Raw genomic sequence first — 57671 nt, 5'->3', positions numbered from 1 at the left:
CGGTCACGGTGAGCACACCCATGGTGAGCGCGAGCAGGCCCATCAGCGACTGGCAGGCGATCAGCAGCGACCGCTTGGGATAGCGGTCGGCGAGCATGCCGCCCCAGAGTCCGAACAGCAGCAGCGGCAGGAACTGCAGCGCGACGGTCAGGCCCAGCGCGGCGGCGTTGCCCTTCGTCAGGTCGAGCACCAGCCAGTCCTGCGCGGTGCGCTGCATCCAGGTGCCGACGTTGGAGACCACGCCTCCGGCCGCGAACAGCCGGTAGTTGTAGACGCGGAGCGACCGGAACATTCCGTCCCGCGTCTCGGGCACGGTCTGGGCCGATCCGCTCTCGGTGGCCTGGAGCTCGTTCACCACGGCGGCCCTCGCGGCCCGCCGACGCATCCGCGCCCTCGGCCCGAGTCTTCCTCTGGGCCTTCTTCCGGACTTTCCGCCTGGCACGGCGGACGCCCCGGCGTCACACGGGACCGCCGGGGCCCCGGGTTCCTCGGGGTCGGCTAGATCCGGCTGAGCTTCTCCAGTATCAGCGCCGCCTGCCTGAGCGTCGCCTTCTCCTCGGGTGTCAGCTCCTTCAGCTGCCGCGTCAGCCATGCCTCCTTGAGGCGGCGCTCCTCCTTCAGCAGCGCCGACCCCTGGCCGGTCACGCTCACGGTCACCTGGCGTCGGTCGGTCGGGTGTGGCGTACGCGACACCAGCTCCCGCTCGACCAGCACGGCGATCACGCGGGTCATCGAGGGCGGCTGCACCTTCTCTAGATCGGCCAATTCTCCGGGGGTTATCCCGGAATGCCGTTCCACGGCGGCGAGCGTCGCGAGCTGGGTGGGCGTCAGCGAGTGCACCGCGGCCTGCCTGCGCAGGCGCCTGTTCAGTCGTGCCAGTGACACGCGCAGGGACGAAGCCAGACCGGCGTCGCTTCGCAGGATCGCGACGTGGTCCTTCCTGGGATGATTCGTTATCATAAGTCATTACCTTTGCTAACTATATACGACCGCACGTGATTCCCTCCAATGGGTTTCCTGCCGGGGGCGGGCGGACGGTCAGGGGCTCGCCAATCCTGGCGTGAAGCAGCCGCCCCCGACACGCGAAAGCCGCCACGGCGACCGATGAGGATCGAGCACCGTGACGGCTTCCGCGCGACTTCTCAGCCCAGGCCGAACAGGACCTTGATCGGGCCGAGGGCGAAGTAGACGGCGAACAGCGCCGCGACGATCCACATCAGCGCGTGCAGCTCGCGGGCCTTGCCCTTGATCAGCTTGATCAGCACGAAGGTGACGAAGCCCGCGCCGATACCGGTGGCGATCGAGTACGTGAACGGCATCAGGACGATCGTCAGGAACGCCGGGATGGCGATCTCGTAGTCGGTGAAGTCGATCTCGCGGATCGAGGTCATCATCAGGAAGCCGACCACGACCAGGGCGGGGGCGGCGGCCTCGTAGGGGACGACCGCGACGAGCGGCGAGAAGAAGATCGCCAGCAGGAACAGCACACCGGTGACGACGCTGGCGAGGCCGGTGCGCGCCCCCTCGCCGACACCCGCGGCCGACTCGATGTAGGTCGTGTTGGAGGAGACGGAGGCCGCGCCTCCGGCCGCCGCGCCGATCGAGTCGACGAGGAGGATCTCCCGGGTCCTGGGCAGGGTGCCGTCCTCCTTGACCAGCCCGGCCTGTCCGCCGACGCCCACGATCGTGCCCATGGTGTCGAAGAAGTCGGTGATCAGCAGGGTGAAGACGAGCAGCAGGGCCACGATGACCGAGACCGAGCCGAAGGCGCCGATCGGGTCGAACTCCGCGAACAGCACCAGCGGGTTGTGGAACCCGAAGATCTCCTTGGGCATCTCCGGAACGACGAGCTGCCAGCCCGCCGGATTGGGGTCCTGGCCCGGCACCGTCGCGGCGCCGACCTTGGTGACGGCCTGGACGATGATCGCGAGAACCGTCGTGGCGATGATGCCGATCAGGATGGCGCCCTTCGTCTTGCGCGCCACCAGCACCACCATCAGCAGCAGGCCGACCACGAAGACGAAGATCGGCCAGCTGGCCAGCGAACCCGCGATGCCGAGCTCCAGCGGCGGTCCCGCGGCCACGCGGCGGACGAAGCCCGAGTCCACGAAGCCGATCAGGGCGATGAACAGGCCGATACCGACGCTGATCGCGGTCTTGAGCTGGGGTGGGATGGCGTTGAACACGGCGGTGCGGAAACCGGTCAGCACCAGGAGCCCGATGATCACACCCTCCAGGAACACCAGGCCCATCGCCGACTCCCAGGACATCTGCGAGGCGATGCCGAAGGTCACGAAGGCGTTCAGGCCGAGTCCCGCGGCCATCGCGAAGGGGACCTTGCCGACGACCCCCATCAGAATGCTGAGCACTCCCGCCACAAAGGCGGTACCGGCCGCGACGAGCGGGACGTTGGGCACGCTCCCGTCGCCGATGAACTGGCCCTCGACGTCCGGGACGGTAGCGATGATCAGAGGGTTGAGCACGACGATGTAGGCCATCGTGAAGAACGTGGCGAGACCGCCGCGCACCTCCCGGCCCACGGAGGAGCCCCGGTCGGAGATGTGGAAGAAACGGTCAAGTCCACTTATTTGGGAGGTTTTACTATCTTTCACTCACGCAGAGTGACAGCGAGTCCCCCTTCCGGGAAGACCTGGTCGCCGATGGTGATGGTTTCGAGATGGATTCGCGCTTTGACGTAATCCGTTTTGCGAACCCTGCGACCCCGTCGCCTAGTCTGGAGCGCGTGAACCAGCCACGCCTCCCGGATCTGCAGCCGTTGAAGACCAACGACAAGCTCACGATCCTCACGGGTACGGGTCTGTGGGCCGTCGCCCTGGTCGTCCTCCTGGTCGTGCAGCCGGACCCCGAGCACCGCTGGTGGATCTGGATGTGCGTGTCGGGCATCTGCGGCGGCCTCTTCGGCCTCTGGTTCGTACGCCGCCGCGACCGCCGCCCCCCGCCCCCGTCCGAGGGCCCGATCGAGCCCACCACGGCGATCCTCTGAGCCGCTCGACCGCCGCCGTACCGGCCACGCCCGCGCCGATCCCGGCAGCGTGCCCGGAACCGGCGCGAGCGTGACCCGACGAAGGTCGGCGAACGTGTCACCCGGCACGCGCCCGAAACGATCGTCCGGGTCGAGCCCCTAGGTCGAGGCGGTCCAGCTGTCCAGGTCGGCCTCGGCGAGCAGCAGCGGCACCGCCGCGGGATCGCGCAGCAGCGCCGCCACCGCGAGCCGGTCGCCCCACTGGCCGGACGCCCAGGCGAGCCCGCGCGCCAGCCCCTCCACATCCGAGGCGTGCACCATGCCCTCGAAGAACCGCCAGGCCGCGGGGACACCGTCCACCAGCAGCCGCTCGTGCGCCACGTAGCTCGCCGGTGCGGTCGGCAGCAGCGACCGTACCGCGGGCGGGACGTCACGGACCTCGCCCGAGGACGTCACCTCCCCGGCCGCCTCCTCGCCGGCCAGCGGCAGGTCGAGCAGCTCGGAGAGTGCCTCAGCCAGGTCGAACGGGGCCAGGACCAACGGCCGCCCCGCGACGAGCGGCAGCAGGTCGGGCGCCTCGACCACGACCGGCTCGCCCGCGCCCCCGTTCCCCGAACCGGCCCCCGGTTCGGCATCGGCGAGCACCGGCCGGCCGTCGGCGGCGTCGACCACGACGATCTCGTCACCCAGGACCGCGCGGACGGCGCGCGGGGGCGCGACACGGGCGGGGTCGACGGCGGCGAGGGCCACCCACAGGGAGCGGAGCTGCGCCCGGTCGACCTCCACGGAGGGGTCGCCCAGCAGATCGAGCAGCTCGTCCGGACCCCCGTGGGAGGCGAGCAGGTCGGCCAGCGTGCTCCGGACGCCGATCATCGCCAGCGCGGCCTCGTCGACATCCGCCGGGGCGTCCCCGTACAGGCCGAACAGCAGCGGGTCACCCGCCGGGAGTCGCAGCTGCGTGGGGCGCCTGCCGCCGAGCACCGGGTGCGTGGACAGCCACCACGCGGTGTAGGACGGGACCTCCACGACCTCCCCCGACACCAGGACCCGCAGCGGATGCAGTACCGAGCGGAGCGGCGGGCGGGACAGCAGGGCGAGGGCGGCGGGCCAGTCGGCGACGTACTCCAGGTCCCGGACCGCGGAGAACTCCCGGGCGACCGGCGGCACGTTCATCTCGGGCAGCAGGTCGAGGACCGTCTCCAGCCACTCGTCCTCGCGGTCGAGGTCGTGGTCGCACTCGTCCGGGTCGATCATGACGTCGTGGTCGTTGACCACGGCGAAGCCGTCGAGCACCCCGACCGCGGCGAGTACCCTCCGGCCGTACCGCTCGACCAGCTCGGGCGCGGCGGTGCCGAAGTGCGTCTCCGCGTCGAGCAGCCCGGCCAGCGCCCCGTCGGCGAGGAGCAGTTCGCCCGCCGGGTACAGCTCGCCGTCGGCGCCGCGCAACGCCAGCTCGGCCAGCCAGGGCGCGTCGCCCGCGGTCAGCCCCGCGGCGTCGACCAGCGCGAGCACCGCCTGGGCCACCGGTTCCGGGTCGGCGCCCTCCAGGGACTCCGAGACGGCGGAGCGGGTCAGCGGATCCTCCAGGACCGTGCGGGGCGTCGCCTCAGCCGCGCCGAGCCTGAGCAGGAGGGGGTGGGCCGCGTCCGGGTGCACCACGCGCAGCCCGAGCGGGGCGAGAACCGCCGGATCCAGCGCGGAGCCGTCGGTCAGCAGCAGCGTGCCGCGCGGTCCCCTGACCAGGCGGCCGTCGGCGAGCGGCACCGGCAGCGCGCCGAGCGCCTCCGGGTCGTCGGCGGGCAGCACCTCGTACAGCGACCGCCACCAGGCCGGATCCCGGTCCTTGACGGCGTCGCCGGAGAGCATGTCCACGATGTCGGAGAGCCGCACCCGCCTGACGCCGAGCGCGTTGATCGCCGGATGCCGGGACGGCCACCCCGCGGGCAGCAGCCCACCGATCATCGGAGCGATCCTCTCCAGCAGCTCGGCCGTGGCCGTGACCACGGACGCCTGCCGCCCCGAGATGACCAGGTCCGCGCCGACCGCGGGCGGAGCCCAGGCCGCGCCGGCGCTCTCCGCGAGGTCGTCGGGAAGCAGCAGCGCGGCTCCGGCCTCGCCGGGACCGGCCTCGGCCCCCTGGTCGGCCGGCAGGGAGAGCGCGGGGAGCAGCGGGGCGTCGGGGAGCCTGCGCAGAATCGCCCGGCGGATGCTCGCGTCGAGCTCGCCCTTGCCCATCAGGCCCGGGACGAGGTCGAGGAGCCGGGGCGTCCGCGGCAGACCGGCGAGCAGTTCCAGGTAGGTGTCCGCGGCGCGCTCGACCAGGAAGTCGGTCAGCGGGCCCGGTGCGACGTGCCGCCGGTCGGTGGCCATCGGGAACGAGGCGATCAACAGCGCGGGCAGGTCGAGCGGCTCGTCGCTCGGCGTGGGCGCGTGCACCACGGGCGGCACCAGCGCGGGCAGCGGCCGGGGCTCCCCGGTCGCCTCGCTCACGGGTACGGCCCAGCGAACCAGCCAGTGCGGCCGGGAGCGCTCCTCGGTCGGACGGTCGGCGAAGAGCTCGGCCATCTGCTCGGGGGTGAAGCGCCCGGAGACCGAGACGACCTGCCAGCCCTCCGCGGTGACGACCCTCGTCTCCCCGTCCAGGTCGATCTCGATCACCTCCAGAGCGGGCAAACCCAGCAGCAGAGCCGGGCTGGTCTCCCTCAACATCGCTCTGACGGCGTCCTCGGCCGCCCCGTCCCGGAGCGGCAGCCGGACGAGCGTGTCGAACCCGGCGGGGATCTCGATCGGACCGGCCGGGAAGGGCAGGCGCAGCAGCGGGACGTGCCCTCCGCGCTCGGCGAGTTCCTTGGCCAGTTCGGGCTCGGCGGCCACCAGGGCGGCGGTCTGGTCACGGGACCAGCGGACCACCCCTGAGCCGAGCGAGCCGATCACCGGTTCGTCGCAGACCGACACCACGGCCGCGAACCCGACGCCGAACCGGCCGGCCGCGTGGGCGTCGCCGCGCTTGGCGGAGACGCGCAGCGTGGACAGCGCCTCGATCCCATGGGTGTCGATGGGAGCGCCGATGTTGGCCGCCGACAGCACGCCCTCGCGCAGCGAGAGACGCAGCCTTCCCGGCACCCCGGCGCGGAGCGCGGCGTCCGCGGCGTTCTGTGCGAGCTCGACGATCAGCCGGTCACGGTAACCACCGAGCGCGAAGTCCTCCTCCGCGTTGGCGTCCTCGCGGAAACGCGCGGGCGAGGCCTTCCAGGCCGCCAGGACGGTGGAGCGCAGTCGTTCGGTGCCGAAGATGTCAGTCAAGGCGATCTTCCAAAGGTCAGGGCCCCGCGGCCGGGCTCCCCTGCCGGGACACCACGAGAGCGGCGCCCGAACGGCGACGGCCGGGCGGACCGCCGGGAGGGCGGCGAGGGCGGCTGCGGGGGCGGCTGCGGGGCGGAACAGACCCGGCGGCGCCGGGTCAGGAGTGACCGAGCGGCTCGGAGGCCGTATCGTCCACCGACCCGGTCAGGTCGGGTTCCGGGACGTCCTCGGCGGTGTCGTACGAGAGCGAGAGATCGTCGAGGATCGGCGCGGTCGGCTCGACCTGGTGCGGCAGCACCGCGGCCTCGGAATGCGCGCCACAGCCGTGGTCGGCGGCGACCACCCGCCCGTCGTCGGGGGCGTACTCGTTCGCGCAGACGCCGAAGCCGGTACGCAGCGCGCCCGCGAGCGGCCAGTAGAAACCGCAGGTGGAGCACTGGGCGGGGGCGGCGTGCGCGAGCGGGGTGTGCGGTCCCGACTCGCCGGAGTGCCAGCGCCGCACGGCCCGGTCGCGGCCGATCGGGGAGAGCACCCGGGCCCGGCCGAGGCCGTACTCGAAGATCATCTGCTGGTCGGAGTCGTCACCGGTCTCGGTGAAGCCGGGCGCGAGCCGGTCGTCGTCCTCCGAGGTGGGCAGCAGGTCGCCCACGCCGAGGTCGCCCGGACGGAGCCGATCGCTCCAGGGCACCCACTGCGGCGGCATCAGCGCGCCCGCCCCCGGCAGGAGCACGACCTCGCTGACCGTCACGTTGCGCGCCCGCGAGGCACGGGCGACGGTGACGGCCCAGCGCCAGCCGCGGTAGGCGCGGTCGAGACATGCGAAGTAGTGGGTGACGACGCGGTCGCCCTCGCCCTCGACCCCGAGGTGCTCGCCCACATCGCCCGGCCTGACGTTCTCCTCGACCGCGGCACGGGCCAGGTCGACGGCCGCGACACACGCCTGGTCAAGGACCACGGCGCGGGATCGAGTCCGGCTCACGAGTCGTCTCCCGTCAGCCCCGCAGCACGACGGCTGCTGTCCCTACTGGCTCGCTCGCTCACTGCGCTCACAGTTCATTCTCACCCATGACCGGAGCGAACGGCACCGCGGACTCCCGTTAGCCCGGGGAGTGACCAGGCGCATCGGACAACTCCCCCACCCTTCGGGTATGACTGGATACGTGGCAGCTGGGTGGGAGCGGGTTCGCAAGACGGTGAGTGACGCCTCTCGGCAGGTCGGCAGGTCGGTCGCCGCCGCGGGCCGAGCCGGCGCGCGGGCCGGCCGGGGCACGGGCCGGGCGACGACCCGGGCGGCCCTGGGCGCGGTCAACGGCACCCAGCGAGTGGGCCGGGCCGCGCGACGGCTGACCCATGCCCAGGGCGCGGGCCGCACCGGGCTGGGCCAGCTGATCGAGCTGACCGCCGCGCACAGCGCGGGTGACGCCCTGGTCACCGCGGCCCTGGCCGGGACGCTCTTCAAGCTCCCGGTGAACGAGGCCCGCGGCCAGGTCGCCCTCTACCTGCTGATCACGATGATTCCGTTCGTGGTGGTCGCCCCCTTCGTCGGCCCGGTTCTCGACCGGTTTCGCTCGGGGCGGCGCTTCGTGATGGCCGGCACCCTCTTCGGCCGCGGGCTGCTCTGCTTCGCGATGGCGGCGGCGATCGTCCCCGGAGACGTGTTCACGATCTTCCCGGCCGCGCTGGCCGTGCTGGTGCTGTCGAAGGCGTACAACGTCTCCCGCGCGGCGATCATGCCGAGCGTGCTGCCCGCCGACATCGCGCTGGTCACGGCCAATGCGAGGGTCGCCCTGTTCGCGCTGGTCACGGCCGGCGTCGCGGTGCCGGTCGGCGCGGGGGTCAGCGCCTGGCTCGGCGCCGAGTGGGTGCTGCGCGGGGCGACGGTGCTCTTCCTGCTCCAGGGCGTGCTGGCCGTACGACTCCCGCGCCACGTCGACTCCCCCGACCTGGAGGAGCTGAACGAGAGTGGCGAGGAGCGGCCGCACCGCTGGCGCACGATGCTGAACGTGGGCCCGGTGGTGGCCGAGGCGATGTGGGCCAACGTGGCGATCCGCCTCTACTCCGGATTCCTCCTCTTCTACCTGCTCTTCCTCGTGCAGGACAGGAACCTGCCCGGCCTTCCGCCGACGGTCGCCATCGGTGTGCTGGCCGTGGCCGCCGGTGCCGGCGGGCTGGCGGGCACGGCCGTGGCCTCCTGGGTGCGCAACCACTCCCCACAGGTCATCGTGCTGGCCACGCTCGCGGTGACGACCACGATCACGGTGCTGGCCGCGGTCGTCTTCCAGCTGTGGAGCGCGGTGGCGGTCGCGCTGGTGGCCGCCTTCGCCCAGGGCCTGGGCAAGCTCGCACTGGACGCGATCGTGCAGCGGGAGATCGGCGAGGAGGTGCGCTCGTCCACGTTCGGCGTGGTGGAGGCCTTCCTGCAGATCTCCTGGGTGCTGGGCGGCCTGATCGGGCTGTTGCTCTCGCTGTTCGCCGGCGGATCGGCCGGGCTGGCTCTGATGACCGTGGTGCTGGCGGGCTCGCTCGGCTGGCTGCTGGTCCGCCGCCGCAGGCGGGTCCGGGAGGTGGACGCCAGGGTCGAGGCCGCCCGGGATCCGGGCACCTCCCACCCGGGGCCTCGTCCCGCCGAAGGTACAGAGCGGTTCGCGCGGGACGGGGTGTCCGCGGAGTGGGTCAGGCCGCGGGCCGCGAAGACGGCCACGGTGGTCGTGCGGCCGGAGAACGCCCCCACCGAGAAGCGGACCAGACCGCTGACCACCCCCCACGGCTGAGCCGGGGGCGGGCGGTCGGCGGGCGGTCAGTCGTCCAGGTCGTCGGCCACCGCCCGGAGCACGGCGGCGATCTTCTTCGCGTGCGTGGCCTCGGGGTGTTTGCCCTTCTGGTACGACATGGAGACCGTGTCCAGAAGCTTGATCAGGTCTTCCACGATGACGACCATCTCGTCGGGCTTCTTGCGCTTGCCCTTGGGCTTCGCGGTCTTGGCGAGCGTGGGGGGCTGGTCGATCACTCGAACCGAGAGCGCCTGCTGGCCGCGGCGTCCCTCGGCCACGCCGAACTCGACCTTCTGGCCCGGCTTGAGAGAGTCCACGCCGGAGGGCAGCGCGGAAGAATGCACGAAGACCTCACCGCCGTCGTCGCGGGTGAGGAAACCGAAACCCTTGTCGGCGTCGTACCACTTGACCTTGCCACTCGGCACAGGGGTGACCTCGTTCAGACTGTCGTGAAAAGGAATGGATGTAGGTTATGCCCAGCGGACGCCGAGAGCGACCGTGTATTGGGGCCTGAATTACACAAGAGCCGTAGGAGTTCGCCAGCTGTCGAACCATTCGGCGAACTCGGTCAGATCGCCCAGGATCACATCCGCTCCGTGATCACGCAGTTCCACCGCCGGATAGACGCCCGTTGCCACCGCCACGCTGACGGCTCCTCCCGCTCGCGCCGCCTCGATGTCCGCGACATGATCTCCAACATAGGCGGCGGCGCCGAAAGTCGCGAGCGCGGGCCCCTTGGCCGCCCCGAAGACCGATCCGACGAGTTCGTCCACTTCCAGGCCGAGGAACTCGACGGTGTGCGCCGCGTCGCGGGCGTTCTTCCCCGTCACCACGGTGACCCTGCCCCCGGCCCGCCGTACCGCGTCGACCGCCTCGCGCGCACCGGGCATGAGGGTGGTGACCGGGACCGCGATCGACGGGTAGAGCCGCCGGTAGACGTCGGCCGCCGCGGGGACCTCGGCGGCGGGCATCCAGTTGGCCAGTTCCCACTCCAGCGGCGGTCCGAGCCTGGCCAGCACGGCGCCGCTGTCGATGAAGAAGCCGGTGCGCGACGCCACCTCGTCGTAAACGGCGGCGATGCCCGCGCGGGTGTCGGCAAGCGTCAGATCGAGGTCGAATCCCACCGAGTTCATCGGGTCACTCACCGCTCCTTGTCGGCTACCCGAAGAGGTTTCTTCGAGAAGCCCTCAAAGAATGCCAAATCCCCCTAAATATGGCCAATCCCAAGTGTTGTACATGACGTCGCCCACTGTGGAACCCTGCACCGGAAGGGTTTACTTATCCTGCGGGCAAACCTCCCCGGACGGTTCCCCCGAGCGCCCGACGGCCGGGCGAACGTGCCCTCACAACGGGCTTGGACCGGCGCGGTGCGACCCGGCATGGTCGGCACTGGATAGGGTCATGGTGGAGGTATCGGCAGAGAAATGACCAGATCAACGCGCGAGCGGATCATCGACGAAGCCCTGCGACTGTTCGCCGAGCGGGGCTACTCGGCAACCTCGGTGGCCGAGATCGAGGCCGCCTCCGGGCTGTCGCCGGGAGCCGGGGGGCTCTACCGGCACTTCAAGTCCAAGTACGAGGTGCTGGCCGCGGCGGTGAACGAGCACGCGGCCAGAACACGGGCGCAGATCGCCGAGACCCTGACCGACCTCAGCGCCGTCGACACCTCGACCGAGATCGAGGAGCGGCTGACCCACCTGTGCAGGGCCGGGCTGGCCAAGGTCCGCGAGGAGAGAGACCTCACACGCGTCTTCTTCCGCGACCTGAGCCAGTTCCCCGAGCTGGTCACGACCGTACGCGAGGGCCTCCTGCAGCCCATGTTCGACGCGATCACCACCTGGTTCCGCGCCCAGCCCGAGTACGCCGAGGCCGATGCCGACTGGCCCGCCATCGGTGCCGCGCTCGGCGGGGCGGTGGTCCACTACCGGCTGTTCGAGGAGACCGTGGGCGAACCCCCCGGTCGCGCGGAGCGCGACCGTTTCGTCGCCGCCTGGGTGTGCCTCGCGCTCGGCCTGCTGCCCCGGTCGGCGGTCCAGGCCATCGGCTGAGCGGCCCGGCACGGCCCGTGGAGCGTCACCTGCCTCCCCGCCCCGGGACGACCTCGGAGTCGAGCAGGCGGTAGGCCAGCCAGAAGACCCCCCATGCCGCGCCCAGCAGGAACATGAGCCCGCTGATGCCGAAGAACTCATCCACCACGGTGCCGAGGTCGTTCCTGGCCCGGACCAGGGCGACCAGGCCACCACCGAGGGTGTAGCTCACGATCGGAGCGGCCATCCCGAGCACCTTGTCGGAGGTGTGCCAGCTCTGGCAGGCGATCACGACGAGCACCGCGACGGCCCAGACCAGCACCGGGATCCGAAAGATCGCGATCGGCGGGAAAGGGATGGGGATCAGCAGTCCCGCCAGGGCGAGCAGGCCCATGCCGACCGTCTCACGCCGGTGGCTCAGCAGGATCGCCCGGGTGTCACGCGCGGCGGGGGCGACGTCCTCTCGCGACCGGGCCGGGCCTCGCCGGCGCGGCCATCCCCGTTGACCACCTACCCGCCTCCTGGCCAGCAGCTCCTCCGCCGCTCGCATGCCCCTGACCACACCAGGCGGCAGCCGGGGCCACGGCCCCGCGTCCTCCGGTGCCTCCTGCCGGGCCGTCCCCGATGCCGCAGGTGCCGCCGGTGACGCCTCCCGCGCCTCGGGCGGGGTTCCCCGCGCTTCCCGCGCTTCCCGCGCTTCCCGCGGCGAGGGCTCCCGTACGGGCGGTATCTCCTCGGTCGGCGGATCGCCCTCCACGATGTCCTCCCACTCGTCCACGGAGTCCGCTCCGCCCCCCGATCCGCCATCCGGTGACGTCTCCTGATCCTTCCGCCCTGACGCGCGAGCGGCCGAGGGGCCGGAATCGCCCGGTGCGGGCTCGGCGGCGTCCGAGGGGACTCCCGTCGAGGCGTACGGATGCCCCCGCACGGCCCGGCGGGGAGCGGGGACATCGAGATCGCCCGGTGCTACCTCGTCCGGATCCACCGAATCGGAATCGGCACGCTCGATCACGCTGGCCATCCTCTCTCCACATCTTCTCGCTCGTGGGCTTCTTTCCCCATTCACCACCCATCACGTGATCGATTCACCCCCTTCGTGTGATCACGGAATTCGCTCAGGCCGCATGATGTCGGTCAAGCCTCTTACCATTGACGGAATGAGCACGGAGTTCACCGAGTGGCTGCGCAGTCAGAGCGACGACCGGTTGCGGGCACTCGTCTCCGTACGCCCCGAGCTCATCACCCCCGTACCCGCGCATCTGGAGGGGCTGGCCGGGCGAGCCTGCAGCCCGTCGGCGGTGGGCAGGGCACTCGACCGGCTCGACCGGTTCGCACTCGCGGTCATGGAGACGCTGGTCGTGCTCCCCTCCCCCGTCCCCTACCGGTCGCTACGCGCCCAGCTGGCCCGCGCCCTGCCGGGGACGGCGGGCCCGGCGTTCCAGGGCGCCCTCAAGGAGGCGGTCGAGCGGCTGCGCACCATGGCGCTGGTCTACGGGCCCGACCGGGCCCTGGCCCCGGCCCCCGGTGTGCGGGAGGTGCTGGACGGTCCCGCCGGGCTCGGCCCGCCCGCCGAGGAGGCGTTCCGGCACCATTCCGCCGAGCGGCTGGCCGAGCTGGTCCAGGACATCGGAGGCGAGGGCGGCGACACCAGGGAGGCCCTCGCCGCACTGCTCGGCGATCCGGAGATCGTCGGACGGCTGGTCGAGGAGGTCTCGCCGCAGGCCCGGTCGGCGCTCAACGAGCTGGCCTGGGGGCCGGCCAGCGGCCGGGTGCCCAACGCCCGTCGCGAGGTTCGGGCCGCCACCGCGCAGTCGCCGATCGAGCAGCTCCTCTCCCGCGCGCTGCTGGCCGCCACCGGTGAGGAGACCGTGGTGCTGCCCCGCGAGGTCGCGCTGTTCCTGCGCGACGGCCGGATCCACCGGGACCTGTCCCCCCTCCCGCCCACGACCGGGGGCACCGAGCGCGACCAGCGGCTCGCCGACCGTACCGCGGCCGGACAGGCGTTCACCTTCACCCGCGCGGTGGAGGAACTGTGCGAGCGCTGGAGCGTCGACCCGCCCGGCGTGCTCCGCAGCGGCGGCCTGGCCGTGCGCGACCTCAAACGGGTCGCGACCCTGCTCGACCTGCCCGAGTGGGTGGCGGGGCTGATCGTCGAGGTGTGTCACGCGGCGGGGCTGGTCGCGGCGAGCGGCGCGGTCGACGGGGAGTGGATGCCCACCCCCGGCTACGACGGCTGGCGGGTGAAGGCCACCGAGGACCGCTGGGCCGTGCTGGCAGGCGCCTGGCTCACCATGGACCGGGTGCCGGGGGTCATCGGCGAGCGCGACGAGCGTGACCGGCTGCTCAACGCCCTCCATCCCGACCTGCGCCGCACCGCCGCCGCCGAGGTCCGCACCACCACCCTGGCCATGCTCGCCTCGACGCCCGGGGTGGCACCCACTCTGGAGGCGGTACGGACGCGTCTGGCCTGGGAGCAGCCCCGCCGTCGCGGTGGCCAGCGCGACCAGCTGGTGGAGTTCACGCTGCGCGAGGCCGAGCAGATCGGCGTCACCGGCCTCGGGCTGCTCTCCGGCCACGGCCGCGCCCTGCTCCCCGAGGCCCTCGACGGCCCCGGCGTCTCCGGTGACCCCGGCGGTGGCCGCGCCGCCTCCGCCGCCCGCCTGCTGCTCCCGCTGTTGCCCGAGCCGCTCGACCACGTGCTCCTCCAGGCCGACCTGACCGCCGTCGCCCCCGGGCCGCTCACCGGTGACCTGAGACGGTGGCTGGCACTGGCGGCCGAGGTGGAGTCGACCGGCGGTGCGACGGTCTACCGCTTCGACGAGCGGTCGATCCGGCGGGCACTGGACTCCGGGCAGGGCGCCGAGGAGATGCTGGCCATGCTGGAGCGCCACTCGACCACGCCGGTGCCGCAACCGCTCAGCTACCTGGTCACCGACGTGGCCCGGCGCCACGGCCGGATGCGCGTCGGCACGGCGAGCGCGTACGTGCGATGCGACGACTCCTCGCTGCTGGACGAGGTGATGGCCGACAAGCGGGCGATCCCGCTACGGCTGCGGCGGCTCGCCCCCACGGTGATCGCTTCCAAGTCCTCCCGGCCGACGCTGGTCGACTCGCTGCGCGCGATGGGGTACGCCCCGGCCGCGGAGTCCCTCGACGGCGACGTGATCATCACCCAGCTCGACGTCCGCAGGACCGAGAGCCCCCTGGCGGCCCGCCCCCCGATCACGTTCGGCGGCCCCGAGGCCGACGTGGTGGCGGCGGCCGTCCGCGCCGTGCGCGCGGGTGACGCCGCCCACCAGGCCCGCAGGGCCCCGGTGGCCGCCCCCGGCGGCCAGGTGCCGCGCTCCCCCGCCACCTCCACGATCGTCGCCCTGCGCGAGGCCATCCGGCAGGGGTCGCAGGTCTGGATCGGTTACCTCGACTCCCAGGGCAACGCCACCAGCCGGATCCTCGAACCGGCCCGGCTGGAGGGCGGCTATCTCACCGCCTACGACGAGACGCGGGCGGCGGTGCACCGCTTCGCCCTGCACCGCATCACCGGCATCGCCGACATCGCCTGAGACGTCCTCGGCGGGCCCGGCCGGGCTCGGGGGCTGCCCCGGCGTGCCGGGGAAAGACCACGGGGGTAGTCTCGATCCAGGGATGGGGCCGCCGCGAGCTCGGTCACCGGTCCTGCGGGACCGCGCCACTCGCCGGGACGCGAGGGCCCCTTTTCAGTCTCATCCCGGCCCCGGGCCCTGTCCCGCGGACCTTGCCGTCGCGAGGATCGGCCGGTGGTGCCTCGTGAGGCGGAGGGAGGTAGCCGCGGTGGCCGACGACGCGGCGGGGCGTCGCCCGAGCGGCCGCGACGGGCGAAAGTTCCAGGAGGGTAGGGCCTGGCCACCGGGATACGACCGGGTCCATTCGCCGAAGGCACACGGCTCACGCCCCATATCGTGATACCTGTCGACGTTCCGAGCTCCACAGAAGCGAGAGATCCACAGTGAGTAGCGGTCACTCCGAAGGTCCCAGTACCAACCCGGACGACTGGAAGAGCCCCTATACCACGGGGCCCGGCCAGACCCCCGGCTACGGCCAGCCCCAGCAGGGTCACCACTCCGAGCACTCCCAGCCGTCCGGTTACCAGGCCCCCGGCTACGGCCAGCCCGATTATGGCCAGTCCGGCTACGGACAGCCCGGCTACGGCGAACCCGGTTACGGCGAACCCGGTTACGGCGAACCCGGTTACGGACAGTCCGGTTACGGTCAGTCCGGCTACGGCGAACCCGGTTACGGCCAGCCCGGCTACGGACAGGGTTATGGCCGGCCCGGCTATGGCCAGGGCTACGGCGCACCCCCGCACCGCAACACCGAGGGTGTCAGGACCCACGCGATCGTCGCCATGGTCATCAGCATCGTGTGCACGCTGAGCTGCTACGTGACCCTCGGCGGCCTGGTCGGCGTCATCCTGTCGAGTGTCGCCCTGGGGAGGGTGGACACCGATCCCCCGGCCGCCAGGAACCTGCTCAAGTGGACCTGGATCAGCATCGGCATCAACATCGGGCTGATCATCCTGGGTGTGGCCGCCTTCATCATCGCCGGCATCAACGGCGCCTTCGACTGAACATCCCCGGGGATCGCCGTCCGCGGCCTGTGGTCGCGCACGGGTGCCGTGGACCGGGCAGGCGAGGGACGGCCAGGTGGTGAGATCGATCACGCCGGACGGGAGGCGGGACTGCCTGGGCGCTCCCGCCCGTTGCACACAGGAGACATGGAGCGGGGCGCGCCCGCGAGTGCGACCATGAGCTGATCCGCCGTAGCCCGCAGTGACCATAGGGAGAAGTCTGTGACTGACGGACCACTGATCGTCCAATCGGACAAGACCCTGCTCCTTGAGGTCGATCACGAGAAGGCCGGGGAGTGCCGCAAGGCGATCGCCCCGTTCGCCGAGCTGGAGCGTGCGCCCGAGCACGTGCACACCTACCGCGTCACCCCGCTGGCGCTGTGGAACGCGCGGGCCGCCGGGCACGACGCCGAACAGGTGATCGACGCGCTGATCGCGCACAGCCGCTACCCCGTGCCGCACGCGCTGCTGGTCGACGTCGCCGAGACGATGTCGCGGTACGGCAGGCTCCGCCTGGAGAAGCATCCCGTCCACGGGCTCGTCCTGACCAGCACCGACCGGGCCGTGCTGGAGGAGGTGCTGCGCTCCAAGAAGATCCAGCCGCTGCTGGGCGAGCGGCTGGGTGACGACGGCGTGGCCGTGCACCCGAGCGAGCGCGGCAACATCAAGCAGCACCTGCTCAAGCTGGGCTGGCCCGCCGAGGACATGGCCGGGTACGTCGACGGCGAGCACCACCCGATCGCGCTCACCGAGGACGGCTGGGAGCTGCGCACCTACCAGCGGGAGGCCGCCGAGGCGTTCTGGCACGGCGGCTCCGGCGTCGTCGTGCTCCCCTGCGGCGCGGGCAAGACGATCGTGGGCGCGGCGGCGATGGCGCGGGCCAAGGCGACGACGCTGATCCTGGTGACCAACACGGTCTCGGCGCACCAGTGGAAGCAGGAACTGCTCAAGCGGACCTCGCTGACCGAGGACGAGATCGGCGAGTACACCGGTACGAAGAAGGAGATCCGGCCCGTCACCATCGCCACGTACCAGGTGATGACGACCCGCAGGCAGGGCGTCTACCGGCACCTGGAGCTGTTCGACGCCCGCGACTGGGGCCTGGTCGTCTACGACGAGGTGCACCTGCTGCCCGCGCCGATCTTCCGGATGACCGCCGATCTGCAGGCCAGGCGGCGGGTGGGCCTGACCGCGACGCTCGTGCGCGAGGACGGCCGCGAGGGTGACGTGTTCTCCCTGATCGGCCCCAAGCGGTACGACGCGCCGTGGAGGGAGATGGAGAACCAGGGCTGGATCGCCCCGGCCGACTGCGTCGAGGTGCGGGTGACGCTGACCGACACCGAACGGCTGGCCTACGCGATGGCCGAGTCCGAGGAGCGCTACCGGTTCTGCGCGACCACACCGTCCAAGACGCAGGTGACCGAGGCACTGGTCCGGCAGCACCCGGGCGAGCAGGTGCTGGTCATCGGGCAGTACATCGATCAGCTCGACGAGCTGGGCGAACACCTGAACGCGCCGGTGATCAAGGGGGAGACGAAGGTCAAGGAGCGGGAGCGGCTCTTCCAGGCCTTCCGCGACAGGGAGATCCAGGTCCTGGTCGTCTCCAAGGTCGCCAATTTCTCGATCGACCTGCCGGAGGCGGCGGTGGCCATTCAGGTCTCGGGCACCTTCGGGTCGCGGCAGGAGGAGGCGCAGCGGCTCGGCCGGGTGCTCCGGCCGAAGGCGAACGGAGGCGGGGCCCGGTTCTACTCGGTGGTCAGCCGCGACACGGTCGATCAGGATTTCGCCGCCCACCGGCAGCGGTTCCTGGCCGAGCAGGGGTACGCCTATCAGATCATCGACGCGGACGACGTGCTCGCCGGAGAATAGCCCCACATGGCGAACACGTCGTCAATTTGTGTCAGGTCCACGAAATCCCGCGGGCTTTCGACAAACGAACCACCCCCTCGCTAGGCCTTACGGCCACTGGCGACATACCCCCATGATCTGCGGGAGTCACCATGTTCGCCTGGCTTTTTCGCCATTTCACAGGAGAATGACGGAGGGTGCCAGGACGATTACCGAACGATCAGAGCACCGGTAAAGAAAACGCTTTCCGCGATCACCCACATGATCACCGCAGCGATCATCAGAGTGATGAAACGATTTTCGTCATCGCGAATCGGGGGCGCCAGCCAGGCGCCCGCCGTGCAACCGGCCGCGATCACCGCGAACAGGGCCGATACCCAGGCCACCCCGTCCAGCCGAGCCACGCAGCCCGGGTCGGAGCAGAATGCCTCCGGCCCCCAGCCCGCGAACACCGAAAGCCCCCAGAGCGCGGCCAGTAGAAGATTGGCGACCGTCGGTATGACCGGGGAGATCCGCACGACCATCGGGATACCCGCGCCCGCCGCGTCCCAGTCCGGCGTTAATCCTTTTGAGACACACCGGCGTCGCCGCTAAGCTGGTCCATTCGCTACCCGATGACCACCACCTCCGTTTATCGAATGGGAGGCGCTTCAGCGTGCCCGCACATCAATTGGCCCCTGACATAACCGACGATCCCGCCCGGATCCTCGCCGCCGAACGCGAGCACCTGGCCATCTCCAGAACGGCGCTGCGCGCGATGCGCGAGCACGCCCAGTCCCTCTCCTCCGACGCCGCCGGAGACTGGGTCTCCCAGCAGATCCTGCAGGCGCTGCTGGACCAGCGGGTCGCGGCGCTCGCCGACCACTCGGGCACGCCCCTGTTCTTCGGCCGCCTCGACCGCCAGGCGGGCGACGATCTTCCCGGCACGGTCTACGTCGGGCGCAGGCACGTCCACGACGACCGCAGCCGCCCCCTGGTGATCGACTGGCGCGCCCCGGTCTCACGGGCCTTCTACCAGGCCAGCCCGTCCGACCCGATGCGCGTGGTGCTGCGCCGCCGATTCGGTTACCAGGGCGGCGACCTGACCGCCTACGAGGACGAGCGCCTCGACCAGGGCGGCGCCGCCCTCGCCCAGAGCAGGATCCTCACCGAGGAGATCGAGCGCCCCCGCTCGGGACCGATGCGCGACATCGTCGCGACGATCCAGCCCGACCAGGACGAGATCGTCCGCTCCGAACTCGGCCGGACGGTGTGCGTCCAGGGTGCCCCGGGCACCGGGAAGACCGCCGTCGGCCTGCACCGGGCCGCCTACCTGCTCTTCACCCACCGTGAGCGGCTCGCCAGGTCGGGCGTGATGATCGTCGGCCCGAACCGGGCGTTCCTCTCCTACATCTCCTCGGTCCTGCCCGCGCTGGGCGAGGTCAAGGTCGACCAGACCACGGTCGCCGGGATCCTCGGCGACCACTCCGCGCCCGAGGACCCCGCGGTCGGCACGCTCAAGGGTGACGCGAGGATCGTCGGTGTACTACGACGCGCCCTGTGGGCGCACGTGGTCAAGCCCACCGAGGGCGTGCTGTTCACCAAGGGGATCAACCGCTACCGGGTGGCGGACCACGAGGTCCGCGAGATCGTCGCCTCGCTCCGCGGCACCACTCGCTACGGTCCGGGGCGCGCGACGCTCGCCCAGCGGCTCGCCCACCTGGTGCTCGTCCGGATGGAGCAGCGCGGTGAGTCTCCCGACGACCGGGTGCAGGACGCGGTCGCCAGGTCCAAGCCGGTCAGGCAGCTCGTGGACACGGTCTGGCCCAAGCTGACTCCACAGCAGGTGCTCCACCGGCTGTTCAGCGACCCCGCCTTCCTCTCCGCCGCCGCCAAGGACGATCTCACCGCCGCCGAGCAGTCGCTGCTGCTCTGGCCCAAGCCTCCCAAGTCCTTCCGCTCGGCGAAGTGGTCGGCGGCCGACGGCGCGCTGATGGACGAGCTGGGCGACATGATCGAGCGGACCGTCCCGCTGGGTCACCTGGTCGTGGACGAGGCCCAGGACCTGTCGGCGATGCAGCTACGTGCTCTCGGCCGACGCTGCCGCACCGGCTCCGCCACCGTGCTGGGCGACCTCGCCCAGGGCACCACGCCCTGGTCCGCCCGGTCCTGGGGCGAGGTCCTGAGTCATCTGGGCTTCGAGGACGGCGCCGTCACCGAGCTGACCCTCGGCTTCCGCGTGCCCCGCGAGGTCCTCGACTACGCGGCCAGGCTGCTGCCCTCCGTCGCCCCGGACCTGGCCGCCCCCCGGTCGCTGCGCCCCGGCGCGGGCTCCCTGTCGGTGCGGCCGGTACCCGACCTGGCCACGGCGCTGGCCCATGCCGCGCGGGAGGCACTCGCCCGCGAGGGCTCGATCGGCGTCATCGTCCCCGACGCCCTGGTGGGCGCCGCGTCCGAAGCCCTGTCCGATCTGGACCACCGGGTGCTGAGCCCCGACACCGTCGAGGACCATCGTCTCCTGGTCATCCCGGCGACCCTGGCCAAGGGCCTGGAGTACGACCACGTGATCGTGGCCGAACCCGCGGACATCGTCGACGCCGAACCTCGCGGCCTGGCCCGCCTGTATGTGGTCCTGACCCGGGCCGTCACCTCACTGACCGTCCTGCACGCCCGGGAGCTTCCCGCCCAGCTCAGCGGGTGACCGCGCGCCGGCACACCGATGCCGAGCGCTAGGGCCCGCTCCCCGGCCCGCGCGCCCTGATCGGGGCGGCACTCCGGCGAATGTGATGCGCCGCTCTGATCCCGAAAGGATTTGTCCCGACCGAGATGACCCTGACGACCTCGTTGGTCTTGGGGTCGATCACCGTCACGCTGTCCGTGTCCAGGTTGGCCACATAGATCTGGGCACCGTCAGGGGAGATCGTGATTCCGAAGGGAGAGCCCTCGACCGGGATGGTGGCGGTGATCTTGTTGGTCTTGGCGTCGATCACCGTCACCACGTTCGGGATCAGGTTGGTCACGTAGACGTAGGCGCCGTCATCGGAGACCGCGATCCTGAAAGGATGGTTGCCGGCGGGAATCTCGGCGATGACCCTGTTGGTCCTCACGTTGATCACCGACACGGTGTCGGAGTCCTGGTTGGCCACATAGACACGGGGACGAGTGGGAGAGAACCTGATCCCGAACGGACTGCGGCCGACCGGGATGGTGGCGACGACCCTGTTGGTCACCATGTTGATCACCGACACGGTGTCGGAGTCCTGATTGGCCACGTAGACACGGCGATAGGGAGCGGCGGCCAGTCTGAAGGGGCTGTGGCCGACCGGGATGATGGCGATGACCCTGTTGTCTCTCGTGTCGATCACCGACACCACGTTCGCCTGCACATCGGTCACGTAGACGCGGGTGCCGCCGGAGGAGACGTCGACCCCGACGGGGTGGCCGTTGATGGGGATGGTGGCGCTGACCTTGTTGCTCCTCGTGTCGATCACCGACACGTTGTCCGACTGCGCGTTGGTCACGTAGACATGCGCGTTGTCGGGAGCGACCGCCACCCCGATGGGGTTCTCACCGACGGTGATGGTGGCGGTGACCCGGTTGGTCGTCGTGTCGATCACCGACACGGTGTTCGACTGTGAGTTGACCACGTAGACGACGTTCTCCGGCGGTCTGGTCGCCACAGCCGTGGCCGTCGGCACCGCCAGTCCGGCCACGATGACCGGCACCGCCACAGCCGAACGGACGCGCGACCGCCACTCGCCTCTCTGTAACCGACCGGGCGATTTCCAGTGGCTATGCTCCATCGTTCCCCTCGCACACCGCTGCACCACCAAGAACCCGTCGCTACGGCAAGGACTTCGTTCTATGGCCACACGGCGGCGTGTCCCGGAAACGACACACCGGCTTGAACTCTTGTTCCGCCCACCTTGTCCATTTATTGCTTGATAGCACGGAAATCAGCCGGACGGCATGGATGTGGTCGCGGCCCCCGGCCCTGATCGGCCCCGGCCTTTCGCGGCCCCCTCTCGCCTGCGGCTCCGCACGGGCGGCGCCCATCGGGGCGACTCCTCCGAAGACGTACGACGACAGGCGTCCCCTCGGGGAAACAGCAAAAGAGGCGCCCCCGAGATCCCGGGGTCGCCTCTTTTACCAGAAAGCGTTGGACTTAGAAGTCCATGTCGCCGCCGCCGGGCATGGCGGGAGCGGCCGCGGCCTTCTCGGGCTTCTCGGCGATGACGGCCTCGGTGGTGAGGAACAGCGCCGCGATGGACGCCGCGTTCTGCAGAGCGGAACGCGTCACCTTGGCCGGGTCGATGATGCCCGTCTCGAACAGGTTGACGTACTCGCCGGTGGCGGCGTTGAGGCCCTCACCCGCGGGAAGGTTGCGCACCTTCTCCACCACGACGCCACCCTCGAGGCCGGCGTTGACGGCGATCTGCTTCAGCGGCTCCTCAAGGGCCTTCTTGACGATCGCGGCACCGGTGGCCTCGTCGCCGGAGAGCTCCAGCTTGTCGAACGCCTTGGCGCCGGCCTGCAGCAGGGCCACGCCACCGCCGGGGACGATGCCCTCCTCGACGGCCGCCTTCGCGTTGCGAACGGCGTCCTCGATGCGGTGCTTGCGCTCCTTGAGCTCGACCTCGGTCGCCGCGCCGGCCTTGATGACGGCCACGCCGCCGGCCAGCTTGGCGAGACGCTCCTGGAGCTTCTCGCGGTCGTAGTCGGAGTCGGTGTTGTCGATCTCGGCGCGGATCTGGTTGACCCGGCCGGCGATCTGCTCGGCGTCGCCGGCACCGTCGACGATGGTGGTCTCGTCCTTGGTGACGATGACCTGGCGGGCGCGGCCGAGCTGGTCCAGGGTGGTGGACTCCAGCTTGAGGCCGAGGTCCTCGCTGATGACCTGGGCACCGGTCAGGATGCCGATGTCACCCAGCATGGCCTTGCGACGGTCACCGAAACCGGGCGCCTTGACGGCGACCGAGCGGAACAGACCGCGGATCTTGTTGACGACCAGGGTGGCCAGGGCCTCGCCCTCGACGTCCTCGGCGATGATCAGCAGCGGCTTGCCGGCCTGCACGACCTTGTCGAGAACCGGGAGCAGGTCCTTGTTGGCGGACACCTTGGAGTTGACGACCAGGATGTACGGGTCGTCGAGGACGGCCTCCATACGCTCCGGGTCGGTCACGAAGTACATCGAGGTGAGACCCTTGTCGAAGCGCATGCCCTCGGTGAGCTCGAGCTCAAGGCCGAAGGTGTTGCTCTCCTCGACGGTGATGACGCCTTCCTTGCCGACCTTGTCCATCGCCTCGGCGATCATCTCGCCGATCTGCGGGTCGCCCGCGGAGATGGATGCGGTGGAGGCGATCTGCGCCTTCGTCTCCACGTCCTTGGCCAGCTTGGACAGCTCCTCCGACACGCGCTCGACGGCGGCCTCGATGCCCTTCTTCAGGGACATCGGGTTGGCACCGGCGGCGACGTTGCGGAGACCCTCGCGTACGAGAGCCTGAGCGAGCACGGTGGCGGTGGTGGTGCCGTCACCCGCGACGTCGTCGGTCTTCTTGGCGACTTCCTTGACGAGCTCGGCCCCGATCTTCTCCCACGGGTCCTCGAGCTCGATCTCCTTCGCAATGGAGACACCATCGTTGGTGATGGTGGGGGCGCCCCACTTCTTCTCCAGAACGACATTGCGGCCCTTGGGGCCGAGGGTCACCTTGACGGCGTCCGCGAGCTGGTTCATGCCACGCTCGAGACCGCGCCTGGCGTCCTCGTTAAACGCGATCATCTTGGCTGCCATACGGCTAGACCTCCCAGAGACAGGGTGGCTTGCACCGGACCGAGCCGACGCCCGCGACGGCATGCGGGCCCACGACTCCGTTCGGCGGGCCCCATCGCCTCGATCCAGGGTTGGCACTCTCTATGCGTGAGTGCCAACAACGTGTTTAGCACTCTACCTTGCCGAGTGCAAGCCACGACCCCTTGACCTGCGTCGCGCCCGGAGCGGGCTTCCGCTCCGGGCCACGTCAGCGTATGCGCCGCGTCACGCGGGCGTGTGTTCCGCGCAAAGCGAAGGCCCGGCTCGCCGATTGGGGAGGCGAGCCGGGCCTAGGTGGTGTGGATCCGGCGGACTGCGCTGCCGCGGGATCCACCGGCCCCTCCCCGCGGGTTCACGGGACGGCCATGTCAGACCGCCCGGACGGACTCCGCCTGGGGACCCTTCTGCCCCTGGGTGATCTCGAACTCGACTCGCTGGCCCTGCTCGAGTGCACGGTAGCCATCCATCATGATCGCGGAGTAATGGACGAACACATCCTTACCACCGTCTACCGCGATGAAGCCGTAGCCCTTGTCCGCGTTGAACCATTTGACGGTGCCCTGCGCCACTTGCGACTCCTCTTACTGGACTTAAGGACGACGCCCATTCCTCTCGCGAAGTCCTCAATCTCCGGGGCAGACTTCGCCACATCGATCGTCCTCGACCATACCTGTGGGAACCGGTTGGGCAACAGAGTCAAGCACCAAACTAGCTCTTTACAAGAGCATTTAGTACGAGAGCACAGTTTGACTATCACTATTAGTTAGTTAAAGATTACATTATCTTTCCCCACCGCGAATACCGGTTTACGCCACAAAGCATGACACCCGCACGCGGCCGGAGCCGGGCGGGTGTCATGGAGAGGGTGTCGCAAGCGCCCCCCGGGAGGGTGAGGCGGGTGCGACCGGCGCGGTGCGGGGGGTGGGTCTCAGCCCCCGGCGACCGCCGGGATGATGGAGACCTGGACGCCGGAGGGCGTGGCCGTGTCGAGGTTGTCGGCGAAGCGGACGTCCTCATCTCCCACATAGACGTTGACAAAACGGCGGATCTTACCCGTTTCATCAAGAATCCGGGCACCGATCCCCGGGAAGTCCGCGTCAAGCTTCTGGAGGACGTCGCGCAGGGTCTCGCCCTCTCCGCTCACCTCGGCAGCACCACCGGTGTAAGTCCGGAGAATCGTCGGAATCCGCACAGAAACGCTCATAATTCAGTACCTTTCACGATTTCTAGGCGATTGCCGCACGGAATGCGTCAAGGGAGGGACGAATCACGGCGGTGGGGCGCGCCTCGGCGGCCACCGCGTCGAGGGTCTTGAGACCGTCGCCGGTGTTGAGAACCACGGTCTCCGCCTCCGGGTCGAGCCTCCCGGCCGCGACCAGCTTGCGGAGCACGCCGACGGTGACACCTCCGGCGGTCTCGGCGAAGATGCCCTCGGTCCTGGCCAGCAGCCGGATCGCGTCGACGATCTCGGGGTCGGTGACGTCCTCGACCGCGCCGCCGGTGCGGCGGGCGATGTCCAGCACGTACGGACCGTCGGCGGGGTTGCCGATCGCCAGCGACTTGGCGATCGTGTCCGGCTTCACCGGGCGGATCACGTCGTGGCCCGCCTTGTAGGCGGTGGAGACCGGGGAGCATCCCTCGGCCTGGGCCGCGAAGATCTTGTACGGCCTGTCCTCGACGAGACCGAGCTCGATCAGCTCCTTGAAACCCTTGTCGATCTTCGTGAGCTGGGAGCCCGACGCGACCGGCACGACGATCTGGTCGGGAACGCGCCAGCCGAGCTGCTCGGCGATCTCGTACGCCAGCGTCTTGGAGCCCTCGGCGTAGTACGGCCGGAGGTTGACGTTGACGAAGCCCCACTTCTCGCCCAGTTCGTCGCCGATGAGCTCCGAGCAGAAGCGGTTCACATCGTCGTAGGTGCCCTCGATGCCGATGAGCCTGCCCCCGTACACGGAGGCCATGACGACCTTGGCCTGCTCCAGGTCGGCGGGGATGAACACGCAGGCGTCCAGCCCGGCCCGCGCGGCGGCGGCAGCGGCGGCACCGGCCAGGTTGCCGGTGGAGGAGCAGGAGAGGGTGTGGAAGCCGAAGTTACGGGCCGCCTCGACGGCGATGGCCACCACACGGTCCTTGAAGGAGTGCGTGGGGTTACCGGAGTCGTCCTTCACGTGCAGCGAGCGCATGCCCAGCTCGCGGGCGAGGTTGCCGGCGTTGACGAGCCTGGTCCAGCCGGGCTCCATGTTGGGCTTGGCGGCCACGTCGGCGGGGACGGGCAGCAGCGAGCGGTAACGCCAGATGTTGGCCGGCCCCTCGGCGATCTGCTCCCGGGTCACCCGCCCGAAGTCGTAGGCGATCTCAAGGGGCCCGAAACACTCGATACAGGCGAAGCTCGGGCCGAGGTCGTAGCGGGCACCGCACTCGCGACAGGACAGGGCCACGGCGGGGCCGAACTGCTGGTTTCGGGTGTCTTCGACACGACCGAGCGAGGTGGTGGTGTTCTCAGTGGTTGCGAGCGCCATGAAGCGAGGCCTTTCCCTCATCTTCGTCTGCGGACCACCCTGGTCACAGACCGGAATTGGCACCTGTCCCGGCTGACCTCGTGTCGATTACGAGTCTTGAACCGGGATGGTTGCCGGGGCTTCGCAGGGCCGATCCCTCCACCCCTCTGGATGAGCAAATATTCAGTTGGAGACCTGACAGGCAGGTCTTAGGCACTCTACATCGCCGTACCGCCACCCCGGCCACTTGTCTCACTATGCGAGACGTAGCGTGTTACCTGCCGGACAGAGCGCCCTTGTCCGCAGCAGGGGCGCCGCCGCGGCCGGCAGGCACCGGTCGCGGTGGACGTCCCGTGGAACCTCCCGCGCCAGGCCGCGGAAGGCGGGTCAGGGCGCCTTGGCCTTCAGCGTGTAGGGGCTGGAGCCGCTCACCGAGACCACCCGGTAGCGGTAGGCGCCGGGCGGGCCGGTGTAGCTGATCCGCTCGTCGGAACCCGCGCCCTCCGAGGTCGCGACGGTGACCCAGTTCGGCCGCCGCCACCTTTGGAGGTAGAGGTCGAAGTCGACGCCGTCGCCGCCGTCCAGGCAGGCGGAGTGCATGCCGGCGACGGCGGCCCGGTAGTAGCGGCTCGGCTGGGAGACGGACTGACCGTTGTTCAGCGTGCCGGTGTAGACCTTCGGGTAGCCGGTGCAGACCGTCGGAGCGGGCGGGACGGTGCCCGGTGGGTTGGTGGCGTCGCCGGTCAGCAGGGTCAGGTCGTAGGCGGTGAGGATCTCGTTGATCGGCTGGAAGTAGGTGACGCCGCCCGTGACGCAGTTGCCGGAGCCGCCGGAGGTGACCCCCTGGGCCTGATCCACGGAGATGAACGAGCCACCCGAGTCGCCCGGCTCGGCGCAGACACTGGTACGGGTCAGCCCGTGGATGGTGCCCTGGGGGTAGGTGACACTGGCGTTGAACTGCCGGATGAGGCCGCAGTGCCAGTCGGTGGTGGAGCCGGAACGGCAGATCGAGGCGCCCTCCAGAGCCGGTCGGGAGCCCGCGACGGGCACGGTGCCGCCGGCGCCGTTGCTCACCACCGGTTTGGGCGTCCAGCCGGCGTTCACCGCGACCCAGGCGTAGTCGTTGCCGGGAAAGGACGACGCCCGGAAGACCCCCAGGGGCACCCGGTTGAAACCGGTGGTGGCATCACCGGTCTTACCGCAGTGACCGGCACTGACGAACCCCGCCTGGGTCCCGCGCATCACCGAGAAACCAACGGAGCAACGACTCGCGACACCGACGTAGTAGGCGTCGCCGCCCTGCAGGTCGCTGAGGAGCCGGGGCCGCTCGGTGGACGGCACCACCTTCACCACACTTGAGTCGGCCCCCACGGCCTCCACGAGATCCTCGGTTGCCAGTGGGCTCTTCGACAGGATGACGATCCTGTTGTTCCTGGCGTCGACGAAGCGCACATCACCCCCGCCGCCTTTTCCCGGCAGGTCCACGTTGAGGTCACTGATGAGCCCGGCGAGTTCCGTCAGCGACCGTTTGACGAGTTCGGCTCTGGCGCCCGCCGCGACGATCGCGGGGAGGTCGGCGGGGTCGGTGGTGGCCACCACGAGGGTCTGCGAAACGGTTCCCATCAGCCACGAGCCGCCGAAACGGTCGCCGAGTCTCGCACGGAGGTCCGCCTCGACTCCCGACATACGGATCTCGTTGGCCAGACGTGCCCGCACCTGTTCCCTGGTCAGGCCCAGGTCGCGTTGGAGCGCCTCCAGCATGCCCGACGGCGGTTTCCAGGCGGACGCGGCGACCGGAACCCCCTTAGCCCGGGGTCCGGCCGCAGCCGGCACACCCGTCAGGGTGAGCGCGGTGACCGCCAGCACGCAGCCCGTGGCGACGGCATGTCTGCCGAACATGAAACTCTCCTCGACCTCGGCTTTCACAGCAGGAGGGGGAGAGCGCCGCACGGGCAACGCCACCCTAATCCAGCCATTGCCGCCAGGGCCTCGAACGCCACACGCCACGCGGCAGACGATTTGAGGCCGTTCGGCGGCATGCCGGCCGCGGCCTGGGTGAGGGCCGCGGAAGGCGGGTCAGGGCGCCTTGGCCTTCAGCGTGTAGGGGCTGGAGCCGCTCACCGAGACCACCCGGTAGCGGTAGGCGCCGGGCGGGCCGGTGTAGCTGATCTGCTCGTCGGAACCCGCGCCCTCCGAGGTCGCGACGGTGACCCAGTTCGGCCGCCGCCACCTTTGGAGGTAGAGGTCGAAGTCGACGCCGTCGCCGCCGTCCAGGCAGGCGGAGTGCATGCCGGCGACGGCGGCCCGGTAGTAGCGGCTCGGCTGGGAGACGGACTGACCGTTGTTCAGCGTGCCGGTGTAGGTCTTCGGGTAGCCGCTGCAGTCCTGCTTGTCCGATGGGGTGGTGCCGGAGACGCCACCCGGCGAGCCGACGGTGCTGTCGGTCAGCAGGGTCAGGTCGTAGGCGGTGAGGATCTCGTTGATCGGCTGGAAGTAGGTGACGCCGCCCGTGGCACAGTCCCCGGAGCCGCCGGAGGTGACCCCCTGGGCCTGATCCACGGAGATGAACGAGCCACCCGAGTCGCCCGGCTCGGCGCAGACACTGGTACGGGTCAGCCCGTGGATGGTGCCCTGGGGGTAGGTGACACTGGCACTGAGCTGCCGGATGATCCCGCAGTGCCAGTCGGTGGTGGAGCCGGAACGGCAGATCGAGGCGCCCTCCAGAGCCGGTCGGGAGCCCGCGACGGGCACGGTGCCGCCGAGGCCGTTGCTCACCACCGGTTTGGGCGTCCAGCCGGCGTTCACCGCGACCCAGGCGTAGTCGTTCTCGGGAAAGGACGACGCCCGGAAGACCCCCAGGGGCACCCGGTTGAAACCGGTGGTGGCATCACCGGTCTTACCGCAGTGACCGGCACTGACGAACCCCGCCTGGGTCCCGCGCATCACCGAGAAACCAACGGAGCAACGACTCGCGACACCGACGTAGTAGGCGTCGCCGCCCTGCAGGTCGCTGAGGAGCCGGGGCCGCTCGGTGGACGGCACCACCTTCACCGCCTCAGTGTCGACACCGGCGGCCTCGATGAGGTCCTCCGCGACCAACGGCTCCGACGACAGGACGACCACCCTGTTGTTCCTGGCGTCGACGTAGCGGACACTCCCCTCGTTCTTGGCGCCGGGCACCGACTGGTCGAGTCCTTCTATGTGCTTGCCGAGTTCCGCCAGCGACCGTTTGACGACCTCGGCCCGGGCGCCCGCCGCGATGATGTGGGGGATGTCGGCCTCGTCGGTGGTGGCCACCACGAGGGTCTGCGCGATGGTTCCCATCAGCCACGAGCCGCCGAAACGGTCGCCGAGTCTCGCACGGAGGTCCGCCGCCACTCCCGTCAGGCGGGCCTCGTTGAGCAGGCGCGCCTGGGCCTGTTCCTTGGTCAGTTCCAGGTCGCGTTGGAGCGCCTCCAGCATGCCCGACGGCGGTTTCCAGGCGGACGCGGCGACCGGAACCCCCTTAGCCCGGGGTCCGGCCGCAGCCGGCACACCCGTCAGGGTGAGCGCGGTGACCGCCAGCACGCAGCCCGTGGCGACGGCATGTCTGCCGAACATGAAACTCTCCTCGACCTCGGCTTTCACAGCAGGAGGGGGAGAGCGCCGCACGGGCAACGCCACCCTAATCCAGCCATTGCCGCCAGGGCCTCGAACGCCACACGCCACGCGGCAGACGATTTCGATCGGATCTCACCTCGCCGGCGCGCTCTCGTTCCCGCGCGGGGGCTCCCCGGGCCGGCTCGGCCGTTCCCGGGACCCGTCGAGGTCAGAAGCCGTAGGCGTCGCCCAGAGCGCCCTGGACGTACTTGCGCGCCTGGTGAATGCGGGACTTGGCGGTGCCCAGCGGGATGCGGAGCTGCTCGGCCACCTCGTTGTAGTCGAGCTGGCAGATGTCGCGCAGCACCAGTGCCTGGGCGAGATCGGGCTTCTCCGCCTCCAGGGCCTCCATCACGTCGAGCAGGTCCAGCCGGGATCCGGCGATCACGCTCACCCTGGCGACGTCCGGCTTCTGCAGCGGCAACTCGTCCGAACTCTGCTCCGCGGCGCGGCGCTTCAGCGAACGGTAGGTGCTCCTGGCGCAGTTGGCGGTCACGATGTGCAGCCAGGTGCTGAACTTGGCGCGCCCCTCGAAGCGGCCGATGTTGCGTGCCACCGCCAGCAGGGTGTCCTGGCAGGCCTCCTCCGCGTCCTGCCGGAAGGGAAGGATGCGCCCGCAGTGCCGGAGCACCGCGGGCTCGATACGCTTCAGCAGCTCGCCGAGCGCGCGGTGGTCACCTTGGGCGGCCGCCCGGGCCAGCTCCTCGGTCGTCTCGTCCAACGCCATCACGAGCCCCCATCAGCGGTCACAGTCGCTGGACATCCTACGGTCGGGGATCCCCGTTGCCGACCTTCGGCTTCGTTACAAAAAGCGACGAACCCGAAATATGCCGATCTCCGCCCTTATGTGTGCTCCCAGTGGGGGTCCGCCAGGAGCGCGGGACCGGTCGTCAAGGCGTCGTGAACCCCAGGGTGTAGGGGCTGGAGCCGCTCACCGAGACCACCCGGTAGCGGTAGAAGCCGGGCATGCCGGTGTAGCTGATCTGCTCGTCGGGCCCCGAGCTGTCCGAGGCGGCGACGGTGCTCCAACCGCTTCCCTTCCACCTCTCCAGGTAGAGGTCGAGATCGACGCCGTCGTCCCCGTCCAGGCAGCCGTGGTGCTGGCCGGCGACGGTCGTCCGGTAGTAGCTGGTGCTCGGCCGGTAGACGACCTGACCGCTCTCCAGACTGCCGACATAGATCTTCGGGTAGCCGGTGCAGGTGCCCGTGCTCGGCGAGGTGAGCGTGTCGGTCACCAGGGTCAGGTCGTAGGCGGTGAGGATCTCGTTGATCGGCTGGAAGTAGGTGACGCCGCCCGAGGTGCAGTCCCCGGAGCCGCCGGAGGCGACTCCCTGGGCCTGATCCACGGAGATGAACGAGCCACCCGAGTCGCCGGGCTCGGCGCAGACGTTCGTGCGGGTCAGCCCGGAGACCGCCCCCTCGGGGTAGGTGATGCTGGTGTCGCGCTGCAGGATGATCCCGCAGTGCCAGTCGGTGGTGGAACCGGACCGGCAGACCGAGGCCCCCTCGACGGCCACCTTGGAGCCGACGACGGACACGGTGCCGCCGACGCCGTTGCTGACCGCGGGCTTGGGCACCCAGTTGTGGTTCACCGCGACCCAGGCGTAGTCGCTGCCCGGGAAGACCGATGCCTGGAAGACCCCCTGGGGCACCCGGTTGAAACCGGTGGTGGCATCACCCGTCCTGCCGCAGTGTCCGGCACTGACGAAACCGGCCTGGGCTCCGTGGGTCACCGAGAAACCGATCGAGCAGCGACTCGCGACACCGACGTAGTAGGCGTCTCCGCCCTGCACGTCGTGGAGGGGCTGGGGTTGCTCGGTGGACGACACCACGCTCACCGCGTCCGTGTCCACGTTCGCGTCCTTGATGAGGTTCTCGGCGACCGCGGGCTGCGCGGACAGGACGACCACCTGGTTCCTCTTCGCGTCGACGTAGCGCACGCCTCCCACGCGTGGCTTGGCGGGCAGCACGCCGTCGATCCTCTCCTTGATCAAAAGGAGTTCCGCCATCGACCGGGTGACGACCTCGGCCCGGGCGCCCGCCGCGATGATGTGGGGGATGTCGGCCTCGTCGGTGGTGGCCACCACGAGGGTCTGCGAAATGGCTCCGACAAGCCATGAACCGCCAAAACGGTCGGCGAGCCTCCTGCGGAGCTGCGTCGCGACCGGGAGCATGCGGGCCTCGTTGAGCAGGCGCGCCTGGGCCTGCCGCCGGGTCAGTCCCAGGTCGCGTTGGAACGCCTCCAGCATGCCCGACGGCGGTTTCCAGGCGGACGCGGTGACCGAGGCCCGAGGTCCGGCCGCGACCGGCACACCCGTCAGGGTGAGCGCGGTGACCGCCAGCACGCAGCCCGTGGCGACGGCATGTCTGCCGAACATGAAACTCTCCTCGACCTCGGCTTTCACAGCAGGAGGGGGAGAGCGCCGCACGGGCAACGCCACCCTAATCCAGCCGTTGCCCCCAAGCCCCCAAAAACCACACGCCACGCGGGCGCCCCTCGGAACGCCCCCGACCGGCGCCGTCAGGCTCGCCGGGCTTCCGATCCAGCACCGGAAAGTCATCAAACCTGGATGTACTCACTGAGCTACCGACAAGAGCTGACACACTCAAATGAACGCCATTCTTCCTTGGCCTGAAGAGCAGGGCGCCCAGGCCGGGCGCCGGTTAATCTTCTGGACAAGCGTGTCCCTAGCCGGCGAAGGGATCTGATGAACGCGATCCTCGTGGCCTCCAACCGCGGTCCCGTCTCCTTCACCCTCTCCGAGGACGGCTCCCTGTCCATGCGCAGGGGTGGGGGCGGCCTGGTGTCGGGCCTGTCGGAGGTCGCGAAGGACCTCGACGTCCTCTGGGTCTGCGCGGCGCTGTCCGACGGCGACCGCGGAGCGGTGCGGCTGGCGCCCGGCGGCCGTCTCGACCAGGCGGGCTACGAGACCGGGGCGCTGCGCATGCTCGACATCCCCCCGGCGACCTTCCACCGCGCGTACAACGCGGTCGCCAACTCCACGCTCTGGTTCGTCCACCATCTGCTGTACGACACCCCCAACAGACCACATTTCGACGCCAGGTTCCGCAGGGAGTGGGAGTCCTACCAGACGTACAACGAGGCGTTCGCGACGGCGCTGGCCGAGGAGGCCCCGCACGGGGCGCGGGTGATGGTGCAGGACTACCACCTGAGCCTGGTGCCGGCCATGCTCAGGGTGGAACGGCCGGACCTGCGGGTGGCCCACTTCTCGCACACCCCGTGGGCTCCGCCCGAGTACTTCAGCCTGCTCCCCGACGACGTCGCGGCCGAGGTCCTGGAGGGCATCCTGGGCGCCGACCACGCGGGTTTCCTGACCGCCCGCTGGGGCGGGGCGTTCATGGACTGCTGCGAGACCGTGCTCGGCGCCCGAGTCGAGCGCGCGAGCCGTACGGTCACACACGAGGGCAGGACCACCCGGGTCGGCACGCACAGCCTGGGTGTGGACGGTAAGGCGCTCTGGGCACGGGCCTCCGAACCCGACGTGGAGTCGCACATGGCCGCGCTCCGCGCCCAGGTGGGCGACCGCAGGCTGATCGTGCGGATCGACAGGACGGAGCTGTCGAAGAACATCGTCAGGGGCCTGGTCGCCTACCGGGAGTTCCTCTCGACCCACCCGGAGTGGCACGGCCGGGTCACCCATCTCGCCTTCGCCTACCCGTCCCGGCACGACCTGCCCGAATACCGCGAGTACACCGCGGCGGTGCAGCGCTGTGCCAAGGAGATCGAGGACGAGTACGCCACCGAGGACTGGGACCCGCTGATCCTCAACGTCGACGACGACTACCCGCGCTCGCTCGCCGCCTACCGGCTGGCCGACGTGCTGCTGGTCAACCCGATCCGCGACGGCATGAACCTGGTGGCCAAGGAGGGGCCGATCCTGTCGCCGGGCAGCGCGCTGGTGCTGTCGCGAGAGGCGGGCGCCGCCGCCGAGCTGGGCGAGCACGCGGTGACCGTCAATCCCTACGACGTCTCGGCCACGGCCGCCGCGCTGCACGAGGGGCTGACGATGCCCGAGGCCGAGCGCGCCAGGAGGGGCGCCCTGCTGGCCACGGCGGCGACCGCGCTTCCGCCGCACCGGTGGTTCGCCGAGCAACTCGACGCTCTCGGGTAAGGACAGGAAGCTTCGGGCCCTCATGAGATAGTTTTCGCGGCTGTTTAACTTTTTTACATACGGGGAGCCTGAATTGACCGCGATCGCCCCCGTCAGGCTGATCCGGGACCGCGCGACCTGGCTGATCTACCTGCAGCTCGGCGCCTTCGCCACCTATCTGTACGGCCTCAGCGCCGCGCTCCCGCTGCTCCGCATCGACCAGGGCATCTCCCAGGCGGTGGCCGGGCTGCACGGGACCTCGATGGCCCTGGGCGGCATCATCACCGGCCTCGCCCTCCCCTGGTTGACGAGGAGGATCGGCCGCCGGGCCGTCACCTGGACCGGACTGGCCGGGATGAGCGTCGGCACGCTCCTGGTCGCGGCGGCCCCCACCACGCTGCCGATCACCCTCCTCGGCTACGGCGTCGCCAGCGGGATGGCCTCCATCACCCTGTACTCGGGCATGGCCGCGCTCGACGACCACCACGGTCCCGCGGGGCCGGCGGCGATCAGCGAGGCCAACGCGGTCTGCGTGATCGTCGGCATCGGGGTCCCCTTCGTGGTCAGCGCCGCCGCGCAGAGCGTCTTCGGCTGGCGGGCGGCGCTGCTGGTGCCCGCCGCGCTGACCGCGCTGCTCGCGCTGCTCATGGGGCGCGTCTGGATCCCGGAGCGAAAGGACGCGGCGGCCGGAACCGCCCCTGAGGCCGGGTCCCGCTTCGGCTGGCGCTTCTACCTGGCCGGGGCCGTGCTGTTCTGCTGCGTCGCGATGGAGTTCTGCTTCAACCTGTGGGCGGCCAAGCTGTTCTCCGACCAGACCGGACTGCCCGCGGCGGTGGCGGCGACCGCGGTCGCGGCGTTCACCGCCGGGTTGGCGGTGGGGCGCCTGGCCGGAGGGCGGCTGGCCCTGCGGATACCGCCGACCGCGCTGTTCATCGGGGCGCTCCTGGTCACGGCCGCCGGATGGGCGATCTTCTGGCTGAGCGAGGACCCGGTGTTCTCCTACGTGGGCCTGGCCGTATCCGGGCTGGGAGTCGCGCTGCACTTCCCGATGGCGCTGTCGCGGGTGCTGGCCGTCTCCGGCGGGCGGCGGGACCAGGCGTCGGCCCTGGCCTCGATCTTCGCCGGCCTGGCGGTGGGAAGCGGGCCGTTCCTGCTCGGCGCGCTGGCCGACGGGTTCGGCACCCAGCAGGCGTTCCTCATGGTCCCGGTCCTGATCGGGCTGGCCGTCGGAGGACTGCTGATCGGCTCCGGCAGGCGCGCCTGAGCGGGCGGGCGGCGGTGACGCCCGTCCGGCCGCGGCCTCACCCGCTCAGCGGGGCGCCTCTCCCTCGATGGCGTCGGCGATCGAGCTGAGCAGCTCCAGGACCCCCGGGGGCCCGTCCACCACGATGTCAGCCTCCACCTCGATCTCGGGCGACCCGCTGAACACCGTCACCCCCGGCAGCCCGGAGGCCCGTACCGCCGCGAACGCCGCGAGATCTCCCAGGTCGTCCCCGGCGAACAGCACGGACCTGGCGGCCCGCTCGCGTAGGAAGGCGCTCAGCGCCATCCCCTTGTCCATCCCAGGCGGGCGCAGCTCCAGCACGAACTTGCCGGGCTCCACCACCAGCCCGGCCTCGGCGGCCAGCGCGGCGACCGGCTCGCGCAGCGCCTCAAGCGTCGCCCACGGGTCGGCGGCCTGCCGGGTGTGCACGGCCATCGCCCGCTCCTTGTCCTCGACCCTGACCCCGTCCCACCCCTCGACCAGCCGGGGGAGCCCCGCCCTGACCAGGTCGAGGCCCGGATGGACGGGCGGCGCGGCCAGCGCGCCCGCCTCCCAGCGTTCGAGGCCGTAGTGGCCGAGCACCACCAGACCGGGCACCTCGGCCAGGGAGCCGTACTCGACGGCCGTGGCGGCCGGGCGGCCGGTCACCACCACCACGGCGCCGACCAGGCCGCCGAGCCTGATCAGCACCTCGGGCCCATCTGGGTGAATTCTGGCCTCCGCGGGGTCGGAGACGATCGGGGACAGCGTGCCGTCGAAGTCGAGCCCGATCACCGCTCCCCCCGGGTCGGCCACGATCGCCTTCAGCCCGTCGGGCGGGTTCGCCGTCATGTCCGGTTCCTCTCCGTCTCCACCGTCTCGCCCGTCTCATCGGCCCCCGCCTTCAGCGATCGCCTGCCCGACCGGTCGTACCCGGAGATCAGCGACGCAAGCCATCTTCAGGGCCTCTTACTCAATCTGGGCGCATCACCGCGATCGACTGCCCGACCACTCGTACCCCGCCATCAGGGACGCAAGCCCGTCTTCCGGGCCGCTCGGTCGCTCCGGCGCGTCTCCCGGAGCCGGCGCAGGCGCTTGACCAGCATCGGGTCGTGGGCAAGTGCCGCGGGTCGCTCGATGAGCTCGCTGAGCAGCTGGTAGTAGCGCGTCGCGGAGATGTCGAAGGCCTCGCGGATCGCCTGCTCCTTGGCGCCCGCGTGGCGCCACCACCGGCGCTCGAAGGCGAGCAACTCCCGCTCGGAGTCGGTGAGAGCACGCGATGCGGGCTCTCGGGCAGCCCCGCCGTCGGCACTGTCACCGGGGGCCGGCTCGGTGTCCATGGCTTCCTCCTCGGTCGGGGCACATGGCGATCACACCGCGCACCCGCGGTCCGAAGTCAGAATAGTCCGGAATTTCGCGCTGTTCATGACGGATGCGGAGCCGTACAGTCACCAAGTGTGACCTCTGTCATCAGCCTTCTCACCGACTACGGACTGGAAGACGGCTATATCGCCGCCTGTCACGGCGTGATCGTCGGAATCTCTCCGGAGTCGCGAATCATCGACGTGTGCCATCTGGTGCCTCTGGGAGACGTGCGGCGCGGTGCGGCGATCCTGGCCCAGACGATCACCTACCTGCCTCCCGGCGTGCACGTCGCCGCGGTGGATCCCAGCGGCTCGCGCAGGGCAGTGGCGGTCGAGGCCGGCGACCACGTGTTCCTGGGCCCGGACAACGGGCTGCTGTCGTGGGCGATCCACGCCAGCGGAGGCGCGCGGGCCGCCTACGAGCTGTCCAACGAGGAGTTCTTCCTGCCTCCTCTCTCGCCGACCTTCCACGGCCGCGACCTCTTCGCACCCGTCGCGGCGTACCTGGCGATCGGGCGGCATCCGGCCGAAATGGGGGAGGAGATCCCGATAAACCGATTGATCTCGCTGCCCGCGCCCACCTCGACGGTCCAGGACGACTACGCCGAGGGGGAGGTGCTGTCGGTCAACCGGCACGGCAACATCCAGCTGTCGATCGGCGCCGCCGACCTGATGACGCTGCGCGTCTCGCTGGGAGACACCCTGGTGGTCTGGATGGGCGGGCGTCGGCTCGCGGTGCCGTTCAAGGAGTCCTTCACCGCGGTCCCTCCCGGGGAGATCGTGTCCTTCATCGACTCGGTCGGGCTGGTCGCACTGGCGATCAACTCCGGCGACGCCTCCCAACGGCTGGGCCTGCCGCCGGGAGCCCGCGTGCGTCTCTCACCCGCGCCGTGACCCGCGGGCCGGCGACCGGCCCGCGGACCTCCGCCGGGCCCGCTTCCCGAAGGGGGGATTTTACCTAGCAAGCGCTTGTGTCATATTGGCCCTATGACCGCACCCGTGATCAACGGCTGGTTCACCGTGGACGGCGGCACCGCGCACCTGCTCGGCACCCGCTGCACGGACTGCCGGACCGTCTACTTCCCGCCCCGGACGGGCTTCTGCCGCAACCCGTACTGCGACGGCGAGGACCTGGCCGAGACGCGCCTGCCGCGCCGGGGCACCGTGTGGTCCTACACCAACTCCTGTTACCCGCCACCCGCCCCGTTCGTGACCGCCGATCCCTATGTTCCCGTCACCCTCGCGGCGGTGGAGTTGGCCGGGACGGGAATCGTGGTACTCGGCCAGGTCAAGGACCTCACGGTGGACGACCTGCGGGTGGGCATGGAGCTCGAACTGACCACGGGCCCGCTCGCCGACGGCCCGCTGGTCTGGATGTGGGGCGCCCCTGGCGCCACCGGCGCCACCGGCGCCACAGCGGAGCGGCAGAACGGGGAGAGTTCATGAGCGACGTCGTCATCCTCGGCGCGGGAATGCACCCCTGGGGCAAGTGGGGTCGGCCCTTCGTCGAGTACGGGGTGGCGGCGGCCAGGGCCGCGCTGCGCGACGCGGGCCTGGAGTGGACGGACGTGCGGTTCGTGGTGGGCGCCGACACCATCAGGAACGGCTACCCGGGCTTCGTCGCCGGCGCCACCTTCGCCCAGGCCATGGGCTGGAACGGGGCGCGCATCGCCTCGTGCTACGCGGCGTGCGCCTCGGGCGCGCAGGCGCTGGACATCGCCAGGACCCGCATCCTGGCCGGCCTCTGCGACGTGGCGCTGGTCGTCGGCGCCGACTCCACGCCGAAGGGGTTCTTCGCGCCGGTGGGCGGCGACCGCCCCGACGATCCCGACTGGCTCAGGTTCCGGCTGCTCGGCGCCACCAACCCGGCGTACTTCGCGCTCTACGCGCGCAGGCGAATGGCCCTGTACGGCGACACCGCCGAGGACTTCGCCGCCGTCAAGGTGAAGAACGCCCTGGCCGGCTCGGCGAACGAGAACGCCCGCTACCGCGAAACCGTCACCGCCGCGCAGGTGCTCGCCTCCCCCCTGGTGGCCGACCCGCTGCGGTTGATGGACATCTGCGCCACCTCCGACGGCGGCGCCGCGCTGGTCCTGGCCTCCGCGGAGTTCGCCCGCCGCCACGGCGCGAGCCGCCCGGTACGGCTCGCGGCCGTCTCCACGGTGACGCCGTCCTTCCCCGGCACCGTGCTCGAACTGCCGGACTTCGCCACCGACTCCACCGCGGCGGTGCCGCCCCCCGAGCGCCCGTTCCGTGCCTCCATCGCCCACGCCGCCTACGAGGAGGCGGCCCTGGGCCCCGACGACCTGTCGTTCGCCGAGGTGTACGACCTGTCCACCGCGCTGGAGCTCGACTGGGTCGAGGACCTCGGCCTCTGCGCGCGGGGCGAGGCCGCGAAGCTGCTGCACGCCGGGGACACCGCGCTCGGCGGCCGGATCCCGGTGAATCCCTCCGGCGGGCTGGCCTCCTTCGGCGAGGCGGTCCCCGCCCAGGCCATCGCCCAGGTCTGCGAGCTGACCTGGCAGTTGAGGGGCGTGGCGGGAGCGCGACAGGTGGAAGGTGCCCGGATCGGGCTGGCGATCAACCAGGGTCTGTTCGGCCACGGCTCTTCGATCATTGCCACAAGCTGACCATTCTTGACCCTCCCCAAAGCATGTCGCTGGATAGTCTCACTCCCGTTACTTTGAGTAGCCGCGCGCAGACGGTCCGTTCCAGAGGCCCCAAGACACTGCCGCGATTTCCTTCCAGGGGGAACCACACATGATTCGTCGTCTTCTCATCACTTCCGCGTGCGTCGGCATCGCCGTCCTCGCACCGGCCGTGGCCGCTTCCGCGTCCACGTCCTCCACCACCTCCACCACCAAGGCCGCGACCAAGTCCGTGGCCAAGGCCAAGGCCGCCAAGGCCGACTGCTGCGGCGTCGGCGTCGTCAGCGCGCCGCTCGCCGTCGCCTGCCCGACCGCCGCGGTGGTCGCGGCTCCCACCGTGGTCGCGGCTCCCGTGTACAGCGGCGTCTACGGGGCCGGCGTCTACGGGGCCGGCTGCGGCGGCGTCTACGGCGGCGGGATCTACGGCGGCGGCGTCTACGGCGGCGGGATCTACGGCGGCGGCGTCTACGGCGGTGGCGTCTACGGGGGCGGCATCGGCGGCGGCATCCTCGGCGGCGGCATCGGCCGGGGCAACAACATCGTCGGCGGCGGCAACGTGATCAGCAGCGGTAGCGGAGTCGGCCACGGCGTCGGCATCGGCGGCCTCGTCGGCATCGGCGGCGTCGGCGTCGACATCCTCTAGTAGGGCGGCATCCTGCCGTAGCGCAGTAGGGCGCGGCCCCCACATCTCGTTGTGGGGGCCGCGCCTTCCGCTTTTCCCGCCCCTGCTACACGTGTGTCACGTCGTGGGTCTCGGCGAAGTGGCAGGCGCTCGCGTGCGCGGTGCCCGGCCGGATCCGCAGCGGTGGCTCCTCGACGGCGCAGATCTCCGCCGCCTTCCAGCACCGCGTACGGAATCGGCAGCCCGACGGCGGGCTGGCCGGGGACGGCGGGTCACCCTGGAGGATGATCCGCTCACGCCGCTCACGCCCCTCCGGGTTGGGCACCGGCACGGCCGACAACAACGCCTGGGTGTAGGGATGGGCGGGCCGGTCGTAGATCTCGGTCTCCTCGCCGAGCTCGACCATCTTCCCCAGATACATCACCCCGACCCGGTCGGAGATGTGCCGGACCACCGACAGGTCGTGGGCGATGAAGACGTAGGCGAGACCGAACTCGTCCTGCAGCCGTTCCAGCAGGTTGACGACCTGCGCCTGGATCGACACGTCCAGCGCGGAGACCGGCTCGTCGCACACGATGATCTCAGGCCGGAGCGCGAGCCCCCGGGCGATGCCGATGCGCTGGCGCTGGCCACCGGAGAACTGGTGGGGATAGCGGTTGACGTGGTCGGGATCCAGCCCCACGACCTCCAGCAGTTCCTGCACCCTGCGGCGCCGGTCGCCCTTGGGGGCCACGTCCCGGTGGATCTCGAACGGCTCACCGATGATGTCGCCCACGGTCATCCGGGGATTCAGCGAGGTGTAGGGGTCCTGCATGACCATCTGGATGTTGCGGCGGACCCGCTTGAGCTCGCCGCCCCTGGTCTGGGCGACCTCCCTGCCGTTGATCTTCACCGATCCCGAGGTGGGCCGCTCCAGCGCCATCAGGAGCTTGGCCAGCGTGGACTTGCCGCAGCCCGACTCTCCCACGATGCCGAGCGTCTCGCCCCGGCGCAGGTCGAAGGAGACCCCGTCGACCGCCTTGATCGAACCGATCTGCCTGCGCAGGACGATGCCCTGGGTCAGCGGGAAGTGCTTGACCAGATTCCGGACCTCCAGGATCGGCTCACCCGCGGCTGCCATCGAGGACCTCTCTCCAGTAGTGACACGCACTGGAGCGTGTCGGGTCGATCTCGTACAGCGCGGGCGCGTCGGTGACGCAGTTGTCCTGACGGTAGGGGCAACGCGGGTGAAAGGAGCAGCCGGAGGGCATGTCGAGCAGGTTCGGCGGCATGCCCTTGATGGCGTACAGCTCCTGCCCCTTCTGGTCGACCCGGGGAATCGAGTCGAGCAGACCCTTGGTGTACGGGTGGGCGGGCGCCCGGTAGATGTCGTGCACGGGGGCCTCCTCCACGATCCGCCCGCCGTACATGACCGCGATCCGGTCGGCGACGTCGGCCACCACACCGAGGTCGTGGGTGATCAGGATCAGGCCCATGTCGCTCTCCCGCCGCAGTTCGGCCAGCAGCTCCATGATCTGGGCCTGCACCGTCACGTCGAGGGCCGTGGTCGGCTCGTCGGCGATCAGCACCTCCGGGTCGAGCGCGATCGACATCGCGATCATGATGCGCTGGCGCATCCCCCCGGAGAACTGGTGCGGATAGTCGTGCACCCGTTGCCTGGCACCGGGAATGCGGACCCGGTCCATCAGCTCGATCGCCTTCTTCTCCGCGTCGCGTCTGGAGGTCCCCCGGTGCACCCGGAACATCTCACCGATCTGGAAACCGACGGTGAACACCGGGTTCAGCGCGGAGAGCGCGTCCTGGAAGATCATCGCGATCCGCCGGCCCCGGACCTGGGAGCGGGCGTCCTCCGAGAGTCCGAGCAGGTTCGTGCCCCGGAAGCGGATCTTCCCGCTGGGGATACGGGCCGGCGGGGAGTCGAGGATGCCCATGATGGCCTGCGCGGTCACCGACTTGCCCGAGCCGGACTCACCGAGCACGGCGAGCGTCTCCCCGGCGTTCAGCGAGTAGCTGACCCCGTTGACCGCCCTGACCACGCCCTGCCTGGTCACGAACTCCACGTGCAGGTCTTCGACGGCGAGCAGCGGCTCGCCGCCGGGAGCCCGGCCGGTCGGCACCACCTGTGTCGAGGTCTTCTTCACGGGTCCCCCTACCGCAGCTTCGGGTCGAGGGCGTCGCGGACGGCGTCGCCCAGCATGATGAAGGCCAGCACGGTAACGCTCAGGAAGGCCGCCGGGAACAGCAGCGCCCACGGAGCCTCCAGGAAACGCTCCCTGGCATCGGAGATCATGAGCCCCCACGAGATGTCGGGCGAGCGCAGGCCCACCCCGAGGAACGACAACCCCGCCTCGGCGGCGATGAAGTAGCCCAGGTTGATCGTGGCGACCACGATCACCGGGGCGATCGCGTTCGGCAGGATGTGCCGGGACATGATCCGCCACGCGGAGGCGCCGAGCGCCCGCGCCGCGAGCACGTAGTCCTGGCTCCTGGCGGTGATCACCGCGGCCCGCATGATCCGGTACGTCATCGGCCAGGTCAGTACGGCCATCGCGAGCATGACCGTCCACACGTTGCCGGTACGGAAGACGGCCAGGATGAGCAGGGCACCGAGGATCGACGGGATCGCGAAGAAGATCTCCGCGAGCCGGGAGACCAGGGTGTCCAACGCGCCGCCCGTGAACCCGGCGACGAGGCCGAGCATCCCGCCCACCAGCGCGGTGACCGCGGTGGTGCTCACACCGACCACGATCGAGTTACGGGCACCGTGGATCGTGCGGGCGTAGACGTCGCAACCGAGGTTGTCGGTGCCGAACCAGTGGGCGGCACCCATGCCCAGCCGGGTGTCCTCCAGCCGGCAGGTCGCGGCGTCGAACGGGTTCACCGAGCTGAACAGCCGGGGGAACGCGGCCATGGCGATCAGAACGGTGATGAGGGCGGCCGAGCCGATGAAGAGCGGCCGGCGGCGCAGGTCGTACCAGGCGTCGGACCACAGGCTCGCCGACCTGGGCGGCCTTCTCACCGGCCCACCGTCCTGGGGTTTCTCGGGCCGGTCGGCGGCCGGGATCAGGGTTTCACTCATAGCGGATCCTCGGATCGAGCACGGCGTAGAGCAGGTCGACGACCAGGTTGGCCAGGATGTAGATCAGCACCAGCACCGTCACGATGCCGACGACCACGGGTTGCTCGCGCAGGTAGACGGAGCTGAAGAGCTGCCCGCCGATTCCCGGGAGGTTGAAGATCGTCTCGGTGATCACCGCGCCACCCATCAACGTGCCGAGATCGGCACCGAGATAGGTGATCAGCGGGATCAGCGCGTTGCGCAGCGCGTGCCTGCCGATGACCCGGCTCCTGGGCAGGCCCTTGGCCACCGCGGTGCGGATGTAGTCGGCACGCATGATCTCCACCAGGCTGTTCCTGGTGAGCCGGGTGAGGTAGGCGATCGACATCCCGGCGAGCACGAAGCCTGGCAGCAGGTAGCTCCGCCAGCCCGCCGAGATGCCCGCGACCGGGAAAAGGTCGACCCCGGCCTGCTTGAGCTTCACCCCCAGCAGCAGTTGGAGCACGAACCCGGTGACCAGGGTGGGCACCGAGATCAGCACCAGTGTGGAGGCGAGGATCAGCGAGTCGCTGGCCCTGCCGCGGCGCAGCGCCGCGAACAGGCCGAGACCCACACCGATGACGGCCTCCAGCACCAGGGCGGTCACCGCCAGGTTGATGGTCACCTGGAACTTGCCCGCGATGATCTCATCGACCCCCACCCCGGAGAAGGTGGTGCCGAAGTCGCCGCCGGCCAGGCCGGTGATGTAGTACCAGTACTGCACCAGGAACGGATCGTTCAGGTGATACTGCTCGCGCAGGATGGCGACGATGTTGGGGTCGATGCGCTTCTCGCCCGCCAGCGCCGCGATGGGATCGCCGGGCAGCGCGAAGACGACGGCATAGATGAGCAGGGTGGCGCCCAGCAGGACTGGTATCGCCTGGAGCAGGCGTCTGATGATGTAGCGGCCCATTCAGTTCTCCCGTACGTGCCCGGTGGCGATCTCGCGGACCGGCGGGTCGCGCGGCGCCGCGAGATCGCCCCGGGGCGGCCGTTGAGGGCCGGGGTCCCACCCGGCCCTCAACCGGTGGTCAGCTGACCTTCTCGACCTCGGCCCACTCGACCTGGTTGAGCAGGTTGACCCTCACACCCTTGATGTTCTTGGAGAACGCGGCGTTGTTCCGGTAGAAGTAGACCGGGATGTAGGGCAGTTCCTTGATCAGGACATCGTCGGCCTGCTGGTAGAACTTCAGGCCCTCCTCCGGTGTGGGCGCGGTGTCGCCCTTGACCAGGAGTTCGTCGAACTCCTTGTTCGACCAGCCGGCGTAGTTGGAACCGGTCTTGATCGCGACGGTGGAGAAGATCGGGGTGAGGTAGTTCTCCGCCGACGGGTAGTCGATCGCCCAGCCCATCCGGAACAGGCCGCCGTAGGTCTTCTTGTCGAGCTCGTCGAGGATCGCGGCGAACTTCTCGAACGGCTTGACCGTCACCTCGATGCCCAGGTTGGCACGGAGGTTGTTGGCGACGGCCTCGATCCACTCCTTGTGCGGGCCGTCGGAGTTGTAGCCCAGCTCCAGCGTCTTGGGGCCGCCGTTGGCCGCGTACTGTTCCTTGGCCTTGGCGGGGTCGTAGGCGCAGGCCGCGCAGGCGCCGGGCCGGTATCCGTCGAGCAGCGGGTTGATGAAGTCGTCCGCCGGGGCGCGCGTGCCGGAGAAGACCTTGTCGGCGATGGTCGCGCGGTCGATGGCCATCGAGACGGCCTCGCGGACCTTCACGTTCGAGTACGTCTTGTTGTGCCCCACGGGGAAGCCGAGGTAGCCGATGCCGCCGTCCGGCGTGTCCAGGTAGCGCTCGCCGAGCTCCGACTTCGCCCTGGAGATCGCCGAGGGAGGCAGCGAGTCATGGACGTCGAGGTTGTCCGCGACCAGGTCGTTGAACGCGGTCTCCGAGCTCGTGTAGAGCTTGAACTGGAGCTTGGTGAACTTCGGCTTCGCCCCGGCGAACTTGTCGTAGCGGGTGAGGTCGATCGTCTGGTCGGTGCCCTTGTTGTACGGCTTGTCGAACTGGAAGTAGCCCTGGCCGATCGGCTTCTTGGCGTACTCCTCGGTGACCTTGCCGTCGGCGCCGAAGGCCGCCTTGGGCAGCGGGTAGAACGCGGTGTACCCCAGCAGCGTCTTGAACTGTGAGAACGGCTTGCTGAGGGTGACGGTGAAGGTGCTCTCGTCGACGACCTTCAGCCCCTTCATCTCCTTGGTGGAGACGGTCTGCCCCTCACCGGGGTTCAGGTCGGCCCAGCCGTCCACCCGGCCGAAGAAGCCGTTGGCGCCCTGTACGTTGTCCTGGTTGGCGGCGTAGTTCCACGCGTCGACATAGTTCTGGGCGATCAGTGGCTCACCGTTGTGCCAGGTGTAGCCGGGCTTGAGCTTGATCGTCCACACCGTGTTGTCCGTCGTCTCGATCGACTCGGCGACCTCGTCGACGACCTGCTTGTTGTCGTCGTAGCCGACCAGCGGGGCGAAAACGGCGGCCAGCACCTCGGCGCCCTCGGACTCGGTGGTGTCGCCGGGATAGAAGAGTTTCTGCGGCTCGCCGAGTTCCATGCGTACGGGCAGGTCGGCCGAGGTGGCCCCGCCCTCCGGAGACGTCGAGCCGCCGCACGCGGTGAGGGCGAGGGCGAGCAACGTGGTGCCGACGGTGAGTCGCGCACCCGTGGTTAAACGCATTGCGGTAAATCCTCCCTTTGCAGACTTGCGTCAACGCTGGGATCCACGACCCGAGTAACGCGAGGGAGGATCTTGTGGCCCCCGCCTCCCGCCACTCCCGTCCGGGCGCTGACGCCACACCGATCGATCGTGACTATCCCCTACCGCGCCACACTGACCCATATCCGTAATGTTGCAGTTCGGTCACGCGTTAACTGACTCAGCGTCAAGTGTCCATCACATCAACCTGACCAGGGCACTACATGCCCACAAATACGACATACGGGTATGCGCAAGGCATCAACGATCACGTCAAACTCCCCTCGCGCCAGGACCGCTCACCGCCGTTGCCTTTCCATGACCCCGACCTGGATCCACACTTGCCGGGCCGCAAAAAATCCGGCCCCTCCCTGGCGAACCACACAATTACCCTGGAACCTCTTTCCCGGAGATCCCGTCCAATGTGTGCGGCAGCACGCCGCCGCAGGCGCTTCATCCACCCACATCCAATAGAGTCCTTGCCATGAGCCAGCCGGAATCCGCGATCGCGGACGCCCAGGCGGGCGGCCCGAGTAACGGCACCCCAGAGCCGCTGGCCAAGCTCGCCGCGCGTTACGGACTTCGGCGTGCCATCGCACGCCCGAGTCTGCTCGTCTACCTACGCCAGTTGTGGGAACGACGACATTTCGTCATGACGTACGCGACCTCGCGCAACGTCTCGAAGTACAGCAACTCAGCCCTGGGCCAGCTCTGGCAGGTCCTCACCCCGCTGTTGAACGCCGCGATCTACTTCCTGATGTTCGGCGTGATCCTGGGCGCGAGCAAGGGCATCGACAACTACCCGGCCTTCCTCATCACCGGGATGTTCGTCTTCACCTACACGCAGCGCTCGGTGAGCGGCGGCGCCAAGGCGATCTCCGGCAACCTGTCGCTGATCCGGGCCCTGCACTTCCCGCGCGCCGCGCTCCCGCTGGCCTACACGATCCAGGAGTTCCAGCAACTCCTGATCTCCATGGGCGTGCTGTTCGCCCTGGTGCTGGTCACCGGCGAGCCGATCACCCTGCTGTGGCTGTTGATCCCGGTCGCCCTGGCACTGCAGACGATGTTCAACGTCGGCGCCAGCCTGGTGCTCGCCAGGGTCGGCTCCACCGCCCGCGACCTGAACCAGCTGCTTCCCTTCATCATGCGCACCTGGCTCTACGCCTCCGGAGTCTTCTTCTCCATCGAGGACCGGGTCGTGGGCCCCAACGGCGCCGGCCTCCCCCAGTGGGTCGCCGACATCATGTACTTCAACCCGGCCGCCGCGTACATCGAGCTCATGCGGGACCTGCTCATGCAGACCCACCCGGCCCGGCCCTATATCTGGGCGGTCTGCGTATTCTGGGCAGTGTTCGCTCTGCTCGGCGGCTTCTGGTACTTCTGGCGAGCCGAGGAGAAGTACGGCCGTGGCTGAGTTGACCGAGGAGCTGTCCCGAGTGAAGGCCGAGGAGCCCGCCGTGCCCGGCACGGACGTCAGGGTGCATCCCAACCCGGAACCCGCCAAGGGCGCCCGGGAGGGCACCCCCACGGTCATCGTGGACGACCTGCACATCATCTACCGGGTCTACGGCGCGGCCAGCGACGTGGAGAAGGGCAACGCCGTCAACGCCCTGATGCGCCTCGTCAAGCGCCAGGGACGGCCGCAGATGAAGGAGGTGCACGCCGTGCGCGGCGTCTCCTTCGTGGCTCGTCACGGCGACGCCATCGGCATCATCGGCCGCAACGGCTCCGGCAAGTCCACCATGCTGCGCGCCATCGCCGGGCTGCTGCCCCCGCACTCCGGCGCCGTCTACACCAACGGCCAGCCCTCCCTGCTCGGCGTCAACGCCGCGCTGATGCGCGAGCTCACCGGCGAGCGCAACATCGTGCTCGGCTGCTACGCGATGGGCATGAACCCCGCGCAGGTCAAGGAGAAGTACGACGACATCGTCGACTTCTCCGGCATCGGGGAGTTCGTCCAGTTCCCCATGTCCACCTACTCCTCGGGCATGGGCGCCAGACTCCGCTTCGCCATCGCCTCGGCCAGGTCCCACGACGTGCTGCTCATCGACGAGGCGCTGGCCACCGGCGACCGCGAGTTCCGGCGCAAGAGCCAGGACCGGATCAAGAAGATGCGCGACGAGGCCGGCACCGTCTTCCTGGTCGCCCACAACCTCGACGTGATCGAGGAGACCTGCAACCGGGTCATCTGGTTGCACAAAGGCAAAATCAAGATGGACGGCGACCCGCAGACGGTCCTCGCCGCCTACAACAAGGTCTGATCGCCGGGCAAGATGAGGAGCGACCGAAAAGACGCTCCCATCGGAGGTGAATCGTGTCCACCCGGCCACCGATTCCGTACGACTTCCTGCCCCAGGTTCCCGCGCTGACCGTCGAAAGCGACGACGTGCGCGACGGAGAGCGCCTGGCCGCGGCCCAGGTGTTCAACGACTGGGGATTCAACGGCCAGAACGTCTCGCCCCAGCTGCGCTGGTCCGGCGCACCCGAGGGCACTCTCAGCTACGCCGTGACCTGCTTCGACCCCGACGCGCCCACCGGCAGCGGGTTCTGGCACTGGCTGCTGTTCGACATCCCCGCGGACGTGACCGAGCTGGACGCCGGCGCGGGGGCCGGTGACGGCGGTGTGGGCGTGCACGGCCGCAACGACTACGGCATCACCGCCTACGGCGGGGCCGCACCGCCCCCCGGACATCCGCACCGCTACATCTTCGCGGTGCACGCCCTCGACGTGAAGAAGCTCGGCCTCGGCGCCGACGCCTCGGCCGCCGTGCTGGGTTTCAACATCACCGCCCACACTCTGGCCCGCGGATACGTCGTTCCCGAGTACGAGAGCTAGCCGACAGGACGTGACACAGGAGGCAATGGACTGACAGCGTGTTCGGTGATCCGGTATGATTCGAACGTTGTTTCGATCCAAGGATGCCGTCATGGAGTGGGGGCGCGCGATGCGAGAGCTGTCCACCGCGATCGACCACCTGTCCGTCGAGGACCCGTCAGAGATTCCACGTCTCCAGCTCACCGAGCAGCTCATCGAGCTGCACTGGCAGATGGCCAGGCTCCAAGCCGAGATCGCCCGCCGCACCTCCGTGCGACGCCCGGGTCGCTGAGACGGCGGGGAGACCGACCGGTCTCCCCGCCGCCACAGACGACGAACAGGTCTCGCGATATATCTTAAGTAGTCGTACACTCGCGTCATGACGTCTCATCACCCCGTTCTGCGCGCCTCCGACGCCGATCGCGACCGCGTGGCCGCGGTGCTGGGCGAGGCGCTCGCCACCGGCCGCCTGACCAGCGTCGAGCACGCCGACCGCCTGGACATCGCCTACCGCGCCGTCACCACGGACGACCTCGCCCCCCTCACCGGCGACCTGCCCGACGTCGTGGCCCCCGGCCGCGAGTCCGCCACCGAGCGGCAGCAGGTCGGGGCCGTCTTCAGCAAGGTCGTGCGCGGCGGGCGCTGGCTCGCCGGGCGGCACACCACGCTGAGCGCCACCTTCGGCGCGTTGATCGTCGACCTGTCCGAGGCCGTGCTCCCCGGCAGGGAGATCACCCTGGAGGTCAACTCCCTCTGCGGCAAGCTGATCGTCAGGGTTCCGGAGAACGCCCACGTCATCGACGAGGTCAGCGGCATGTTCGCCAAGAGACACGTCTCAGGCGGCCGGGGCGGCGAGGGCTCCCCCGTCATCCGGGTCGTCGGCCGGGCCACCTTCGGGAAGATCATCGTCTCCCGGGAGAGAACCGACTGGAATCTCCCCGGCACTCCCTGATCACCCCGGCGGGACATTCCGCTCCCGGGGCCGCCTACGATGCGGACAAACCATCCCGCACGAGGTGACCGCTTGCCTGAGACCACTGCTCCCGGCACCATGCCGATCGCCCTGGACGCGATGGGCGGTGACCACGCCCCTGACGAGATCGTGGCGGGAGCCGTGCGGGCGGTGCGAGAGCACGGGATCTCCGTCGTGCTCGTCGGCGCCCCCCGCCCCCTGTACGAGGCACTCGCCCGGCATGACGCGACCACCGAGATCCCGATCGTCAGGACCGAGGAGGCTCTGGCCATGGACGAGGGTGCCCTCGCCAGCCTGCGCCGCCCGCGCTCCAGCATCGCCGTCGCCTGCCACCTCGTCCGGCGGGGTGACGCCTGCGCCGTGGTCTCCGCCGGGTCCACCGCCGGGATCGTGGCCACCGGAAAGCTCCGGCTCCGCGGCCAGCCCGGCGTGCTCAGGCCCGCCATCGCCGTCGCCCTGCCGACCAGGCCCACCCCGACCGTCCTGCTGGACGCCGGAGCGAACTCCGAGGTCAAAGCCGAGATGCTGGTGCAGTTCGCGCACCTCGGCGCCGCCTACGCCGAGACGGCGCTGGGCATCGAGAATCCCAGGATCGGCCTGCTGACCATCGGCAGCGAGCCGGGAAAGGGCAACAAGCTCGTCAAACGTGCCCACGAACTGCTGTCGGCCGCCCCCGGCCTCGACTTCTCGGGCAACGTCGAGGGCCACGACCTGCTCACCCGTACCGTGGACGTCATCGTCGCCGACGGATTCACCGGCAACGTGGCGCTCAAGACCATGGAGGGCAGCGTCCGCTACGCCTTCGCCGAGCTCCGCGAGACGGTCAGGGAGAGCCGGACGGCCAGGGTGGGCGGCCTGCTGCAGAAGAGACGCATCAGGGAGCTCTACCGGCGGCTCGACCCCGAGGTCCACGGCGGGGCCGTGCTGCTCGGCCTGAACGGCACCGTGGTCATCGCGCACGGCGCCTCACACGCCAAAGGGGTGAGCGCCGCCTGCGTGCTCGCGGCCAAGCTGGCCCACGAGGGCGTGGTGAACCGCATCGGCGAACGCCTCGCCGCCGTCCCCCGCCCGCACCGCCTCTGGTGACGTGCCACGAAACCCCTGGCCGCCGCCCGCACCGCCTCCGGTGACCCTCCGCGAACACGTCACCAACCTGCGGTGATATTTACCGCGCATCAGGTGACGTATTCCACCGAATTCTCCGACCCCGCGTACCCTTGAGTCCCAGTCGATCGGCAGGGGGCCGTGTGGAGCAGGTGACACAGCGCGGGCTGACCTCGGCAGAGGTCGCCGAGCGCGTGGCCCTCGGGCAGGTCAACGACGTCAGACGCCGATCGAGCAGATCGGTCTCGGCGATCCTCAGGGCCAATGTCCTCACCCTCTTCAACGGGGTGATCGGCGTACTCTGGGTGCTGATCATGATCTTCGGGGAGTGGCAGGACGGCCTCTTCGGCCTGGTGATCGTGGCCAACGCGGGCATCGGCATCATCCAGGAGCTCCGCGCCAAGCGCACCCTCGACCGGCTCGCCATCGTCAACGAGGCTCCGGTCAAGGTCCGCAGGGACGGCGCGGAGACCGAGATCCCGCCCCGGCAGGTGGTGTTCGGCGATCTCATCCTGCTCGCGCCCGGCGACCAACTGCTGGTCGACGGCGAGACCGTTGACTCCGACGGGCTGGAGGCGGACGAGTCCCTGCTCACCGGCGAGGCCGACCCGGTGCACAAGCTGCCTGGCGACGAGGTCCTGTCCGGCAGCTTCGTGGTCGCCGGCCGGGGCTCCTACGTCGCGACCAGGGTGGGCGGCGACGCCTACGCGGCCAGACTCGCCGAGGAGGCCAGCGCGTTCGGCCTGTCCCACTCGGAACTGCGCGACGGCATCACCCGGTTCATCAAGTACGTGACCTGGCTGGTCGTTCCGATCGGCGCCCTGCTCACCTGGAGCCAGGTCAGCAGGCGGACCGGCATCGGCGAGGCGGTCACCAGCACGGTCGCCGGCATCGTCACCATGATCCCCGAGGGCCTGGTCCTGATGACCAGCATCGCCTTCGCCGTCGGCGTGATCCGGCTGGGCAGGCGCCGCTGCCTGGTCCAGGAGCTCCCCGCGATCGAGATCCTGGCCCGGGTCGACACTCTCTGCCTCGACAAGACCGGCACGCTCACCTCGGGCGGCATGGAGCTCGGTGAGGTCCGCGGGCTCCGCGACGACCTGCCCGTGCCCGAGGCGCTGGGCGCGCTGGCCAACCTCGACCCCGACCCCAACCCCACGGCCCGGGCCATCCAGACCCGCTACCCCGACTCCCCCGGCTGGACCGTCGCCGCCAAGATCCCCTTCTCCTCGGCCCGCAAGTGGAGCGGCGCCGAGTTCGACGGGCACGGCTGCTGGGTCCTGGGCGCCCCCGACGTCCTCCTGCCGCCCGGCACCCCGGCGTACACCGAGGCTGGGGCACTCGCCGCCACCGGTCTGCGGGTGCTCGCCCTGGGGAAGGTCGCCTCGCTGCGCGACCCCGACGACCTCGGCACCGTCGAGGCCGCGGCCATCGTCGTGCTCAGGCAGCGCGTCCGCCCCGAGGCGGCCGAGACCCTCGCCTACTTCGCCGAACAGGGCGTCACCGTCAAGGTCATCTCCGGCGACAACCCCGAGTCGGTGTCGGCCATCGCCACCTCCGTCGGCATCCCCGGCGGAGAGCGCGCGGTGGACGCCCGCACCCTGCCGGATGACAATCCCGAGAAGCTCGCCGAGATCATGGAGGCCAACACCGTCTTCGGCCGGGTCAGCCCGCACCAGAAACGGCTGTTCGTCGGCGCGCTCCAGTCGCGCGGGCACACGGTCGCGATGACCGGCGACGGCGTCAACGACGTGCTCGCGCTCAAGGACGCCGACCTCGGCGTGGCGATGGGCTCCGGCAGCGGCGCCACCCGGGCGGTCGCCCAGATCGTGCTGATGAACGACAGCTTCGCCGGCCTGCCCTCCGTGGTGGGCGAGGGCCGGCGGGTGCTGGCCAACATCGAACGGGTCGCCGGCCTCTTCCTCACCAAGACCTTCTACGCGATCGTGCTCTCCCTGCTCACCGGGGTCATCGGGCTCGCCTTCCCGTTCGCTCCCCGGCACTCCACGCTGATCAACGCGCTGACGATCGGCATCCCCGCGTTCTTCCTCGCGCTCGCGCCGAGCAACGAGCGCGCCAGGAGCGGCTTCGTGCCACGTGTGCTCCGGCTGGCGGTCCCCGCCGGGATCATCTGCGCCACCGCCGTCTACCTGTCGTACTGGATCGCCCAGAGCGGGGCCGCCACCCTGGCGGAGAGCCGCACCTCGGCGGTGATCACGCTGTTCGTCGCCGCCTGGTGGGTGCTGGCCCTCGTCGCCCGCCCGTACGTCTGGTGGCGGGTCGCGCTCGTGGCCTCCATGGCCGGGCTGTTCGCCCTCGCCCTCGCCATCCCGTTCACCCGCGAGTTCTTCGCGCTCACCCTCCGCGACCCCGCCGCGGGCGGAGTCGCGGCCGGGCTCGGCGTCGCCGCGGGGGCCGTGCTGACCGGCGTCTTCGCGGTCATGCGATCCCGCCGTACCGGGCCCGGCCAGGGTGATATCCAATCGGTTCAGGATCGGTCAACCGCTACCCTTGGAACATGACCGACCCGCAATTCGCCCTCACCGAACGCGTCCAGCAGGCGCTGGCCGCGGCCTTTGGTGCCGAATACTCCGACGCAGACCCGCTGATCCGTCCCTCGCAGTTCGCCGACTACCAGGCGAACGTGGCGATGAGTCTGAGCAAGCGGCTGCGACGGGCCCCGCGGGAGGTCGCCCAGGAGATCGCCGAGCATCTCACCGGGCGGGCCGACGACCCGTTCCCCGGTACCGTCGAGGTCAGCGGCCCCGGTTTCCTCAACCTGACCCTCTCCGACGACTGGATCACCGCACAGGTCTCGGAGATCCACGCCGACCCACGCGCCGGCGTGGGCGTGTCCGCCTCGCCGCAGACCATCGTGATCGACTACTCCGCGCCCAACGCGGCCAAGGAGATGCACGTCGGCCACCTGCGCACGACGATCGTGGGCGACGCGCTCGCCCGGGTCCACGAGCACCTGGGCCACAGGGTCATCCGGCAGAACCATCTCGGCGACTGGGGCACGCCGTTCGGCATGCTCATCGAGCACCTGCTGGACATCGGCGAGGAGGCCGCCGTCGCCCAGCTGGAGGCCGGCGAGGGCAACGCCTACTACCAGGCTGCCCGGGTGAAGTTCGACACCGACCCCGAGTTCAACGGGCGGGCCCGCGCCCGGGTCGTCACCCTGCAGGCCGAAGAGCCCGAGACGATGCGCCTGTGGCACATCTTCATGAACGCCACGGTCCGCTACTTCAACAAGGTCTACGTCCAGCTCGGCGTGACGCTGACCAACGAGGACATCGCCGGCGAGAGCATGTACAACCACGTGCTCGCCCAGGTCTGCGACGAGCTGCAGGAGCGCGGCATCGCCGTGCTCAGCGACGGCGCGCTCTGCGTCTTCCCGCCCGGCTACACCGGCCGCGAGGGCCAGCCGCTCCCCTTCATGATCCGCAAGAGCGACGGCGGGTACGGTTACGCCACCACCGACATGGCCACGATCCGCTACCGGGTCGACGACCTCAAGGCCGACCGGATCATCTACGTGATCGGCGCGACCCAGTCGCTGCACATGTCGATGCTGTTCGACTCGGCCAGGCTGGCGGGCTGGCTCCCCGACCACGTCAGGGCCGAGCACGTCCAGATCGGCAGCGTGCTGGGCTCCGACGGCAAGATGTTCAAGACCAGGAGCGGGAAGTCGGTCAAGCTTCTGGAGCTGCTCGACGAGGCCGAGACCAGGGCCGCCGGAGTGATCCAGGATCGCGAGTACGACGACGCCGAGCGCGAGAGGATCGCACACGCCGTCGGTATGGGCGCGGTCAAGTACGCCGACCTGTCGGTCAGCCACGACAGCGAGTACGTCTTCGACTTCGACCGCATGCTCGCCCTGACCGGCAACACCGGCCCCTACCTGCAGTACGCCCAGGCCCGTATCCGCTCCATCTTCCGCAGGGGCGGGGTGACCCCGGCCGAGACGGCCGGACCCATCGTGCTGGGCCACCCGGCCGAACGCGCGCTGGCACTCCAGCTTCTCCGCTTCGGCTCGGTGGTCGAGGAGATGGCGGAGAACTCGGCGCCGCACAAGCTTGCCTCCTACCTCTTCGACACGGCGAGCGCCTTCACCACGTTCTTCGAGAACTGCCCGGTGCTGAAGGACGACGTCGAGGCCGCCACCCGTGCCTCGCGGCTCGCCCTGTGCGCACTCACCCTGAAGGTCATGGAGACCGGCCTGGGCCTTCTCGGCGTCCCCGTGCCCGAGCGCATGTAACCTGTCCACCAGATGATCGTCTTTATTGGGAAATCAAAGGCGATCATCTGGCAAAGTCATGTTCGGCGCGCCTCCCCGCGGGGATGTCCGAAGCGCAATACGCTGGCGCGGTCATCGGTCACAACTTCGGGGAGTTCTCTGCCTTGAGCACGGACCTGACCGCGAATCCGCAGGCCGGGACAGAGCTGCACCGCTGTGCCGACGCGCTCCTCACCGACCTGGCCGCCGGCACCGTCCCCGCCGAGCTGCCGACCGGTTTCGCGGACATGTCCGACCACTGGCTGGCTCCGGCCATCGAGGCCCTCGTGCTGCTCATGCGCGGCGAGGAGGCGCTCGAACCCCTGGCCCGCGCCGCCCAGCGCGACGAGCGGCGGACCGCGCTCTTCCTCTGCCTCGCACTCGCCGTCGCCGGCCAGGGCGACCGCATCCACGCCTCCTGGCTCGGCAGCGCCTTCGGGGACCTGTCCCTGGACCGCCCGGTGACCCACGGCCAGCGGGCCCTCTGGCTCGCCGCCGCCCGCGGAGCGTACGGCCCGGCGGGAAAGATCTTCGTTCTCCGCAGACTCGACGCGGTGGCCGCGTCCCCGGCATCCGAACCCGACCTGTGGTTGCGCGCTCTGGTCCCCGACGAGCCCTCGACCGTCGTGTCACCGGCCCTGGCCGGGTTCGCGGAACTCGCCGAACTCCCGGAGTTCGCCGTTCCCGTACAGGCCGCCGCCAGGCTGACCCACCTGCGCGACCGCTGCGCCGAGATCACCTCGGCCCGTGAGAGCACCCCCGGAGCGGTTGACGAGGCCGGGGCAGGCCTGGATGACCTCGCGCTCCTTGAGGCCGCGCAGACGGATCGCTCCGGCGAGGCGACGGTCGTGTGGAGCGAGGACGAACCGCTGACCGTGCTCCGCCAGCTGATGGGGTCCGGCACCCCCGAGCGCCCGATGAGGCCGCTCACCAGCCACCTTCTCAGCGATCTGCACCCTGGCTCCCATCCTTACCTGGCCGCGATCGCGCTGCATGTGGCCGCGCCCATCGTGCGGTCCGCGGCGGAGAGGCTCGCCGAGGCCACCCGGGCCGAGGCCCCCGAGTCGGTCACCATGCCGATCCTCGGCCACCGCGTGACGCTCCGCCCCGAGGGACCCGACCCCGAGTCGCTGGGCGCCGCCGAGGAACGCATCGCCACCGAGGGCACGCCGGTCCGCGGCCGGCCCCGGGCGGCCTACCTGCTACTCGCCCTCGCCCCGGTGATCCTGGTGGTCGCGCTGGTCCTTCCCGTTCTCCCGCTCGCGCTGCTCGCGCCGCTACCGGCCGCGGCGGGGGGCTACCTGCTGTGGCGCAGGCGCAGGCGTGAACGGGCGGACGCCGAATACGTCGTCAAACAGCTGTCCGAGCTAAGGGAGCTCGCTCAGGGCGCGGTGTGGGCCCTGCATGACTACGCTCGCGAGTCGGAGGGCCGGGTCAAGACAGCGGCCTCCGACCTGGCCGAACTCACCCGGCTGCTCCGCCGGGGGCCCCGGGCGGGCTGACCGGCTCCGTTCGCCGGATGTCCTTCACCCACGGGTGTTCTTCACCGGCGGGTGTCTCAGCGACGCCGAACCTGCCGCTCGCGCGACCGTGGCGGGGGCCGATCTCTCGGACCCCGCACATCCAGGTCGCCGCTGGATCACCCGTTGGTGATCTCCACCTCGGCAGGGGCCAGCAGGAAGACCTTCTCCGCGATCCGCTCGATACGCCCTTCGCAGCCGTACGCCAGCCCGGCGACGAAGTCGACCATCCTCGTGGCCTCGGCGGTGCTCATCCCGCTGACGTCCATGATGACCGTCTGACCTTCGCGAAAGTGTTGTCCGATGACCGGTGCGTCGTTGTACTTCATCGGCGTGAGCATCACGATTCGTGAGGGCTCGTTCATCGCGTGCCAGCGCTTGGCCGCGCGCTCCGAGGCAGACTGCCAGTCCTCGCCTTCGACCTCATCCTCGTAGTCGTAGGACTCGTCATACTGCTCGGCCCCGCCCAGACCAAGGTAGCTTGCCACCTTGCGCACTGCCCCCATCGGCTCGTCCTTTCGCCAGGACCACGCCGTACCCGGCCTGTCCCTACATCTTGGACGGTAACCGACGATCTGAAGTTCGCCATGCGACACGCCCAGCGCTTATTTCCACTTTGTACGGCTACCGCACTGGTCTGCCCGATCCCTGACTTTGCCCGATCCCTTGACTCGACTTCAACTGATATCTCCAGCGCCGCTAGCATCGCGTCATGCTCGTCTACACGGTCGATTCGTTTACCGATGAATTTTTCAAGGGTAACCCTGCCGGGGTCTGTGTACTCGGCAATCCAGTCCCTGACACCTGGATGCAGTCCGTGGCGGCGGAGATGCGGCACTCCGAGACAGCCTTCCTGCTCGAAGCGGAGGACGGCGGACCGTACTCACTCCGTTGGTTCACGCCGGTGACCGAGGTGGCCCTCTGCGGGCATGCGACCCTGGCCACGGCGCATGTGCTGTATTCCACGGGAACGGTCCCAGAAACCCTCGAATTCTCGACGAAGAGTGGAATCCTGTCCGTGACCAGGGATAAATCAGGTTTAATCAGCATAGATTTCCCGGCAAAAGTACTCCAAGAGACGCCCCTCCCCAGAGGACTGATCGATGCGCTCGGAGTTAAACCTGTTTGGGGAGGAAAAAATGTTTGGGATTATCTCGTCGAGGTCGAGTCCGAGGACGCCGTGCTCGCCGCGGCCCCTGACTTCCGCGCCTTGGAGGCCGTCGACGCGCGGGGAGTCATCGTGACGGCTCGGGCATCCAGACCGGGCGCCGACTACGTCTCCCGCTTCTTCGCCCCCCGCGTCGGAGTACCCGAGGACCCGGTGACGGGCTCCGCCCACTGCGCGCTCGCTCCCTACTGGTCGGCCAGGCTCGGCTCCGACAGCCTGGTGGGCGCCCAGCTGTCGCAGCGCGGAGGCGTGGTCCGCACGACCGTACGGGGCGACCGGGTAGAGCTGGCGGGACGCGCGGTGACCGTGCTCTCCGGCGAGCTCCACGCCTAGGTCCTGTCCCCTTCCTCGCCACGGCACGATCCGGGGGAGAGCGCCCAGGGCTCCGTGGCCTCTGGCCGGCCGATGGCTCCCGGTCCGTGAAGTCGTCACAGCAGAAAGGCTCCCACCGACTGGCGGGAGCCCCGGCAAGCCCCTTCCGGAACCCCCTCGGAAAACACGAAGGCCCCCACCGAAAGGTGAGGGCCCACATGAAAGATTGTCCGGCGGCGACCTACTCTCCCACACCGTCCCCGGTGCAGTACC

49 protein-coding genes and 1 riboswitch (1 of these 50 running past the window's edge) are annotated in these 57671 nt (G+C 69.8%); of the genes, 23 read left to right on the top strand and 26 right to left on the bottom strand.

All coding sequences use genetic code 11. The annotated features are described in order from the left end of the window. The 3 genes from AB0K21_RS13770 to AB0K21_RS13760 all read right to left on the bottom strand — a co-directional run. On the bottom strand, positions 1-355 hold the start of the coding sequence (locus AB0K21_RS13770; RefSeq protein ID WP_343980789.1) for an MFS transporter. The gene continues 953 nt to the left of window position 1, outside the view; 355 of the gene's 1308 nt are visible here — the first part of the coding sequence; it begins with the start codon at positions 353-355; its stop codon lies off the left edge, out of view. A gap of 143 nt (positions 356-498) precedes the next feature. Continuing rightward, positions 499-960 (bottom strand): MarR family transcriptional regulator, encoded by a 462-nt coding sequence (locus AB0K21_RS13765; RefSeq protein ID WP_343980792.1) that lies wholly within the window; start codon positions 958-960, stop codon positions 499-501. Positions 961-1142: 182 nt separating this feature from the next. Further along, positions 1143-2612 carry an NCS2 family permease gene (locus tag AB0K21_RS13760; protein ID WP_343980795.1) on the bottom strand — a complete coding sequence of 490 codons (1470 nt, stop codon included), beginning with the start codon at positions 2610-2612 and terminating at the stop codon, positions 1143-1145. 131 nt (positions 2613-2743) lie between these two features. Between AB0K21_RS13760 and AB0K21_RS13755 the strand changes: the two genes are divergently transcribed. Then, positions 2744-3004 carry a DUF2530 domain-containing protein gene (locus AB0K21_RS13755; protein WP_343980798.1) on the top strand — a complete coding sequence of 87 codons (261 nt, stop codon included), beginning with the start codon at positions 2744-2746 and terminating at the stop codon, positions 3002-3004. A gap of 138 nt (positions 3005-3142) precedes the next feature. Here AB0K21_RS13755 and AB0K21_RS13750 read toward each other — a convergent pair whose 3' ends face one another. Continuing rightward, positions 3143-6286: a hypothetical protein gene (locus AB0K21_RS13750; RefSeq protein ID WP_364149805.1), complete on the bottom strand. Its 3144-nt coding sequence runs from the start codon at positions 6284-6286 to the stop codon at positions 3143-3145. A 157-nt stretch (positions 6287-6443) separates the two neighbouring features. After that, positions 6444-7265: a DUF3027 domain-containing protein gene (locus AB0K21_RS13745; protein WP_343980863.1), complete on the bottom strand. Its 822-nt coding sequence runs from the start codon at positions 7263-7265 to the stop codon at positions 6444-6446. A 169-nt stretch (positions 7266-7434) separates the two neighbouring features. Here AB0K21_RS13745 and AB0K21_RS13740 point away from each other — a divergent pair, with 169 nt between their 5' ends. Further along, the gene (locus AB0K21_RS13740) at positions 7435-9057 is read left to right on the top strand and encodes an MFS transporter (RefSeq protein ID WP_364149804.1); all 1623 of its coding nucleotides are present in this window, start codon (positions 7435-7437) and stop codon (positions 9055-9057) included. 26 nt (positions 9058-9083) lie between these two features. Here the strand turns inward: AB0K21_RS13740 and AB0K21_RS13735 are convergent, their stop codons facing one another. Both AB0K21_RS13735 and AB0K21_RS13730 read right to left on the bottom strand, forming a co-directional pair. After that, a complete protein-coding gene (locus AB0K21_RS13735) occupies positions 9084-9482 on the bottom strand; it encodes a cold-shock protein (protein ID WP_343982973.1) in 399 nt (132 codons plus the stop codon). A 90-nt stretch (positions 9483-9572) separates the two neighbouring features. Next, on the bottom strand, positions 9573-10202 hold the full coding sequence (locus tag AB0K21_RS13730) for an HAD family hydrolase (RefSeq protein WP_343982976.1): 630 nt from the start codon (positions 10200-10202) through the stop codon (positions 9573-9575). 279 nt (positions 10203-10481) lie between these two features. Here AB0K21_RS13730 and AB0K21_RS13725 point away from each other — a divergent pair, with 279 nt between their 5' ends. After that, positions 10482-11105, top strand: a complete 624-nt coding sequence (locus AB0K21_RS13725) for a helix-turn-helix domain-containing protein (RefSeq protein ID WP_364149803.1) — start codon at positions 10482-10484, stop codon at positions 11103-11105. Between the two features lie 25 nt (positions 11106-11130). On the opposite strand, the gene AB0K21_RS13720 is transcribed toward AB0K21_RS13725, so the two are convergent. Continuing rightward, positions 11131-11862 carry a hypothetical protein gene (locus AB0K21_RS13720; protein ID WP_364149802.1) on the bottom strand — a complete coding sequence of 244 codons (732 nt, stop codon included), beginning with the start codon at positions 11860-11862 and terminating at the stop codon, positions 11131-11133. A 379-nt stretch (positions 11863-12241) separates the two neighbouring features. Here AB0K21_RS13720 and AB0K21_RS13715 point away from each other — a divergent pair, with 379 nt between their 5' ends. The 3 genes from AB0K21_RS13715 to AB0K21_RS13705 all read left to right on the top strand — a co-directional run bounded on the left by AB0K21_RS13715 (position 12242) and on the right by AB0K21_RS13705 (position 17556). Beyond that, positions 12242-14644, top strand: coding sequence for a helicase C-terminal domain-containing protein (locus tag AB0K21_RS13715; protein ID WP_364149800.1), 2403 nt, complete (start codon positions 12242-12244; stop codon positions 14642-14644). Between the two features lie 466 nt (positions 14645-15110). Then, positions 15111-15770, top strand: coding sequence for a pentapeptide repeat-containing protein (locus AB0K21_RS13710; RefSeq protein WP_364150314.1), 660 nt, complete (start codon positions 15111-15113; stop codon positions 15768-15770). A 139-nt stretch (positions 15771-15909) separates the two neighbouring features. Continuing rightward, on the top strand, positions 15910-17556 hold the full coding sequence (locus AB0K21_RS13705) for a DNA repair helicase XPB (RefSeq protein WP_343982989.1): 1647 nt from the start codon (positions 15910-15912) through the stop codon (positions 17554-17556). 188 nt (positions 17557-17744) lie between these two features. Here AB0K21_RS13705 and AB0K21_RS13700 read toward each other — a convergent pair whose 3' ends face one another. Beyond that, the gene (locus AB0K21_RS13700; RefSeq protein ID WP_364149797.1) at positions 17745-18059 is read right to left on the bottom strand and encodes a hypothetical protein; all 315 of its coding nucleotides are present in this window, start codon (positions 18057-18059) and stop codon (positions 17745-17747) included. Positions 18060-18190: 131 nt separating this feature from the next. Here AB0K21_RS13700 and AB0K21_RS13695 point away from each other — a divergent pair, with 131 nt between their 5' ends. After that, on the top strand, positions 18191-20215 hold the full coding sequence (locus AB0K21_RS13695) for an AAA family ATPase (protein ID WP_364149795.1): 2025 nt from the start codon (positions 18191-18193) through the stop codon (positions 20213-20215). 28 nt (positions 20216-20243) lie between these two features. Here AB0K21_RS13695 and AB0K21_RS13690 read toward each other — a convergent pair whose 3' ends face one another. The 9 genes from AB0K21_RS13690 to AB0K21_RS13650 form a co-directional block, all read right to left on the bottom strand. Next, on the bottom strand, positions 20244-21239 hold the full coding sequence (locus AB0K21_RS13690; RefSeq protein WP_364149793.1) for a YncE family protein: 996 nt from the start codon (positions 21237-21239) through the stop codon (positions 20244-20246). A 440-nt stretch (positions 21240-21679) separates the two neighbouring features. After that, the gene (groL, locus tag AB0K21_RS13685) at positions 21680-23305 is read right to left on the bottom strand and encodes a chaperonin GroEL (RefSeq protein WP_350945793.1); all 1626 of its coding nucleotides are present in this window, start codon (positions 23303-23305) and stop codon (positions 21680-21682) included. Positions 23306-23691: 386 nt separating this feature from the next. Then, positions 23692-23892, bottom strand: a complete 201-nt coding sequence (locus tag AB0K21_RS13680) for a cold-shock protein (protein ID WP_012895270.1) — start codon at positions 23890-23892, stop codon at positions 23692-23694. A gap of 359 nt (positions 23893-24251) precedes the next feature. Then, a complete protein-coding gene (locus tag AB0K21_RS13675; protein ID WP_343983009.1) occupies positions 24252-24527 on the bottom strand; it encodes a MoaD/ThiS family protein in 276 nt (91 codons plus the stop codon). Positions 24528-24549: 22 nt separating this feature from the next. Continuing rightward, positions 24550-25842, bottom strand: coding sequence for a threonine synthase (gene thrC, locus AB0K21_RS13670; protein WP_364149791.1), 1293 nt, complete (start codon positions 25840-25842; stop codon positions 24550-24552). Positions 25843-25856: 14 nt separating this feature from the next. After that, a riboswitch (SAM riboswitch) is annotated at positions 25857-25999 on the bottom strand. A gap of 209 nt (positions 26000-26208) precedes the next feature. Next, entirely contained in the window at positions 26209-27720 is a 1512-nt protein-coding gene (locus tag AB0K21_RS13665) for a S1 family peptidase (RefSeq protein WP_364149789.1), read from the bottom strand. A 177-nt stretch (positions 27721-27897) separates the two neighbouring features. After that, on the bottom strand, positions 27898-29421 hold the full coding sequence (locus AB0K21_RS13660; RefSeq protein WP_364149787.1) for a S1 family peptidase: 1524 nt from the start codon (positions 29419-29421) through the stop codon (positions 27898-27900). 208 nt (positions 29422-29629) lie between these two features. Further along, positions 29630-30187, bottom strand: coding sequence for an RNA polymerase sigma factor (locus tag AB0K21_RS13655; RefSeq protein WP_343966940.1), 558 nt, complete (start codon positions 30185-30187; stop codon positions 29630-29632). A 163-nt stretch (positions 30188-30350) separates the two neighbouring features. Beyond that, a complete protein-coding gene (locus AB0K21_RS13650; protein WP_364149784.1) occupies positions 30351-31838 on the bottom strand; it encodes a S1 family peptidase in 1488 nt (495 codons plus the stop codon). 330 nt (positions 31839-32168) lie between these two features. Here AB0K21_RS13650 and AB0K21_RS13645 point away from each other — a divergent pair, with 330 nt between their 5' ends. Together AB0K21_RS13645 and AB0K21_RS13640 are read left to right on the top strand one after the other, a co-directional pair. Then, positions 32169-33593 carry a trehalose-6-phosphate synthase gene (locus AB0K21_RS13645; RefSeq protein ID WP_364149782.1) on the top strand — a complete coding sequence of 475 codons (1425 nt, stop codon included), beginning with the start codon at positions 32169-32171 and terminating at the stop codon, positions 33591-33593. Positions 33594-33666: 73 nt separating this feature from the next. Then, positions 33667-34836: an MFS transporter gene (locus AB0K21_RS13640; protein WP_364149780.1), complete on the top strand. Its 1170-nt coding sequence runs from the start codon at positions 33667-33669 to the stop codon at positions 34834-34836. Between the two features lie 45 nt (positions 34837-34881). Here the strand turns inward: AB0K21_RS13640 and otsB are convergent, their stop codons facing one another. Together otsB and AB0K21_RS13630 are read right to left on the bottom strand one after the other, a co-directional pair. Continuing rightward, positions 34882-35667: a trehalose-phosphatase gene (gene otsB, locus AB0K21_RS13635; RefSeq protein WP_364149778.1), complete on the bottom strand. Its 786-nt coding sequence runs from the start codon at positions 35665-35667 to the stop codon at positions 34882-34884. A gap of 173 nt (positions 35668-35840) precedes the next feature. Further along, positions 35841-36155, bottom strand: a complete 315-nt coding sequence (locus AB0K21_RS13630) for a DUF3263 domain-containing protein (protein WP_364149776.1) — start codon at positions 36153-36155, stop codon at positions 35841-35843. Between the two features lie 117 nt (positions 36156-36272). Here AB0K21_RS13630 and AB0K21_RS13625 point away from each other — a divergent pair, with 117 nt between their 5' ends. The 4 genes from AB0K21_RS13625 (at position 36273) to AB0K21_RS13610 (ending at position 39470) form a co-directional block, all read left to right on the top strand. After that, entirely contained in the window at positions 36273-37073 is an 801-nt protein-coding gene (locus tag AB0K21_RS13625) for an SAM-dependent chlorinase/fluorinase (RefSeq protein WP_364149774.1), read from the top strand. A 93-nt stretch (positions 37074-37166) separates the two neighbouring features. Continuing rightward, positions 37167-37625, top strand: a complete 459-nt coding sequence (locus AB0K21_RS13620) for an OB-fold domain-containing protein (RefSeq protein WP_364149772.1) — start codon at positions 37167-37169, stop codon at positions 37623-37625. Next, positions 37622-38809 carry a lipid-transfer protein gene (locus tag AB0K21_RS13615; protein ID WP_364149770.1) on the top strand — a complete coding sequence of 396 codons (1188 nt, stop codon included), beginning with the start codon at positions 37622-37624 and terminating at the stop codon, positions 38807-38809. Before AB0K21_RS13620 ends, AB0K21_RS13615 begins: the two co-directional genes overlap by 4 nt. Positions 38810-38939: 130 nt before the next feature. Next, positions 38940-39470, top strand: coding sequence for a hypothetical protein (locus tag AB0K21_RS13610; protein WP_343966960.1), 531 nt, complete (start codon positions 38940-38942; stop codon positions 39468-39470). Between the two features lie 85 nt (positions 39471-39555). Here AB0K21_RS13610 and AB0K21_RS13605 read toward each other — a convergent pair whose 3' ends face one another. From AB0K21_RS13605 to AB0K21_RS13585, 5 genes are all read right to left on the bottom strand, one after another. Then, on the bottom strand, positions 39556-40569 hold the full coding sequence (locus AB0K21_RS13605) for a dipeptide ABC transporter ATP-binding protein (protein WP_343966963.1): 1014 nt from the start codon (positions 40567-40569) through the stop codon (positions 39556-39558). Continuing rightward, positions 40553-41590: an ABC transporter ATP-binding protein gene (locus AB0K21_RS13600; protein ID WP_343966965.1), complete on the bottom strand. Its 1038-nt coding sequence runs from the start codon at positions 41588-41590 to the stop codon at positions 40553-40555. The genes AB0K21_RS13605 and AB0K21_RS13600 overlap by 17 nt, the downstream gene beginning before the upstream one ends. An 8-nt stretch (positions 41591-41598) precedes the next feature. Further along, entirely contained in the window at positions 41599-42528 is a 930-nt protein-coding gene (locus AB0K21_RS13595; RefSeq protein ID WP_364149767.1) for an ABC transporter permease, read from the bottom strand. Further along, on the bottom strand, positions 42521-43459 hold the full coding sequence (locus AB0K21_RS13590; protein ID WP_343966969.1) for an ABC transporter permease: 939 nt from the start codon (positions 43457-43459) through the stop codon (positions 42521-42523). The genes AB0K21_RS13595 and AB0K21_RS13590 overlap by 8 nt, the downstream gene beginning before the upstream one ends. A gap of 118 nt (positions 43460-43577) precedes the next feature. Beyond that, the gene (locus AB0K21_RS13585; RefSeq protein ID WP_343966972.1) at positions 43578-45209 is read right to left on the bottom strand and encodes an ABC transporter substrate-binding protein; all 1632 of its coding nucleotides are present in this window, start codon (positions 45207-45209) and stop codon (positions 43578-43580) included. Between the two features lie 502 nt (positions 45210-45711). Here AB0K21_RS13585 and AB0K21_RS13580 point away from each other — a divergent pair. From AB0K21_RS13580 to AB0K21_RS13540, 9 genes are all read left to right on the top strand, one after another. Further along, complete coding sequence (locus tag AB0K21_RS13580) at positions 45712-46641, top strand: ABC transporter permease (protein WP_343966975.1); 930 nt, start codon at positions 45712-45714, stop codon at positions 46639-46641. Further along, positions 46634-47488 (top strand): ABC transporter ATP-binding protein, encoded by an 855-nt coding sequence (locus AB0K21_RS13575; protein WP_343966977.1) that lies wholly within the window; start codon positions 46634-46636, stop codon positions 47486-47488. The genes AB0K21_RS13580 and AB0K21_RS13575 overlap by 8 nt, the downstream gene beginning before the upstream one ends. 53 nt (positions 47489-47541) lie before the next feature. After that, positions 47542-48063, top strand: coding sequence for a YbhB/YbcL family Raf kinase inhibitor-like protein (locus tag AB0K21_RS13570; protein ID WP_364149764.1), 522 nt, complete (start codon positions 47542-47544; stop codon positions 48061-48063). Positions 48064-48154: 91 nt separating this feature from the next. Next, positions 48155-48334: a hypothetical protein gene (locus AB0K21_RS13565; protein WP_030925184.1), complete on the top strand. Its 180-nt coding sequence runs from the start codon at positions 48155-48157 to the stop codon at positions 48332-48334. Between the two features lie 87 nt (positions 48335-48421). After that, positions 48422-48994: a DUF1707 domain-containing protein gene (locus AB0K21_RS13560; RefSeq protein WP_343966983.1), complete on the top strand. Its 573-nt coding sequence runs from the start codon at positions 48422-48424 to the stop codon at positions 48992-48994. Between the two features lie 99 nt (positions 48995-49093). Next, positions 49094-50101: a phosphate acyltransferase PlsX gene (plsX, locus tag AB0K21_RS13555; protein ID WP_343966994.1), complete on the top strand. Its 1008-nt coding sequence runs from the start codon at positions 49094-49096 to the stop codon at positions 50099-50101. Positions 50102-50262: 161 nt separating this feature from the next. Next, the gene (locus AB0K21_RS13550; protein WP_343966985.1) at positions 50263-52641 is read left to right on the top strand and encodes an HAD-IC family P-type ATPase; all 2379 of its coding nucleotides are present in this window, start codon (positions 50263-50265) and stop codon (positions 52639-52641) included. Beyond that, positions 52638-54380, top strand: a complete 1743-nt coding sequence (gene argS, locus AB0K21_RS13545) for an arginine--tRNA ligase (protein ID WP_364149761.1) — start codon at positions 52638-52640, stop codon at positions 54378-54380. The genes AB0K21_RS13550 and argS overlap by 4 nt, the downstream gene beginning before the upstream one ends. A gap of 143 nt (positions 54381-54523) precedes the next feature. Continuing rightward, positions 54524-55900 (top strand): hypothetical protein, encoded by a 1377-nt coding sequence (locus AB0K21_RS13540; RefSeq protein ID WP_364149759.1) that lies wholly within the window; start codon positions 54524-54526, stop codon positions 55898-55900. A 137-nt stretch (positions 55901-56037) separates the two neighbouring features. Here AB0K21_RS13540 and AB0K21_RS13535 read toward each other — a convergent pair whose 3' ends face one another. Further along, positions 56038-56424, bottom strand: coding sequence for a cell division protein SepF (locus tag AB0K21_RS13535; RefSeq protein WP_030925173.1), 387 nt, complete (start codon positions 56422-56424; stop codon positions 56038-56040). Between the two features lie 206 nt (positions 56425-56630). Here AB0K21_RS13535 and AB0K21_RS13530 point away from each other — a divergent pair, with 206 nt between their 5' ends. After that, complete coding sequence (locus AB0K21_RS13530) at positions 56631-57419, top strand: PhzF family phenazine biosynthesis protein (protein WP_364149757.1); 789 nt, start codon at positions 56631-56633, stop codon at positions 57417-57419. Positions 57420-57671: the final 252 nt, after the last annotated feature.

Origin of the sequence: Streptosporangium sp. NPDC049248 (assembly GCF_040678965.1) — a bacterium.
Lineage (GTDB): Bacteria > Actinomycetota > Actinomycetes > Streptosporangiales > Streptosporangiaceae > Streptosporangium > Streptosporangium fukuiense.
The sequence above is the reverse complement of the archived record's forward strand: the minus strand, read 5'-3'. Positions and strand labels throughout refer to the sequence as shown.

Excerpts from the sequence above, each read along its gene's own strand:
- AB0K21_RS13765 (WP_343980792.1), bottom strand. The coding sequence starts at position 960 with ATGATAACGAATCATCCCAGGAAGGACCACGTCGCGATCCTGCGAAGC.
- AB0K21_RS13740 (WP_364149804.1), top strand. The coding sequence starts at position 7,435 with ATGACTGGATACGTGGCAGCTGGGTGGGAGCGGGTTCGCAAGACGGTG.
- AB0K21_RS13725 (WP_364149803.1), top strand. The coding sequence starts at position 10,482 with ATGACCAGATCAACGCGCGAGCGGATCATCGACGAAGCCCTGCGACTG.
- AB0K21_RS13715 (WP_364149800.1), top strand. The coding sequence starts at position 12,242 with ATGAGCACGGAGTTCACCGAGTGGCTGCGCAGTCAGAGCGACGACCGG.
- AB0K21_RS13700 (WP_364149797.1), bottom strand. The coding sequence starts at position 18,059 with ATGGTCGTGCGGATCTCCCCGGTCATACCGACGGTCGCCAATCTTCTA.
- groL (WP_350945793.1), bottom strand. The coding sequence starts at position 23,305 with ATGGCAGCCAAGATGATCGCGTTTAACGAGGACGCCAGGCGCGGTCTC.
- AB0K21_RS13675 (WP_343983009.1), bottom strand. The coding sequence starts at position 24,527 with ATGAGCGTTTCTGTGCGGATTCCGACGATTCTCCGGACTTACACCGGT.
- thrC (WP_364149791.1), bottom strand. The coding sequence starts at position 25,842 with ATGGCGCTCGCAACCACTGAGAACACCACCACCTCGCTCGGTCGTGTC.
- AB0K21_RS13665 (WP_364149789.1), bottom strand. The coding sequence starts at position 27,720 with ATGTTCGGCAGACATGCCGTCGCCACGGGCTGCGTGCTGGCGGTCACC.
- AB0K21_RS13660 (WP_364149787.1), bottom strand. The coding sequence starts at position 29,421 with ATGTTCGGCAGACATGCCGTCGCCACGGGCTGCGTGCTGGCGGTCACC.
- AB0K21_RS13655 (WP_343966940.1), bottom strand. The coding sequence starts at position 30,187 with ATGGCGTTGGACGAGACGACCGAGGAGCTGGCCCGGGCGGCCGCCCAA.
- AB0K21_RS13650 (WP_364149784.1), bottom strand. The coding sequence starts at position 31,838 with ATGTTCGGCAGACATGCCGTCGCCACGGGCTGCGTGCTGGCGGTCACC.
- AB0K21_RS13645 (WP_364149782.1), top strand. The coding sequence starts at position 32,169 with ATGAACGCGATCCTCGTGGCCTCCAACCGCGGTCCCGTCTCCTTCACC.
- otsB (WP_364149778.1), bottom strand. The coding sequence starts at position 35,667 with ATGACGGCGAACCCGCCCGACGGGCTGAAGGCGATCGTGGCCGACCCG.
- AB0K21_RS13630 (WP_364149776.1), bottom strand. The coding sequence starts at position 36,155 with ATGGACACCGAGCCGGCCCCCGGTGACAGTGCCGACGGCGGGGCTGCC.
- AB0K21_RS13620 (WP_364149772.1), top strand. The coding sequence starts at position 37,167 with ATGACCGCACCCGTGATCAACGGCTGGTTCACCGTGGACGGCGGCACC.
- AB0K21_RS13615 (WP_364149770.1), top strand. The coding sequence starts at position 37,622 with ATGAGCGACGTCGTCATCCTCGGCGCGGGAATGCACCCCTGGGGCAAG.
- AB0K21_RS13610 (WP_343966960.1), top strand. The coding sequence starts at position 38,940 with ATGATTCGTCGTCTTCTCATCACTTCCGCGTGCGTCGGCATCGCCGTC.
- AB0K21_RS13605 (WP_343966963.1), bottom strand. The coding sequence starts at position 40,569 with ATGGCAGCCGCGGGTGAGCCGATCCTGGAGGTCCGGAATCTGGTCAAG.
- AB0K21_RS13595 (WP_364149767.1), bottom strand. The coding sequence starts at position 42,528 with ATGAGTGAAACCCTGATCCCGGCCGCCGACCGGCCCGAGAAACCCCAG.
- AB0K21_RS13590 (WP_343966969.1), bottom strand. The coding sequence starts at position 43,459 with ATGGGCCGCTACATCATCAGACGCCTGCTCCAGGCGATACCAGTCCTG.
- AB0K21_RS13585 (WP_343966972.1), bottom strand. The coding sequence starts at position 45,209 with ATGCGTTTAACCACGGGTGCGCGACTCACCGTCGGCACCACGTTGCTC.
- AB0K21_RS13580 (WP_343966975.1), top strand. The coding sequence starts at position 45,712 with ATGAGCCAGCCGGAATCCGCGATCGCGGACGCCCAGGCGGGCGGCCCG.
- AB0K21_RS13565 (WP_030925184.1), top strand. The coding sequence starts at position 48,155 with ATGGAGTGGGGGCGCGCGATGCGAGAGCTGTCCACCGCGATCGACCAC.
- AB0K21_RS13560 (WP_343966983.1), top strand. The coding sequence starts at position 48,422 with ATGACGTCTCATCACCCCGTTCTGCGCGCCTCCGACGCCGATCGCGAC.
- plsX (WP_343966994.1), top strand. The coding sequence starts at position 49,094 with ATGCCGATCGCCCTGGACGCGATGGGCGGTGACCACGCCCCTGACGAG.
- argS (WP_364149761.1), top strand. The coding sequence starts at position 52,638 with ATGACCGACCCGCAATTCGCCCTCACCGAACGCGTCCAGCAGGCGCTG.
- AB0K21_RS13535 (WP_030925173.1), bottom strand. The coding sequence starts at position 56,424 with ATGGGGGCAGTGCGCAAGGTGGCAAGCTACCTTGGTCTGGGCGGGGCC.
- AB0K21_RS13530 (WP_364149757.1), top strand. The coding sequence starts at position 56,631 with ATGCTCGTCTACACGGTCGATTCGTTTACCGATGAATTTTTCAAGGGT.